This is a genomic window from Polaromonas sp. CG_9.5, assembly GCF_035984465.1.
Lineage (GTDB): Bacteria > Pseudomonadota > Gammaproteobacteria > Burkholderiales > Burkholderiaceae_C > Polaromonas.
In genome coordinates, this window is the sequence record NZ_JAXCHR010000012.1 from 1 (window position 1) to 57,009 (window position 57,009).

The window sequence follows — 57,009 nt, forward strand, 5'->3', positions numbered from 1 at the left end:
CGGGGCGATCAGGTCGAATTGTTCACGAGTCAGTTGCATCCCCGCAGTTTCTCAGCAAGGCTTCAAATTATCAAATTTGAGTTAACAGGCCCTAGTTTGAGACGCAGGACATCCTTGATTTTGCGCATAGTGATCCTTCGGGTATCGGGCAAGTTGGCTCCAGCAAAAAAGCTTGCAAGGCTACCCGTATCGGTTGGGAAGAAATATGCGCAGCACCACGCGCTGCTTGTCGATGCTATTTCTGGTGCCATGACCATCGATTCCGGCCTCGTGACCGGTCGTTCCGGTCAAGGCACAAAATCGGTCACGATCAACCGGAATCAGCGGTCACGACAAACCAGAATCGCCGGTCACGATGTGCCGGAATGACCGGTCACGATCGACCGGAATACCCACAAACCATTCAAGCGCCGTTAGTTACCGTAATTTGGGTAGCCAGCACCTTGTCAATCCGTTTGCCATCCAGATCAACCACCTCGAAGACCCAGCCGGCACAGTGGATGCGCTCTGCAGTTACCGGAAGATGGCCTGATACAGACATCAGCAAGCCTGCTACGGTGTTGTAACGCCCCCGGTCTTCTTCGGGCAACTCCCTTATGTCGAGCCTGGCCTTGAGTTCGGACACCGGCATAAGGCCGTCAATCAGCCAGCTGCCGTCCTCACGCCGGGTAGCCCAGGCATCGAGTTGCGTGCCGGTCTGCAGCTCTCCGGTAATGGCTTCTAGCATGTCCATCGGCGTCATCAAGCCCTGCACTACGCCGTATTCGTCAACCACCAGCAAGATGCGGGTAGATCTGGCGCGAAACTGCTCAAGCAGCTCCATGCCGGTCAGCGTTTCAGGTACAAAAACAGCCGGAACCGCGTAGACACCAATCCGGTCTTCTATCGTCGGCGTTGCATCTGCTGATTTGTCAGACGACGTGGAATAAATCTGTCCGCGCAAGGCGAGCAGTTTGGCCACATTGACTACGCCCACCACATCATCCAGGCTGCCTCGGCAGACTGGATACCACGAATGGCCTGTAGCGCCCGCCTTGTCGATAGCCTCGGCGACAGTAGCAGAGGCATCCAGCCATTCAATACCAGCACGCGGCAGCATGAGGGAGGTCAGCAAGCGGTCATCCAGCAAGAATACGTTTTGCACCATCTGGTGCTCATGTTCCTCGATTAGTCCGGCATCCACGCCCTCTTCCAGACTGGCGGCAATTTCCTCTTCGGTCACGGCCCGGCCAGCACTGTTGTCAACCCGAAGCAGTTTGAGAACGGTATGGGTGCTGAAGGACAGCAGCCACACAAAAGGCTTGGCGCCTGCAGCGACCCACATCATGGGGCGCGACACCAGGCGCGCCACGGTCTCGGGGTAAAGCTGCCCGATGCGCTTGGGCACCAGTTCGCCGAACACAATGGTGACGTAGGTAATCACCAGCACCACAATGGCCGTGGCAGAAATATCAGCTGCCCCCGGCGTAACCCCCAGACTTTGCAGCCATACCGACAGCTTGCCGCTAAAGGCTGCCTCACCAATGATGCCGTTCAGCATGCCGATGGACGTGATGCCGACCTGCACCGAAGATAAAAACTGCGTGGGATTGCTGAGCAACTCCAAAGCCGCCTGCGATCCCTTGTCACCCGATACCGCCATGGCGTTCAGGCGAGCCTTGCGGCTGGACGCCAACGCCAATTCGGACATGGAAAAGACGCCATTGAGCAGCGTTAAAAAAAGAATGAGCAGGAAATCCATGGATCCAGAGGCAGAATGAAGAGCATGTCACTTTACTGTATCGGCGACCTGCAAGGTTGCAACGCTCCCTTTCATCGGCTGCTGGAGAAAATTGATTTTTCACCCAGCCGCGATACCTTGTACCTTTTAGGCGACTTGGTAAACCGTGGCCCTGATTCGCTGGGCACCTTGCGCAGCTTGATGGCGCTGGGCGATGCGGCGCAGTGCCTGCTTGGCAACCATGACCTGCACTTGCTGGCGCTGTGGCAAGGCGTGCGCAAGCCAGGACGCCACGACACCGTGCAAGACATCTTGCAGGCGCCAGACCGCGAAGCATTGCTCGACTGGCTGCGGCACCGCCCGATGGCCATGCATTGCCACGGCTGGCTGATGGTGCATGCGGGCGCTTTGCCGCAATGGACTGCTGCGCAAACCATGTCGCTGGCGGCAGAAGTGGAAACCGCATTGCGCGGACTTGAACTGAAAGACTTTTTGCGCGCCATGTATGGCAACCTGCCCTGCCAGTGGCAGGACGACCTTAAAGGCGCGGACAGGCTGCGGGTGATCGTGAATGCCCTGACACGCCTGCGGTTTTGCACCGCAGAGGGTGCGATGGAATTCGGCAGCAACGAAGGCGCAAGCCAATCCCCCGAGGGCTATATGCCGTGGTTTGAAGTGCCGGGACGCGCGACGCAAGACACGCCTGTCGCTTTCGGGCATTGGTCAACCTTGGTGACAGATGCTAGTGACCACACCGGCTTGCGCAACAACACGCTGCCGCTGGACACGGGCTGCGTTTGGGGCGGCTGCTTGAGTGCAGCCAAGCTGGGGGCTGCGGGCGCGTTTGAGTTGATTCAAATAGCTTGCGAGCAGTCGCAGGTACCGGGAAAATAAGCCAGCCAAGGGTTAAATCGTCATTGGCTTGCGGACATAGGTCACGCTAAGCGCCAGACAGGGATGCCGCCTTGTTCTCATCGGCCTGGGCCGCCTCGTCTGCCCAGGCGCGCGCCATGCTGGCAGCCAGCAGCAGCACACCGGACGAGAAATAAATCCACATCAAAATCACCACCAGCGAGCCTGCTGCGCCGTAGGCTGACACCACAGCAGCAGTAGACAGGTAATAAGCCATCAGGTACTTGCCGACCTGGAAAAGAATAGCCCCGGCGACCGAGCCCATCACCAGAAAACGCAAAGACGGCTTGGGCCCGGAACTCATCCGCATGAGCCCCAGAAAAAGCGCCACGCAAAAGGCAATCGAGACCACCTCGTTAATCACCCAAACTACTTTTTCAAGAGGCAGGTAGTTACCCGCCCAGCCCGACAGCAGATTGGTAAAGGTAGACACGGCAAGCGAGACGAGCAGTAAAAACCCCAAAGCCAGGATGTAGGCCACACCGCGCAGCCGCAGACTGGCGCCGTACCACCATTTCTGACTGGACATTTGGTCGCTGCCTTGCCGCCACAGGCGCTCGAAAGCGTTTTGCAGTTCTGCAAAAACACCGGTCGCGCCCGAAATCAGCAGCCCGAATGCAAACAGCGAAGCCGTGATGCCTTCTGAAGGTTCCTTGGCGCTGGTCATGGCTTGCTGCAGGACTTGTGCGCCCTGCTCGCCAATCACGCTGCCAATCTGGGCTACCAGGCTGCTTTCAATAAAACTGCGATCCAGCCACCAGCCCATCACCGCCACCAGCAACACCAGCAGCGGCGCCAAGCTGAGGATGCCGTAAAACGACATGGCCGCACTCATGCGCATTCCGTCGGCAGCGATCCACTGGTTTACAGCACGCCACAAAGGCTGGTAAATTTTTCGGAGCATTGAAAGCCCCAAGGCTGCCAGCGCCCGGAGTTTAGGAGAGAGAGTGACCATCATGACGATAGCGTACAGGGCGTATCTTTAAATGAGGGACGGACAGCCGCGTCAGATTCAGAAAAAGAGGGCTGAAAGCTCGGCGTAGGTTGCCGGGTCAAGCCCGCAAGCCGAGGATTTTTCCTCTTTTATGGCGGCCCTTAATCAAGTTCAGCCTGCCAGCGCGTCAGGAGGACTTGAACAGCGCAGCGATTTTCTTCTTGGGCTTGATGTTGGCAGATACCCCGTTGCGCGCAGGATTCGCCTTGGCGGCCACTTCCCAGGACGGCAAGGATTCTGCCGGAGCACCCGCCTCATAAGGGCGCTCAAAAAACGGATCGCGAGACACTGCCGGCTGGCGATGCGGCGTGTATTCGCGGCGTTCCCGGCGTTCGGTGCGCTCGCGGGGTTGACGGGATTCGGATGCTCCGCCCTCTTCGGCCTGGCGGTACATGCGGCGGCCGTCGTTGATGCGGCCCTGCTCACTGATGCGCGGCGTGTCTTCCTCAAACTCCATCGGCTCCAGTTCGATCTTGGTCTTGATGAGCTTTTCAATATCGGTCACCAGCCGCTGATCACTGCTGGCGACAAAACTCACGGCCAGCCCCGAAGCGCCGGCGCGGCCAGTGCGGCCAATGCGGTGTACGTAGTCTTCGGCGTTGAACGGAACGTCAAAGTTGAACACCGCCGGCACATCCTTGATGTCCAGTCCGCGTGCGGCTACGTCGGTGCAGACCAGCAGGTCAACCTCGCCGCTTTTGAACGAATCGAGTGCCTTGAGCCGCTCGTCCTGGCTTTTGTCGCCGTGCAGCGCGGTGGTTTTAAGGCCTTCGCGTTCCAGCGAACGCGCCAGTCGGGCGCAGCCGAGCTTGCTGTTGACAAAGACAAATGCCTGCTTGATGTCGCGGCCCTTGAGAACCTGGTGCAAGGCGCGGCGCTTGTCATCGGCGCTCACGCTGTAGAAATGCTGCTCGACCGTGGAGGCGGTGGCGTTGGAGCGTGCGACTTCAATCGTTACCGGGTCTTGCAAAAAGCTGGCGGCCAGGCGCTTGATTTCAGGCGAGAACGTCGCTGAAAACAGCAGTGTGATGCGCTGCTTGGGCAGGTAGCTCAGGATGCGCTGCAGGTCGGGCAAAAAGCCGATGTCCAGCATGCGGTCAGCTTCATCGAGCACCACATATTCGACCTGGTTCAGCACCGTATTTTTGGCTTCGATGTGGTCAAGCAGACGGCCCGGCGTGGCGACCAGCACTTCAACGCCTTTTTTCAGCTCGGCGGTTTGCGGCTTCATGTCCATGCCGCCAAACACGACGGCGCTGGTCAGGTTGGTGTATTTGGCGTAGAGCTTGACCTGTTCGGCCACCTGGACGGCCAGCTCACGCGTGGGCAGCAGCACCAGCGCCCGCACCGGGTGGCGTGCCGGCGAGGTCGAAGCGTTTTCGTGCTTCATCATGCGCTGCAGCAAAGGCAGCGCAAAAGCAGCGGTTTTGCCGGTGCCGGTTTGTGCGGCGCCCATCACGTCCTTGCCTTGCAGAACGACCGGAATGGCCTGTTCCTGGATGGGGGTCATGGTTTCGTAGCCCATTTCGGCTACGGCGCGTGCCAGCGGTTCTGCCAGCGAAAGATTGGAAAAAGAAGAGGTCATTTAGCTTTATATTGTCGCACTTTGGGTGATATAAGCCTTTCCGGCCTGTGCGCAAGGCGGTTGGCTGCGGCGAAAACCCGCCCCGGGCTGACTGAAAAACCGCGTGATGCTATTTATTTTATAGCTCACTGCGCCCGCTGGCTATGCACCAGCGCATTAAATCGTCGTTTATTTGGCTAAAAAACCACCGTTTGACCGGCTGCAGCCGGTGCGGAGATTTTCAAATTCGTAAACCGCACAAACCCTCACGCACCGTGGGGTAGCGCAGCACCAGTTTCAAATCCTTTTTCATGCGCTGGTTGCTGAGCCGCCGGGACTCGCTCATGAAGCTCAGCTGCATGGGCGGCAATTTTTCATCGGCGCTGTCACGCGCCACGCGTGGCGGTCGGGGCAATTCGTAAAGGTCTGCGGCCAGATCAAAATAGTCTCCCATCAGCAGTTGCGTGTCGTCGCAGACATTGCTCAGGCGCTGCGGTTTGCCGCGCCACAGGGCAGCAATGCAGGCCCGGGCCAAGTCATCAGCATGGATATGGCTGGTGAATACATCGTCTTCGCGGCACAACACCGGCGTGCCTTTGAGCAGGCGCTCACGCGGCGTTCCGTTTTCGCGGTCGGTGGCGTAAATACCAGGAATGCGCAGGACATGCGTCGGCGTGCCTGTGGCGCGGCCAAAGTGCCGCACATGGCCTTCGGCATCGACGCGGCGCTGCGCGCGCGGCGTGTGCGGATTTACGCGCCAGGTTTCATCAACCCGCGCGCCTGCGCAGTCGCCATACACCCCACTGGTCGAGCCATAGACTAGCGACTGCGGCAGGCTGCGCAGGCGCAGCGCACGCATCAACGCCTGGGTGCGCGGGTCATGGCGCCAGTTCGGGTTGTGGCTGGGCGGCGGTGCCAAGTGCAGCACACGCGTTGCCAGTCCGGCCAGCCGCCGCAGTGTGGCGGGCTGGTCTAGATTCCCCAGCAGAGGCGTGATGCCCGCGCTGCGCATCGCAGGCATTTTTTCAGGCGACGAGGTCAAGGCCATGAGCTTGATGTGCGGCGACAGTTCGCGCGCCACGCGCTGGCCGACATCGCCACAGCCAATGATCAGCACGCGCTGGCGTCGAAAGCGTGCGGGCAGCGCGCCAAGGGGATTCAGGTTTGAGGGCAAAATTGGGTGGTGCTGGAAAACCAGCCCGGTCGAGTCATAGAACCCTGAAGGATACCGAATATGAGTTTCAACGTGAGCGTGCTTCCCAGTGGCCGCAGCTTTAGCGCCAACGCCGACGAAACCTTGCTGGCAGCGGCCATTCGCCAGGGCATTGGCCTGCCCTACGGTTGCAAAGACGGGGCTTGCGGTTCCTGCAAATGCAAAATGCTCGAAGGCACGGTGACGCACGGCACGCACCAGCTCAAAGCGCTGTCAGCTGAAGAAGAAGCCAGCGGCTTCATCCTGACCTGCTGCGGTGTGGCGCACAGCGACGTGGTGCTGGAGTCGCGCCAGGTGACCGACGAAAGCGCTTTTCCGATCCGCAAAATGCCGGTGCGCGTGACCAGCATGCAGCGCGCGTCGAGTGAAGTCATGGTCATTCGCCTGCAACTGCCCGCCAGCGACATGATGAAATACCACGCCGGCCAATATGTCGAGTTTTTGCTGCGCGATGGCGACCGCCGCTCTTACTCGATGGCCAATGCGCCGCACACACAGACCGAAACGCCGGGCCTGGAACTGCACATTCGCCACATGGCGGGCGGCAAATTTACCGAGCATGTGTTTGGCGGCATGAAGGAAAAGGAAATTCTGCGCATCGAAGGGCCTTACGGCAGCTTTTTCCTGCGGGAGGACAGCGACAAACCGCTGGTGCTGCTGGCATCAGGCACGGGCTTTGCGCCCATCAAGGCGCTGATCGAGCACATGCAGTACAAAAATATTACGCGCCCCGCCGTGCTGTATTGGGGCGCACGCCGCCCGGCTGACCTGTACATGCACGACTGGATGCAGGCCAAAATCGCCGAGATGCCTCATCTGCGCTACATCCCCGTTATCTCCGACGCACTGCTAGAAGACCAGTGGATCGGCCGAACCGGCTTTGTGCATCAAGCGGTGCTGGAAGACTTCAGCGACCTCTCTGGCCACCAGGTGTATGCCTGCGGCGCACCGATTGTGGTCGAGTCAGCGCGCGACGCCTACAGCGCGCTGGCGGGCTTGCCGGTAGAAGAATTTTTTGCTGACGCGTTCACCACCGAGGCCGACAAGGCGAAGGCCGTATCAGCCTGACTGGCACTGTTTCCGCTGCCTGAAAAACTCTTGAAACCATAGCTTCCAGCGCTTGCCCAACAAGCGCCAGCGGCCTATTTTTATAAGAATAGCCATGAAAATCAAACCCTTGCTGCCGGCTGGCTCGCGCCGAAAATCACTGATTACCGCTGGTGCCTTGGTACTCAGCACGGTAACCGCGCTCGTCGCCCCTGCCGCCCTGGCGCAAACGCCTGCAGCCGGTGGCAAAGTCATGCGCATCATCGTGCCCTATGCGCCCGGCGGCCCGATTGATGTCACTGCCCGAATGATGGCGGAAGGCGTGAAAAATTCACTCGGCACGGTGATCATTGAAAACCGGCCCGGTGCCGGTGGCAACATCGGCGTCGACGCGATCGCCAAGTCTGCGCCCGACGGGCTAACGGTGGGCATTGCCGCCGTCGCCACGCATGCAATCAACCCGTGGCTCTACACCAAGATGCCCTACAACGCCGCCACCGACTTTGCCGCCATCACACAAATGGTGCGCGTGCCCAATGTGCTGGTGATGAACGCCGACACCGCGCGCCGCCTGAACATCAACACGCTGGCCGACCTGATCCGCTACGGCAAAGCCAACCCGGCCCAGCTCAACTACGCCAGCGGCGGCAACGGGAGCGCGGGCCATCTGGCCGGTGAGTTGTTCAAGTCGCAGGCTGGCATCTATGCGCTGCACATTCCGTACAACGGCGGCAACCCGGCCCAGTTGGCACTGCTGAGCGGCCAAGTCGACTTCAATTTCGACAACCTGGCAACGGCTTCGGCCAACATCAAGGCCGGCAAGCTCAAAGCGCTGGCCGTCACCACCGCCAAGCGAAGCGCCTTCCTGCCCAATGTACCCGCCGTGGCCGAAACCCTCAAAGGCTTTGAAATTGACACCTGGTGGGGACTGGTCGCCCCGGCCGACACGCCCAAAGACGTGGTTGCCAAGCTCAATCAAGCCTTCGTCGCCGCGCTGAATGCGCCCGAAAACAAAGCCCGCTTCAGCACACTGATGGCCGAACCCGTCGCCAGTTCGCCCGAGCAGTTCGAGGCGTTCATGAAAGGCGAACGGGCGAAGTATGAAAAGGTGGTGAGGGCGTCCGGCGCGCGGGTAGATTGAGATTTTTGAATCGTTTAAGGCGCTTGCGCACAGCCAGCGTACGCAGGCAGCTATTTAATTAGTAGCAACCAGAATACGCATGGAGAGATGGGTGGGTATTCGGTATTTATCCCCACCCGTTCTGGCTGGGCCTGTGATGACCAGGCAAAGCGGGATCAGGGCGAGCGATTGTCTGAGCGAAGCGAGTTCGAGCTCGACCCCCGCTTTGCCTGGGCAGCGCAGGTTGCCCGAATCGAAGCGCAGGGACCCAGCCAGCCGGGTCGCCTTTTCTTTGCTTACTTTCTTTTGGCGAAGCAAAAGACAAGTAAGTTGCCGCCGGGCAACCCCGGCCAGCAAAACTTAGCAGAATCACACCGCTACAAATTCAATAGCTGTCCACGCAAGCAGGCTATGCGCAAACAGCCGAAGCAACCCAGAATCACTCGCCCAGATAAGCCGCCCGAACCCGGGGATCATCCAGCAGCAACTTGGCGTCGCCATTCATGGTGATATTGCCCGACTCCATCACATAGCCCCGGTTCGCAATGCCCAGCGCCCGGCTGGCGTTTTGCTCCACCAGCAGCACCGTCATGCCCAGTGCGGACACATCGCGGATCACTTCAAAAATCTTGTCCACCATGATCGGCGACAGGCCCATCGACGGCTCGTCCAGCAGCAATACCTTGGGCCGGCTCATCAGCGCGCGGCCCATTGCCAGCATCTGCTGCTCGCCGCCCGACATGGTGCCGGCCAGCTGGTCTTTGCGCTCGCGCAGGCGCGGAAACAGCACGAACATCTTTTCAATGTCGGCAGCAATTTCAGGCTTGTCATTGCGCACGTAAGCGCCCATCTGCAGGTTTTCGGTGATGGTCATGCGGGCAAACACACCGCGACCTTCGGGCACCATCGCCAGGCCTTCGGCCACCAGATCCCAGGCACCGCGTCCCTTGATGCTTCTGCCCAAATATTGGATGTCGCCGTCCAGCATCGGCAGGCTGCCGGTGATGGCTTTCATGGTGGTGGTCTTGCCAGCGCCATTCGAGCCGATCAGCGTGACCAGTTCGCCCTCATGAACCTCGAAGTTCACGCCCTTGACGGCCTGAATGCCACCGTAAGCCACCTTGAGCCCGGTCACCTTGAGAAGTGTATTTGCCATAGTCGTCGTTTCCTTTAATGACCTGAGCCCAGATAGGCGGTGATCACTTTTTCGTTTTTCTGCACGTCGGCGGGCACGCCCTCGGCAATTTGCTTGCCGTAATCCAGCACCGTCACGCGGTCGCACAGCCCCATGACCAGTTTCACGTCGTGCTCGATCAGCAAGATGGTTCGGTTGTCCTTGCGAATCTGGTCGATCAGTTCGCGCAACTGGACTTTTTCAGTGGCGTTCATGCCGGCAGCCGGCTCGTCCAGGGCGATCAGCTGCGGGTCGGTGGCCAGCGCCCGGGCGATCTCCAGCCGGCGTTGGTCGCCGTAGCTCAGGGTACGCGCCTTGAAATCGGCATATTTGCCGATGCCGACATAGTCAAGCAACTCCTGCGAGCGCTGAGCAATCGCCGCCTCTTCGCGCTTGAAGCCCGGCGTGCGAAATACGGCGCCAATCAGGCCGGAATGGGTGCGGACATGCCGGCCCACCATCACGTTTTCGAGCGCCGTCATGTCGGCAAACAGACGGATGTTCTGGAAGGTGCGGGCAATGCCGGCCTTGGCCACTTCGTGCACGGCGGTGGGCTTGTAGGGCTTGCCGGCCAGCTCAAACGTGCCGCTGTCGGGCGTGTACAGCCCGGTCAGCACATTGAAAAAAGTCGTCTTGCCAGCGCCGTTCGGGCCGATCAGGCCATACACCTGGCCGCGTTGGATCTTGATGCCGACATCGCTCAGGGCTTGCAGACCGCCAAAACGCTTGGAAACACCCGAGACATTCAAAATAGTTTCGCTCATGTCCATTCTCCTTAAGGGTTGATGGACTGGATAGGGTCTTTGCCGGGCCGCTTGTTCAGCGACTTGCCGTGCTCAGGCGAAGGCCACAGACCACGCGGACGCATCAGCATGACAGTGATCATGGCCAGCGCAATCAGCAACTGGCGCAAGATGGACGAGTCGAGCCGGCCATCGGTCATGGCCTGCAGCGGCCCGGCCACATGGCGTAACACTTCTGGCAGCGCAGCCAGCAGCAGCGCGCCCAAAATTACGCCGGGCAAGTGCCCAATGCCGCCCAACACCACCATGGCGACGATCATGATCGACTCCATCAGGCTGAACGATTCGGGCGACACAAAGCCCTGAAAAGCGGCAAACATCGAGCCCGACACGCCGCCAAAAGTGGCACCCATGCCGAACGCCAGCAGCTTCATGTTGCGGGTATTGATGCCCATCGCCTTGGCGGCAATCTCGTCCTCGCGAATAGCCATCCAGGCGCGGCCAATGCGCGACTTTTGCAGCCGGTCGCAAATGATGACCGAGATAATCACCAGCACCAAAAACAGGTAGTAGTACATCGACACAGAACTGAACTCGATGCCGAAAAAGTTGTGCGACTGGCCCAGGTCAAAGCCAAAGAACTTGATCGAGTCAATCTGGTTGATGCCCTTGGGGCCGTTGGTCAGGTTGATCGGGCGGTCCAGGTTGTTCAGGAACACGCGGATGATCTCGCCAAAACCCAGCGTCACGATAGCCAGGTAGTCGCCGCGCAGCTTGAGCACCGGAATGCCCAGCAAGATGCCAAAGAAAGCCGCTACAACCGCAGCCATCGGTATCGTGGCCCAGATCGGCAGGTGCAGGCCGGCGGGGAAATTCGCGGCAATCCACGGAAAAGCCTCGGCCAGATGCGGCGAGCCGAGCAGCGCAAAAAGGTACGCGCCGACAGCAAAAAACGCCACATAGCCCAGGTCAAGCAAGCCGGCGTAGCCGACCACGATGTTCAGCCCGAGCGCCAGCAGCACGTACAGCAGCGCCATGTCGACAATCCGCACCCAGGCGTTGCCGCCTTGCTGCAGCAGCAAAGGCAGCACCAGCAAACCCAGTGCCACGATTAAAAAAGTCGCGATTTTTTTGGTTTTCATCAGTTTTCTCCTTGTGGGTCGGTTCGTTGTCCGGCCTCAGGCCCGGTCCGCCACACGTTCACCCAGCAAGCCGGAAGGCCGCAGCGTGAGCACAAAAATCAGCACGATAAAGGCAAAAATATCTGAATACTGGCTGCCCAGCACGCCGCCGGTCAGCGGGCCGATGTAGCCCGCGCCAATCGCTTCGATAAGCCCGAGCAAAATCCCGCCCAGCACCGCGCCGCCCAGGTTGCCAATACCGCCAAACACAGCGGCGGTAAACGCCTTCAGACCGGGCAAAAAGCCCATGGTGTGCTGCACCGTGCCGTAGTTGGACGCGTACATCACGCCAGCCAGCGCGGCCAAAATAGCACCAATGATGAAGGTTGCCGAAATAACGGTATCGGGCCGCACGCCCATCAACGCGGCAACGCGCGGGTTTTCAGCAGTGGCCCGCATGGCGCGGCCCAGCTTGGTGTAGTTCACCAGCCACATCAAAATCGACAGCGACACTGCGGTGGTGCCCAGAATGAACAGCTGCGTGACAGTAATCACTGCGCCGCCAATTTGCAGCGGTTCAGCCGGAAGCAGCGTCGGGTACGGCTTGTAGTTGGGCTTCCAGATGATCATGGCCAGCGTCTGCAGCAGCAGCGACATACCGATGGCAGTAATCAAGGGGGCCAGTTTGGGCGAGTTTCGCAGCGGCCGGTAAGCGACTTTTTCGATGGTGTAGTTCAGCGCGCCGCACACCACAAAAGCAATCAGCAAGGAAATCAGCAAAATCAGCCAGCCCGGTGTGCCGGGCATGGACTCCTGCATCCAGCCGATGATGGTCCAGCTGGTCAGCGCGCCGACCATCAGGACTTCTCCATGCGCAAAGTTGATCAGGTTGATGATCCCGTACACCATGGTGTAGCCCAGAGCAATCAGGGCGTACATGCTGCCCAGGACCAGTCCGTTGATGATCTGCTGTAGCAATACATCCATATTTCGCTCCGTTTGTTTGAATTAGCCAACTCTGCTGGCGCCGTAAGCCCCTGGGATCACCGTGGACACACGCGAGTTAACAAAAAGCCCGCCTGTCACCCTGAGATAACGGGTGAAGGTGGCGAGCTAATGCGCGAATTGTAGCGAAAGGTTTTTGGCGATAAACGCGCCAATGCGACAGTTTTTCCGGGGTAAACCCTCGACGAATTGGGATTTTTCAACGCAACCCGTTTGTATCAGCGGGTTTTGCAAGGCATCAGTTCTTCTGATGGTTTTTGGCCTTCAGCGCATTCAACTTATCGGCAATCTTGATCTCCAGACCACGATTGACGGGACGGTAAAAACCGGGCGCAGCCATGCCTTCGGGGAAGTAGTTTTCACCGGCTGCAAAACCGCCCTCCTCGTCATGCGCGTAGCGGTAATTTTTGCCGTAATCAAGCTGCTTCATGAGCTTTGTCGGTGCATTGCGCAGGTGCATTGGCACTGGCCGGGTGCCGTCTTGCTTGATGAAGGCCTTGGCCTCGTTAAAAGCCTTGTAAAGCGCATTTGACTTGGGCGCGACCGCCAGATACACCACGCATTGCGCCAGCGCCAGTTCGCCCTCGGGCGAGCCAAGCCGCTCATAAACTTCAGCGGCATCGAGCGCCATGCGCAGCGCGCGCGGGTCGGCCAGCCCGATGTCTTCGCTGGCCATTCGGATCAGGCGGCGCGCTATGTAACGCGGCTCCGCACCGCCGTCGAGCATGCGCATGAACCAATACAGAGCGGCATCCGGGTCAGAGCCGCGCACCGATTTGTGCAGCGCCGAAATCGTGTCGTAGAACTGCTCACCCCCCTTGTCGTAGCGGCGCAGGCGCTCGCCCAGCACCTTGAGCAGCCAGGCATCGGTCACGGCGGTGATTTTTTCAGCTTTGGCCGCGACGCTGAGCGATTCGAGCGTGTTGAGCAACCGGCGGGCATCGCCGTCGGCATAGGCCACGAGCCGTTCCACCGCTTCATTCGCTATGGTTTCTATAGCTGGCAGCGAACGCTCTGAAAGGACTCTGGCGACGATTTGCTTGAGATCTGCTTCCGTCAACGGCTGCAGCACATACACCACGGCGCGCGACAGCAAAGCCGAGTTCACTTCAAACGAAGGGTTTTCAGTGGTCGCGCCGATAAAGGTGAACAGGCCGCTTTCGACATGCGGCAAAAAAGCGTCCTGCTGGCTTTTGTTGAAGCGGTGTACTTCATCGACAAACACGATGGTGCGCCGACCGCTTTGCGCCTGCCAGATCGTGGCTTGCTCGACCGCTTCGCGGATGTCCTTGACGCCGCCGAGCACGGCAGAAATGGTGATGAAATGCGCGTCGAAGCTGCCAGCCATCAGCCGGGCAATGGTGGTCTTGCCCACGCCGGGCGGGCCCCACAAAATGCAGCTGTGCGGCTCGCCGGATTCAAACGCGATGCGCAGCGGCAAGCCGGCGCCCAGCAAATGCTGCTGGCCAATGACTTCGCCCAGGTTCCTGGGCCGCAGGCGTTCGGCCAGCGGTTGATGAGACGATGCGGGGGTTTTGGCCATAAAGTCAGCGCCTTGGCTTGGGTTGCCGCTGCCGCGCGGCTGGCAGCAGCCCTGCGCGGCAAGGCAGCCGGGTTACTGCCGGATCACATCCGCGCCCTTGGGCGGATTGAACTGGAACGTGTCTTTGGCCAGGCTGGGATTGACCTCAACCTTGCTGAAAGTCAGCACCGAGCGCTGGCCGAAGCTGTCGAGGATTTCCAGCGCCGCCAGTTCAGCCGGTTTGGCGGCAGGTTTGTCGCCAGCGCGAAAACCGACGCGCACGGTCTGCAGTTGTCCGTCTTTGGTCTTGGGCGTGGCCACCACCCATTCCAGGCCGTCCTTTTCAGGGGCGGCGGTCAGGTTGAAATCGGCCTGCAGCGCGCGCAAATCAGGCGCGGCGGCAATCAGCGCGGCGGGCGTCGATCCCAAAACAGCAGACTGCTTGCGCGCCGTGACCTGATTCAGGTCGGCGTCGTAGAGCCATAAGGTCTGGCCGTCAGCCACGATGCTTTGCTCGAACGGCTTTTGGTAAATGAACTTGAAGCGGTTCGGGCGCGAAAACTCGAAGGTGCCGCTGGAGGTCTTGCTGCGCGGCGTCTGGCCTTCACGGGCTGGCGCGGTCACCACCTGCGAGAAGTCGGCGCGACCACTGCTGACCGTCTTGACGAAGGATTCAAGGCTTTCCAGGCCGTTTGCGCAGGCTGCATGGGCGCAACCAGCTATTAAAACAGTAGCAAAAAATTGTTTCATCACATCACTCCGCCCTTGTGGGCACCAGAATTTCGCGCTGGCCGCTGCCACTCATGGCGCTGACCAGCCCGGCATTTTCCATTTCTTCGACCAGCCGCGCGGCGCGGTTGTAGCCGATCTTGAGGTGGCGCTGCACCAGCGAAATGCTGGCCTTGCGATTCTTCAGCACCACTTCCACGGCCTGGTCGTACATCGGGTCTTTCTCGCCGCCAGCATCGCCGCTCAGGTCTCCGCCCTCGCCGTCGACCGTGCCGCCTTCAAGCACGCCATCAATATAGTTGGGTTCGCCCTGCTGCTTGAGATAGGCCACGACCCGGTGCACTTCGTCGTCGCTCACAAACGCACCATGCACGCGAATTGGAAAGCCCGTACCACTCGGCATGTAAAGCATGTCCCCCATGCCCAGCAAAGCCTCGGCGCCCATCTGGTCCAAAATGGTGCGGCTGTCGATCTTGCTGCTGACCTGGAAGGACAAACGCGTGGGAATATTGGCCTTGATCAAGCCGGTAATCACATCGACGCTGGGACGCTGCGTCGCCAGGATCAGGTGAATGCCGGCGGCTCTGGCCTTTTGCGCCAGGCGCGCAATCAGCTCTTCAATCTTTTTGCCGACGACCATCATCAGGTCGGCCAGCTCGTCAATCACCACGACGATGTAGGGCAGGCGCTGCAGCGGCTCGGGCTCGTCAGGCGTGAGGCTAAAGGGGTTGTAGATGAACTTCCCGTTGGCATTAGCCTCGTCTATTTTGGCGTTGTAGCCGGCCAGGTTGCGCACGCCGAGCTTGCTCATCAGCTTGTAGCGCTTTTCCATTTCGGCTACGCACCAGTTCAAGCCGTGCGCGGCTTGGCGCATGTCGGTCACGACTGGCGCGAGCAGGTGCGGAATGCCTTCATAAACGCTCATTTCCAGCATCTTGGGGTCAATCAGCAGCAGCCGCACATCGCGCGGGTCGGCCTTGAACAGCAGGCTCAAAATCATAGCGTTGATGCCGACTGACTTGCCCGAACCGGTCGTACCGGCGACCAGGCAGTGCGGCATCTTGGCCAAATCAGCCACGACGGCGTTTCCGGCAATGTCTTTACCCAGGCCCATGGTCAGCAGCGAGGTGGCGTCGTGGTAGACCTGCGAGCCCAGAATTTCGCTGAGCTTGATCATCTGCCGCTTGGCGTTGGGCAACTCGAGCGCCATGTAGTTTTTGCCGGGAATGGTTTCAATCACCCGGATCGACACCAGACTCAGCGCGCGCGCCAGGTCTTTGGCCAGCGTGACGACCTGCGAGCCCTTGACGCCTGTGGCGGGTTCAATTTCATAGCGGGTAATGACCGGACCGGGCGCTGCGGCGACCACACGCACTTCGACGCCAAAGTCCTTGAGTTTTTTCTCGATCAGCCGCGAGGTCATTTCCAACGTTTCGGACGCTACGCTTTCTTGCCGCTGCAAGGCGGTGTCGAGCAAACCGACCTGCGGCAGTTTGGACCTTGAGGCAGACGCTGCAGACGGCGCGGTGGTGGCGGCTCCGGGTCGCGCCGACGCAGTGGGAGCCTGGGGCCGGATTTTTACGCTTCGCTCGGCCTTGGTCAGCGCTTCGAGCGGTGGCTTGATGATGATGGGAACCGGATGGTGTTCCTCGATCTCGATGCGCTCGTCAATCAGGGTTTCTTCACGCTCGCGGGCGGCTTTTTTGCCTACGGCCAGGTCTGCGGCGAGCTCGCGCTTTGCACGCAAAGAGATCATTAAACGGTCAATGCGACCGCCCAGCGACAACGCAACATGCGCCCAGGAAAAATTGAAGACGCTGGCGACTGCAATCACTCCCAAGGCGATAAAGATCAGGCCTGAGCCGGCAAAACCCAACCATTTGACACTCAGATTCCCCAGAAAATAGCCAATCACACCACCGGCATGATCGGGCAGCCTGAACTCAAAACGATACAGGCGAGACCATTCAAGCGCCGCACTGGCCACCAGCAGCACCAGCAAACTGAGCCAAAATCGGATGCGGCTGGCCCGTCGGGATTGCAGGGAAATCTGCTTGTCGTCGCGCAAACCGCGCGTCAGGGAAATCAACCAGGCCCGGCAACCAGCCGCCAAAGCCCACCAGACGGAAAACCCGAATAAAAAATAACTGGCATCAGCAACCCAGGCACCCAGATGGCCACCCCAGTTTTTGGCGGCCACCAAAACGCCGCTGGCAACTTCCGGGCTACCGGATGTGGACCATGCAGCATCCTGCGGCGAATAGCTCAGCAGGGCCGCTAACCAGAAAAGCAGGCCAACCAGCCCGAAGATCAAACCAGCTTCGCGGGTAAAACGTTTAAAGCCGCTGGGCGCACCCACAGCAGGAGAATTTCGGGAGTTCAGGGTATCAAGCGAGTAAGTCATAGACGGGTCTCAGAGCTTAACGCAGTTGGAAACGGATTTTGGAACAGGCATCGCCTGTAACTGTAAGCGCTTGAGACGTCAGACCAGTGAATACAGGTGCGACATGACCAGCAGCGAGCCATCGTCGCGCGTCACGATGAATCCGCGCTCTTCCAGGTCTTTCATGACCCGGCTGACCATTTCGCGCGAAGCACCGACCATTTTGGCCACATCCTGACGCGAGACGCGGTCGGGAATCACGGCATGGCCTTCCTGATTCGTGGCGTTTGCTCCGGCAAACTCCAGCAGCGCCTTGGCCACGCGGCCATACACATCCATCAAGGCCAGGGATTCGATCTTGCTGTCGGCATGGCGCAAACGCTGCACCAACCCCCTGAGAATCGCATGCGCCATGGAGTCCATGTCGGGCATGCAGCGCGCAAATTCTGTTTGCCCCAGGATGAGAGCATCGGTTTGCACTTCTGCCAGCACCGTGGCTGAATGCGGTTCGTCGTCAATCAGGCTCATCTCGCCCACATAGTCACCCGGACGCAAAGTGGCCAGAATCACCTCGCGCCCCCGTGAATCACAGCTGATGACTCGCGCCCGCCCCGTCAAAAGAAGGGTCAGTGCATTGGATTTTTTGCCCTGCTCGACGATGGCCTCGCCCCGCTTGAAGCGACGTTTGACCACGGCTTGCGCCACTGACGCCGCCTGTTGGGCGGTCAACATGGAAAAAAGTGGCACGCGCCGAATCAATTCGAGGTTGGACACTATGGTGGTCATGGAAATGCTTTCCAGCCCTTAGCGCCAACATCTGTCGCATGATTTCCTACAATGGCCGCGCTTTCGCGAAAAACAGATGCTGTCAAAGTTTCCCCTTACTGGACAGATATAAACGCGCTTTGACTCTACCTGAGTTCCAACACTTTTCCATCGGGCTTTTAACCATGAAACACTCCAGAGTTCTCATTCTCGGCTCAGGCCCGGCCGGCTATACCGCCGCCGTGTATGCAGCACGCGCCAATCTCAACCCGGTCTTGATTACCGGCATCGCCCAAGGCGGCCAGCTCATGACCACGACCGATGTGGACAACTGGCCAGCCGACGCCAATGGCGTGCAGGGGCCGGACTTGATGCAGCGTTTTCTGGCCCATGCCGAACGTTTCAACACCGAGATTATTTTTGACCATATCAACCAGGTTGACCTGAGCCAGCGGCCTTTTACGCTGACGGGCGACAGCGGCACTTACACCTGCGATGCCCTGATCATCGCCACTGGCGCTTCGGCCAAATACCTGGGGCTTGAGTCTGAAACCGCTTTCATGGGACGCGGAGTATCGGGCTGCGCGACCTGCGACGGTTTCTTTTACCGGGGACAGGAAGTCTGCGTCGTGGGCGGCGGCAATACGGCGGTGGAAGAAGCCCTGTACCTGTCCAACATTGCCAGCAAGGTCACGCTGGTGCATCGCCGCGACACCTTCAAGGCTGAAGCCATACTGATCGACAAGCTGCATGAAAAGGTCGCTAGCGGCAAGATCGAGCTGAAATTGCACCACACGCTGGACGAAGTGCTGGGCGATGCTTCGGGCGTCACCGGCGTTCGCCTGAAAAGCACGCAAAGCGATGCCACGCAAGACATCGCTGTGCAAGGCTGCTTTATTGCCATTGGCCATCAGCCTAACACCGATATTTTTATGGGTCAGCTGGAGATGAAAGATGGCTACATCATCACCAAAACCGGACTGCAAGGGCTGGCCACCATGACCAGTGTGCCGGGCGTGTTTGCCGCTGGCGATGTGCAGGATCACATCTACCGCCAGGCAATTACCAGCGCAGGCACCGGCTGCATGGCGGCACTGGATGCCCAGCGCTTTCTGGATCAAAACGCTTGATCCCAGCCCTTGCGAATTCAGTCGTACCGCAGTTGCGGCACTGACATTCCGAACGCCGCCGAAAGTCCAATTTTTGAAGAATTTTATTTTCGGGCTATAATTTATGGCTTAGCTGAGCATTCGTAGGGTCTGTCCAGCACGGATCCAATCAGTTTTCAGCATCCTATTTCCAATTTTTTACGGAGAGTGCGCTCATGGCACGCGTCTGTCAGGTAACGGGCAAAGGCCCGATGGTGGGAAACAATGTTTCTCACGCAAACAACAAAACCAAGCGTCGGTTCATGCCCAATCTGCAGTACCGCCGTATCTGGGTCGAGAGCGAAAACCGCTGGGTGCGCTTGCGCATCACCGCAGCCGGTCTGCGCTTGATTGATAAAAACGGCATCGATGCAGTCCTGGTGGACCTTCGTGCTCGCGGTGAAGTCTAAGGAGAACCATCATGGCTAAAGGCGGACGCGAAAAAATCAAGCTGGAATCAACAGCTGGCACCGGTCACTTCTACACGACCGACAAAAACAAGAAAACCACCCCTGAAAAAATGCTGATCATGAAATTTGATCCTAAAGCACGCAAGCATGTGGAATACAAGGAAATCAAACTGAAGTAATTCAGCTTGATTCCTGCAAAGCCTTTTTGGTTTGCAAAAAACCCGTTGATTTTCAACGGGTTTTTTTATGCCCGATTGCATCTCTTCAATAAAAGATCAGCAGCCACAATGCCAGTAATCACAGAGTGATGAGCTCCAAGAACCACTTTCCTTGCCAACACGAACCGCAAAACATATGAAGGTTCATATGCTGCACCCGGCTATAGCAGAAAGCGGTTGGGTCGCGCCTCAAAACCCGACTTCTCCAGCAATGACTCGGTAATGACTTTTAAAGTCACACATCCGCCCTGTCCATAAAAAAAGCTGCCGCAACGACTTAACGTTGCGGCAGCTTTGAAAAGTATCTGCTGGGTTTATTGCACTGTCAAATTGTGCGCGCAGCCCGCAATCGTATCGAGAATTCACGAAGAGCCGTAATACCACTTTCTTCAGCCCGGTGGCACCAGGCCTGCAAATCACTGGTCAGTTGTTCGCGTGAAGCTGAAGTGCTGAGCCACATCTGGCGAAGCTCTTCGCGCATGGTGACCATCTTGTCGAGGACGGGATACTCGGCACGCGCCTGCGCAAGCTGCGGCCTGGCTGACGCCGGCACCTTGTCTTCATCGCGGTGCAACCAGCGGTTGGCTGCTCGCAACAGCGACACATCGGCTTTTTTAGCCTTGAGCAGCGCAATCTCGGCCTTGCCGGCACGACGCAGTTCCCGCGAAAAACCAGCCATGACCTCGTAGCGGTGGGCAATCAAGGCTTCAAGTGTTTTCTCGTCAGCCACTGGCTTGATAGCGCCCAGCCGGAGCTTGGGCGGCACTTTTTTCACTGAGGCCAGGCCGACGATTTCCAAGGCACGGATATAACCCCAGCCGATATCGAATTCATACGGCTTGACCGAAAATTTGGCCGATGTGGGGTAGGTATGGTGGTTATTGTGCAGTTCTTCACCGCCAATGATGATGCCCCAAGGTGACACATTGGTGCTGGCGTCCGACGCTTCAAAGTTGCGGTAGCCCCAGTAGTGGCCGATACCATTGATGATGCCTGCTGCGGTAATGGGAATCCAGGCCATCTGAACGGCCCAGACCGCCAGGCCCGCCACTCCGAACAACGCCAGGTTGATGATCAGCATCAAGCCCACGCCCTGCCAGCTGAAACGGGTGTACAGATTGCGCTCAATCCAGTCATCTGGCGTACCCCGGCCATACTTGGCGATGGTTTCCTTATTTTTTGTCTCTGCGCGATAGAGTTCGGCACCGGTATACAGCACGGTCTTGATGCCGTGGGCATGGGGACTGTGCGGGTCTTCCATGGTTTCGCACTTGGCGTGGTGCTTGCGGTGAACGCCCACCCATTCCTTGGTGACCTGACCGGTCGCCAGCCAGAGCCAGAAACGAAAGAAATGCGCAGGAATCGGGTGCAGATCGAGCGAACGATGCGCCTGGTGGCGGTGCAGGTAAAGCGTCACGCTGACGATGGTGATGTGCGTCGTCACCAATGCATACAGCACGATTTCCCACCAGCTTGCCGCCAGCAGACCATGAGCCAACCAGTCAAGGGCGGCATCGAACAAAAACATAAAAGTCCTTTTAAGTAATATGCACCCGCCACGCATTCCAGACTTGTCTCCAGGGCGGCGCCAGACAAGTCTTGATTGTAAATTGCCTACCCCGAATTAGAAAGACCCTTCTCCGCAATACTGTGGTTTAAGCCCTTCAAACGCGCTTTAAAAGAGTCAAGTTCGGGCATCTACCGGCTTCGGAATCAAATCAACCAACTTTTTGCCAGACCGCTGCAAAGAATCCGTCGGTCTGGTGCAGGTAAGGCCAAAGCCGCAAATACGGCCCCCGACAAAGCTTGTCAGCATGCTCTACCCCCATATGGGTCAACAAGGGCTCCGCTTCAAGTACCTGGAAATCTGGATTTGCAGCGCTGAATGCTTCGGCAATCGCTTCGTTTTCTTCGCGCAGGATGCTGCAGGTGGCATACACCAGCCGTCCGCCCGGTTTCACCAAGCGCGCAGCGCTTTGCAAAATGGCGGTTTGTTTGGCCGTCAGCTCTTCAATCGCCTTGGGCTTGTGCCGCCATTTCAAGTCCGGGTTGCGCCGCAGCGTGCCCAGACCCGAGCACGGCGCATCGACCAAGACCCGGTCAATCTTGCCGGACAGCCGCTTGATGCGGTCGTCGCGCTCATGGGCGATGGCCACCGGATGCACGTTCGACAAACCGCTGCGTGCCAGTCGCGGCTTGAGCGCCGCCAGCCGATGCGCCGAGATGTCAAAGGCATAAAGCCGGCCCGTCGTGCGCATTGAGGCGCCCAGCGCCAGCGTTTTTCCGCCTGCACCAGCGCAGAAATCCACCACCATTTCGCCGCGCTTGGCGTCAACCAGCAGCGCCAGCAATTGCGAACCCTCGTCCTGCACTTCAATCGCGCCGCGCTTGAAGGCATCCACATTCGCGAGCTGCGGCTTGTCGCTCAAGCGCAAGCCCCACGGAGAATACGGAGTCGCTACGGTTTTAATAGCTGCTCGCGCAAGCTCCTTCTGCACATCAGCCCGTTTGTCCTTCAAAGTGTTGACGCGCAAGTCGAGTCCGGCCGGGGCATTGAGACTTTCGACCAGTGGCCAGAAGTCGTCGCCCAATTGCGCTTTCAGCGGCTCGACCAGCCACTGCGGCAGGTTGTGGCGGTGCAGCTCCATCAGGTCTTCCGGCTTGACCTGGTCGCAGCGCGACAGCCAGTCGTGCTCCTGATCGGTCAGTGCGCCTTCCAGATAATCGCGCGGGGCGGCAAAACCCAGGATCGCCAGACGGCGCTCGGGCACGCCGACGCCGTGCTGGGCCAGATAAGCATAGAGATTTTTTTTGCGCAGCACCCCATAAATGGTTTCTGCTACGGTGGCGCGCTCACGCGGGCCAAGCCGCATTTCGCGGAAATAGCGCGACACCACCATGTCGGCGGGATGGTCAAATTTAAGAACCTGCTTGAGAAGCTCGGTACAACAGTCGAGTAAGGCGTTAGGATGCATCGCCCTATTGTCCCAGCTTCTTTATTCCCTGTTGATTGCCCATGCCAGATTCTTTGCCGTCCTTGACCGAAATCCCGCCCGGACTTTACCGCCACTACAAAGGCCAACCCTACGAAGTCATCGGTACGGTGCGTCACAGCGAAACGCTGGAGCCGCTGACGCTGTACCGCGCGCTGTATGGCGAACGCGGCCTGTGGGTGCGACCGGCCGCCATGTTTAACGAAGAAGTGGTGATTGACGGCGTCCGCCAGCCACGTTTTGCCCGCCAAAACGACGAAAGCGGCGGCAGTTAAACAGACAATGGAAACTGCTTTTTCAGCCCCCAACGGCTTGACACTGAGGAACGAGCCGCGCGATTTTCCCGAATGGCACCTGGGCCGACCGCATTACGCGCTGTGGGCGCTGGAGGTGGACGTTCCGGCCCTGCGGCAACGGGTGGCGGCGGCGGCAAGGCATTTGTCTGGCCTTTTACTGCCCGATTACTGCCGCCAGCCGCATGTGACGCTGAGCCTTTGCGGCTTTCCCGGCGCGTGTCCCGAACACGCTGACGATTTTGGTGTGGCGGCGCTGGCAGCGCAATTGGCGGCGTTGCGCCATGCGCAGCCCCGCCCTTTTGATATTGAGGTCGGCGCGCTGGCCAGCTTTACGTCGGCTCCCTATCTTGCGGTGCAAAACGCTGGCGGACAGATCGCGGCGCTGCGCCAATGCCTGGCAGGCGGCAGCTTGAACGATTTCTATGATGCTTATACGCCGCATGTCACGGTCGGCCTTTACGCCGATGCCTGGCCGATGCCGGAAGTGCAAGTCCGGCTGGCCAGTTTTGCAGACAGAGAAGCGCTGCGCCTGCGTATCCCGGGCATCAGCCTGTTGTCTTACGCTTCTGCGCGCATCGGCGGCGAACTGGCCTGCATGGCGCGCTATGATTTTCAGAGCGAAACCCTGCACTGGACCGCCAGCCAGCCTTATCCCTTCTGAACAGGCCCGCGCAGCCGGCTTGTCCGAAGCGCCCGGACGCGCCATGTCACCGATAATCCTTGGTTATGTCCGAAACCACCGAAATTGCCAAACAAGTCAAGCGCCGCCGCACGTTTGCCATCATTTCCCACCCCGACGCGGGTAAAACCACGCTGACTGAAAAGCTGCTGCTGTTCTCGGGCGCCATCCAGATCGCCGGCAGCGTCAAGGCTAGAAAAGCCGCACGCCACGCCACGTCCGACTGGATGGAAATCGAAAAGCAGCGCGGCATTTCCGTCGCTTCGTCGGTCATGCAGATGGAATACCGGGATTGCGTGATCAATCTGCTGGACACGCCTGGCCACCAGGATTTTTCCGAAGACACCTACCGCGTGCTGACCGCCGTCGATGCGGCGCTGATGGTGATCGACGCCGCCAACGGCGTCGAGCCGCAAACGCGCCGCCTGTTGCAAGTCTGCCGCGCGCGCGGCACGCCCATCCTGACCTTTGTCAACAAGATGGACCGGGAAGTGCAAGACCCGATGAACATCATGGACGAGATTGAGCGCGAACTCGGCATGGCGGTGGTGCCCTTCACCTGGCCGGTCGGCATGGGCAAGCTGTTCCACGGCGTTTATGACCGGCGCGAACAACGCATGCGCGTGTTCGACGCGGGTGCCGACAAGGCCGGTGGCGACGATGAAATTCTGGCCGGTCTGGACAATGCTGAGGCCACCAAACGCTTCGGCGCCGAATTTACCCAGGCGCAGGACGAGCTGGAACTGCTCGAAGGCGCCTCGCCCGCATTTAACCGCGAAGAATTTCTTCGCGGCAAACAGACGCCAATGTTCTTCGGCTCGGCCATCAATAATTTTGGCGTGCAAGAGGTGCTCGATGCACTGGTCGACTTGGCACCTGCCCCAGCCGACCGCCCGGCCATGCAGCGCATCGTGCATCCGGAAGAAAAGAAATTTTCCGGCGTGGTGTTCAAGATCCAGGCCAACATGGACCCAGCGCACCGCGACCGGATTGCCTTCCTGCGCGTGGCCAGCGGTGAGTTCACGCGCGGCATGAAGCTCAAGGTGGTGCGCAGCGGCAAGGAAATGCGGCCCAACACCGTGGTCAGCTTTATGAGCCAGCGCCGCGAATTGCTGGACACGGCGTTTGCCGGCGACATCATCGGCATTCCCAACCACGGCATCTTGCAGCTCGGCGACACGCTGACCGAGGGCGAAGCGCTGCAGTTCACCGGCCTGCCCTTCTTTGCGCCGGAAATGTTCCGCGCCGTCGAAGTGGCCGATCCGCTGCGCAGCAAGCAGCTGCGCGCCGGCCTGACGCAGCTGGGCGAAGAAGGCGCGATTCAGGTGTTCCGGCCCATCGCGGGCTCGCTCTTGCTGCTGGGCGCTGTCGGCCAGTTGCAGTTTGAAGTAGTGGCGCACCGGCTGGAGCATGAATACGGCGTCAAGGCGCGCATCATGCCGAGCAATTTCAACCTGGCGCGCTGGGTGACGTGTGACGATGCGAACGAGCTGAAAAAATTCATGGACGCCAACGCGCACCGCGTCGCACTCGATGCGGTCGATGCGCCGACGCTGCTGGTCGATCACAGCGCCACACTGCGCGCCGTCGAGCAGCAATGGCCCAAAATCAAGTTCCACGCGCTGCGCGAGCACGCCGGGCTGGTGTTTCAGTCAAAAATGTAGTGTTTTAAGGCGCTGGCGCAATCAGCACGGGCTCAAGCAGCTATTATTTTTATAGTGCAATAGCTTGGCAACCAGCGGATGCTGGCAACTGCCACGCATCCGCCCTCTTCGCGCCTTACCTGGCCTTCAGGAAATCGCCGACTTCGAGCAACACCAGTTCGTTGTCGTCGGCTTTGTTGGGCTCGCGGCTGCTGGAAAACGGCAGGTTGTTGTCGTTGCCGACCACAATGTGCGTGCTGTCCACCACATCGACGTTCTCAATCGTGAAGAAGGGAAAGGTCAGCACGCCATTGTTGAGCGGCTTGCGCGCCAGCCTGGCAGGATCGGCAATGGCCATCAGGTCGATGTAGCCGATTTTGCGCACCGGGCCGCCGACGTTGGCCTCGCTCATCTCGACCTTGTAGACACGCTTGAAATTGGCAATATCGTGAAAGCAGTCGGTGCGCTTCTGGCCTTCTGGGCAGGCCTTGTCAGCCGTGCCTTCGCCATTGTCACGCTCAATGATCAGGCCGGTAGTGCCATCAATCATGTTGAAGTCGCCAATCGCGTGGCTGTTGCTTTCCAGCGCGTATTTCCAGTGGCGTCCAGTCCACGACTGGCTTTTGACATCGAATTCAAGCACGCGCAAATAGTGCTTGCCGTCGAGGTTTTCATAGCTTTTGCTGGGCGCATCCCAGAGCGCGCCCTCAAGCAAGGCGTAAAGCTTGCTACCGTCCTTTGACGCGGCCATGCCTTCAAACCCCTTGGAACGGCGCACCTGAAAATCCACCGCGCCGCCGGGCGCGCTTGGCGTGGTCACCGCCGGATGATCGGGTGAACGCACCACCTTGCCATCGACCAGCGTGTCAAACACGGCCAGCACCTTGCCCTTCATGTCGGTCTTGATCAGGAAAGGGCCGAATTCGTCGCCAATCCACAAGGCGCCACCGGCCAGCTGGAAGCTTTCGGTGTCAAAGTCACTGCCAGTCAAGTAGCGTTTTTTGCTGCCTTCGTGAACGATGCGAAAAGGCACTTTCTTGTCGGGATCGTACAAAAAGATCGTTTCCAGCCGCTTCATACCGCCGCCCTTGAAGTCAACCGCATAGCGGCTCAGGTAAAGCATGGCATCGGGCGAATTGGCCTTGGAGCCAAAACCGTTGTCCGTCAACAGCCAAAAGCTGCCGTCAGGCATGGTCTTGATGCCCGAGTGCCCCTGCAGCGGCTGGCCTTTGAAGGGCAAAGACATGCCGGTGGGACGCCCGGCCGACAGGCCTTCGACCGTGCCGACGGCCTCCACACGCTGGCCCGTGGTGAATTTTCCGCTGACTTGCAGGTCTGGCGGCGCATCCTGAGGCGCGGCGATGAAGGATGCCGCTGGCATCACCACATGGCCGGCCAGGGTAGCCGGAAATCCGGTCGCCGCGCTTACAGCGGTTTGCGCATACAGCGGTGATGACGCCAGCGCAACCGCCGTCATGGCAAAGAACAAAGGGCGCGTCAGTGCGGGCAGAAAAAGACCAGTTGAAAACATGCTTGCATTTCCATGAAATAAAGAGGCTGATCTTGGACACACGCTGTGACGGCTTGATTACATCAAGCAGTCGCCTCCCCAACAGCATCTTCGGCACAAGAATGCAAAAAGCCCGCAGGGGGCGCGAACCGCCTGCGGGCTTTTCTTTGGCACAACCAGCACAAGGCCGGCGCGTCATTTGTTCACTGCTTACTTGGGCAACAGAACCTTGTCAACCACGTGAATCACGCCATTCGACTGGATCACGTCGGCAATCGTCACCGTGGCGGTGCCGCCTTTTTCGTCCATGATCATGACTTTGCCGCCCTTGGCGGTGGCGGTCAGGTTGCCGCCCTCGACCGTTTTCAAGGTGGCCTTGCCCTTGCCAGCGGCAATGGCCTTGGTCAGCGCAGCAGCGTCCATCTTGCCGGGCACGACGTGGTAAGTCAGGATGCTGGACAGCTTTGCCTTGTTTTCAGGTTTGAGCAGCGTGTCGACCGTGCCGGCGGGCAGCGCGTCAAACGCGGCGTTGGTCGGTGCAAACACGGTGAACGGGCCTGGGCCTTTCAGCGTATCAACCAGGCCGGCAGCCTTGACAGCAGCGACCAGCGTGGTGTGGTCTTTGGAGTTGACGGCGTTGTCGATGATGTCCTTGGTCGGCAGCATCGAAGCGCCGCCCACCATCACCTGGGCAAATGAAGGCATGGCCGAAAAGGACAGCGCCATGGCCAGACCGATGGACGCGAATTTGTGTTTGGTTTGCATGTGAAATCCTTGAAATCAAGTTGAGGTGGGTAAGAGTTCCTCGCCTGCCGCTGTCAAGATGGATTTGCGACCGACTGCAATGAATACGGCGCCTGAGGCCTGCCGGATTCAAACAACTTACCCCTTGAAACAACTTCACCCTGCCAGCTTTGTTTCTTCAGGCCAGCCTGGCCTGCGTCAGCGCCGCCTGGCGTCAGGCGCTGGGCGCAAAAAAAGTGCGCACCGCCTGCGGATAAATGATGTGCTCTTGCGTCAGGATGCGGGCGGCCAGTGTGTCGGCGGTATCACCCGGCAGTACCGGCACCGCCGCCTGCGCCAGGATGTGGCCGTGGTCCAGTTCGGCTGTCACTTGGTGCACCGTGGTGCCAGCCAGCTTGCAGCCCATGTCGATGGCGCGCTGATGCGTGTGCAGGCCGGCAAAGGCGGGCAGTAGCGACGGGTGAATGTTGAGCAGCCGGCCCGCGTAGTGCTGCACAAAACCCGGTGTCAGGATGCGCATGAACCCCGCCAGCACCACCAGATCCGGCGCATGCACTTCAATGCGCGTCAGCAGCGCGGCGTCAAAGGCCTCGCGCGAGGCGAAATCACGGTGCGACACCACATCGGTGGCAATACCCAATGTTTTGGCCAGCGCCAGTCCCTTAGCTTCAAGCTGGTTGCTGATGACAGCAGCAACGCGCACGCCCAATTTGTCTTGCCAGTGTTCTTTTTGTGCGCTGCGGGCAATGGCGGCCATGTTGGAGCCGCTGCCTGAAATCAAGATAACGATATTTTTCATTTGCTTATGATTATCGTCATGAGAATTCTTACCCCGACCGAAGCCCGCGTGCTGGCGACCCTGATGGAAAAAGCCCGCACCGTCCCCGACAGCTACCCGTTGTCGCTCAATACTTTGGTGCTCGGCTGTAACCAGAAAACCAGCCGCGACCCGGTGATGGACATCACCGACGCCCAGGCGCAGGCCGCGATTGACACGCTCAAAAGCCAGAGCCTGGTGTTTGAAGCCAGTTCCAGCCGCGTGCCACGTTTTGAACATAATTTTCAGCGCGGTTTTGGCGTGACCGAACCGCAGGCGGTGCTGCTGGGCCTGTTGATGCTGCGCGGCCCGCAAACGCCGGGCGAGTTGCGCCTGAACAGTGAGCGCTGGTACAAGTTTGCCGACATCGCCAGCGTCGAAGACGCGCTGACGCAACTCAAGGCGCGCGGTGACGACAGCGGCGCGCTGATGGTGTTGCAATTAGCCCGCGCACCCGGCATGCGCGAGCAGCGCTGGGCGCACTTGCTGTGCGGCGAGTCGCTTTTGATGCCTTACACCCAGGCCGGCGCGGGCGACGAAGCCGTCAACCGCGAAACCGAGCCGGTCTCGTTGGGCCAGGCCGAGCGAATGCAGCAGCGTATTGAATTGCTTGAAAGCCAGGTGGCGCACCTGTATAAAGAACTCGGGCTGTCACAGGCCTGACAGGACGGCACGCGCGTCCGTGCTAAAAATAAAAAAACTGGAGACCCCCATCATGGATTTAGCGTTTACCCCCGAAGAACAGTCCTTTCGCGAAGAAATTCGCGACTGGGTCAATGCCAACTTGCCGGCAGACATTTCCCACAAAGTCCACAATGCCCTGCGTCTGTCCAAAGACGATATGCAGCGCTGGGCCAAAATCTTGGGCAAAAAAGGCTGGCTCGGCCACGGCTGGCCGAAGGAATTTGGCGGCCCCGGCTGGAACGCGGTGCAAAAACACCTGTTCGAGGAAGAATGCGCGCTGGCCGGCGCGCCGCGCGTCGTGCCCTTTGGCCCGGTGATGGTGGCACCTGTCATCATGGCTTTTGGCAATGCCGAGCAGCAGCAGCGCTTTTTGCCCGGCATCGCCAGCGGCGAAGTCTGGTGGAGCCAAGGCTACAGCGAGCCGGGCGCGGGGTCCGATTTGGCGTCGGTTAAATGCAAGGCCGAACGCCAGGGCGACAAATTCATCGTCAACGGCCAAAAGACCTGGACCACGCTGGGCCAGTACGGGGAATGGATTTTCTGCTTGGTGCGCACCAGCAACGAAGGCAAGCCGCAAACCGGCATTTCCTTTTTGCTGATCGACATGAAATCGCCCGGCGTCACCGTGCGCCCGATCAAGCTGCTCGACGGCGAATGTGAAGTCAACGAGGTCTGGTTCGACAACGTCGAAGTGCCAGCGAACAACCTGATTGGCGAAGAAAACAAGGGCTGGACTTACGCCAAGCACCTGCTCAGCCACGAGCGTACAAACATCGCCGACGTGAACCGCTCCAAGCGCGAACTCGAACGCCTCAAGCGCATCGCCAAAACCGAAGGCGTGTGGGACGACCTGCGCTTTCGCGACGAGATCGCCAAGCTCGAAGTCGATGTCGTGGCACTGGAAATGCTGGTGCTTCGCGTGCTGTCGGCCGAGAAATCGGGCAAAAATTCGCTCGACATTGCCGGCCTGCTCAAGATCAAGGGCAGCGAAATCCAGCAGCGCTATGCCGAACTCATGATGCTGGCTGCCGGTCCGTTCAGCCTGCCATTTATCGAAGAAGCGATGGAAGCCGGCTGGCAGGGCGACTTCCCCGGCGGGGTGGTGGCCAATGCGCCGCTGGCTTCAACCTACTTCAACCTGCGCAAGACGACCATCTACGGCGGCTCCAACGAAGTGCAGCGCAACATCGTCGCGCAGTTCGTGCTCGCCTGAGTGAACAAGATTTAAAGGACAAACATCATGGATTTTGATTTCACCGACGACCAGGAATCGCTGCGCGACGCCGTGCGCAAATGGGTTGACAAGGGCTACGACTTTGAGCGGCGCGGCAGCATTGTGAAAGCCGGCGGTTTTTCACGCGAAGCCTACGGCGAGCTGGCGGCGCTGGGCTTGAGCGGCCTTTACATTCCCGAGGACGACGGCGGACTGGGCATGGGGCCGGTCGAGGGTATGGTCGTGATGGAGGAACTCGGGCGCGGCATGGTGCTGGAGCCTTTCGCCCAGACCCTGATCGCCGGCGCAATGCTTTCTGGCTACGCACCCGAAGCCGTCAAGTCCGACTGGCTGCCAAAAATAGCTTCGGGCGAAAGCCTGGTGGTTTTGGCCTATCAGGAGCGCGCGGCACGCTACCAATTCGACAAATGTGAAGCAAAAGCGACTCAGGCGCAGGGTGCATGGGCGCTGACAGCTATTAAAAACATAGTGCCTTCAGGCGATCAGGCAGATGCGTTCATCGTGCCCGCGATGGCCGACGGTCAGATGGCGCTGTTTCTGGTCGAACGCACGGCGGCCGGCGTCAACACGCGCGGCTATGTCACGCAAGACGGCGCACGCGCCGCCGACCTCACACTGGACAACGCGCCGGCCAGCCTCATCACGCTTGAGGGCTTGGGCGCGCTGGCGCATGCCATCGACATCGGCATTGCTGCCGTCTGCGCCGAAGCCGTTGGCGTGATGGACAAAACGCTGGCCGTCACGGTCGAGTACATGAACACCCGCAAGCAGTTTGGCGTGGTCATCAGCAGCTTTCAGGCACTGCGCCACCGCGTCGCCGACATGAAAATGCAGCTCGAACTTGCCCGTTCAATGAGCTACTACGCGTCGCTCAAGCTCAACGCGCCGGCTGAAGAACGCCGCCGCGCGCTGGCCAGGGCCAAGTACCAGCTCGGCGTGTCCATGCGTTTTGTCGGCCAGCAAGCGGTGCAGCTGCATGGCGGCATCGGCATGACCGACGAATACATCGTCAGCCATTACTTCAAGAAACTGACGCAGCTGGAGATGACCTTTGGCGACACGCTGCACCAGCTGGGTGAAGTTTCGCGTCAGATGCAGGACACGGCGGGCGTTTTCGCCTGAGGTCGTCGCTGGATTTTGTGGCGATAGGCTCACAGAGCCTGTCGCTCAAAGTCAGGTCAGGCAATAGTTGACCGGCTCCAGCTTGGCCGGCAACTCCGTTTCATCCAGCGACTCAAGCAGGTTGATTTCGATCGCCCGGCACAGAGTATCGAGCGGCAAATCGTTGGCTTCCATGCCAAACGGCTCCTCGATTTCGTCACCCAGCGCATCCAGGCCAAAGAAGGTGTAGGCAACGATGGCCACCACAAACGGCGTCATGAAGCCGATCGTGTCGACCAGCCCGAAGGGCAGCAAAAAGCAGTACAGGTAGGCCGTGCGGTGCAGCAGCAATGTGTAGGAAAAAGGAATTGGCGTGCTTTTGATGCGCTCGCAAGAGGCGGCGGCTGCGTTCAGGGCCGACAAGGTGTTGTCAAGCGTCACGCTCAAGCACGGATCAATCCAGCCCCGGCGCTGGCACCGCCCCAGTTCCTTGCCCATTTCCAGCACCAGCCGGTCATGCTTGTTGGACGCGGCCTGCAGCTGGGGCCACTCGGTATCGGGCACCCAGCGCCGGATTTCGCTGTAGTCCGTCTTGTCACGCAACTGCAGACGCAGGGCATGCACAAAGGCAATGGTTCGGTACACCAGTCGCTGACGCGCCGCCAGAACTTCAGACAGTTCGTCAGGCATTTTTGAAACCGGCTGGATAAAGCTTTGGCACTGACGCGACAGGGAGCGGCAGCGCAGCACCAGCTCACCCCACAGCTTGCGCGCCTCCCAATAGCGGTCATAGGCGGCCGAGTTGCGAAAACCCAAGAAAATCGCCAGCGGCAAGGCCATCAGCGTGAAAGGGATGGTCGTCAGCGTGATCTTGAGGGCAAAAAAATTGCCATGCAGCACGGTCACCAAAATGGCGCTCAGCGTGTTGACCAGCAAGGTGAGTCGAATCCGCTTCAGGATCGAGCCGCGCACCACCAAAAAGAGCCGGATGCCGGAAGGCCGATCACGAACGATCATAAGAAAAATGAGTCAGTAGAAACCCTTATTTGACCATAGCCCCGCAACGCGAGACGCCGCGATTCAGAACCCGCAGCGCGTCAACTCAGCAGGCGCGACGACTTGGGAACGTGGGCCATTAAAAACTCCATCTGATCGGCCAGGATGCGGCGATTGCGCAAGATAAAGTCTTCCCACAGATTGGGCACATAAGGCGCGTAAAGCAGCGGCATGTGCGCCTGCTCGGGCGTGCGGTTGCTTTTGCGGTGGTTGCAGGCGCGGCAGGCGGTGACCACGTTCATCCAGCTGTCTGGGCCGCGCTGCGCCAATGGAATGATGTGCTCGCGCGTCAGGTCGGCTTCGCCAAGAAGCTGGGTGCAGTAGGCGCACACATTGCGGTCGCGGGCGAACAGTTTGGCGTTGGTCAGCCCCGGCACCATATTGAACGGGTTGATGCCGGGAACGCCCTTGGTGCCAATGATGCTGTTGACATGGATGATGGACTGCGTGCTGGTGAGTGAGTTGTGGCCGCCGTGAAAAGTGGCGACGCGCGTGCCCATTTCCCAGCGCACTTCGTCGGCCGCGTAATGCAACACGGCCAGCTCTAGGCTGATCCAGGCCTGGGGCAAGCCTTGGGCAGAGAGTTTCAAGACCTTCAAAACGAACCTCCATGACTATGGAAACACGACGTCTGGCAGTTAATGGGTCAATATACAAGGAATTGCTGATATCGGCTAAAACTGATGATTTCGCCCCGCATCACCGCGTTGCCAACCGCGCGCCCATAAAAACGATAATTGCCACCATGAAAATTTTTCGCAGCTACCAACATCCCCAGCTGGCCACGCACTGTGCCCTGACGATTGGCAATTTCGACGGCGTCCACCGGGGCCATCAGGCGATGCTGGCGTTGCTTAAAAATGAAGCACGCCACCGAGGCGTGCCCAGTTGCGCCGTCACGTTCGAGCCGCATCCGCGTGACTATTTCGCGGCATTCGCCCGCAAACCCGAGCTGGCGCCCGCACGCATTGCCACGCTGCGCGACAAGCTGGGCGAGCTTAGCCATTGCGGCATTGACCAGTGCGTGATCCTGCCTTTCAACGCGGAGCTGGCCGCTTTGTCGGCGACTGCGTTCATTGAAGACGTTCTGGTGAAGGGCCTGGGCGCACGCTATGTGCTGGTCGGCGACGATTTCCGCTTTGGTTTCAAGCGGTCGGGCGACTACGCCATGCTGAACCTGGCCGGTGAGCGTTTGGGCTTTGATGTAGCGCGCATGAACAGCTACGAAGTCAGCAATACCCGTGTGTCCAGCTCTGCTGTGCGCGACGCGCTGGCCCAAGGCGACATGGCGCGGGTGGCCAGCCTGCTGGGCCGGCCCTACAGCATTTCGGGCCATGTGGTGCATGGACGCAAGCTCGGGCGCGACCTGGGGTTTCGCACACTTAACCTGCGTTTTTCGCACTGGAAACCGGCCGCCAGCGGGATTTTCGCGGTGCGGGTCCACGGCCTTGCCGAGCAACCTCTGACCGGCGTGGCCAATCTGGGCATCCGCCCGTCGATTGATCCGAACGACGTTAACGGCGGCCGCGTGCTGCTCGAAACGCATTGCCTGGACTGGCCCGCCAGCCTGGGCGCTGAAGGTGCGTACGGTAAAATCATCCGCGTGGAACTGCTACACAAACTGCACGACGAATTGAAATATGACAGCCTGGACAGCCTGAAAACAGGCATTGCCAAAGACTGCATTGACGCCCGTGCATTTTTTGCGCAGCCGGCTGCAACGTCCCTGCACATTGAAACCACCCGCCAGACCACACGCGACCGAATTTAGACGATCTCGTCGCCTCTGCCGTATCGCCTGCCCCCTGCCCTGCCGGCGAATGGCTTTCTTCTCGCCCCGTCCAGCGGCTCCGCCTTCCCAGACCGCCTCTCAAAAGCGTCACCAAAGTAACCCAATGTCCGACACAAAAACCGATTACCGCAGCACCCTGAACCTGCCCGACACCCCTTTCCCGATGCGTGGCGACCTGCCCAAACGCGAAGCTGGCTGGACCCAGGAATGGGAAGACAAAGGCATTTACAAAAAGCTGCGTGCCGCGCGCTGCGGTGCAGAAAAGTTTGTGTTGCACGACGGCCCGCCGTATGCCAACGGCCAGATCCACATCGGCCACGCGGTCAACAAGATCCTGAAGGACATGATCGTCAAGGCGCGCCAGCTCAAGGGACTTGACGCGGTATATGTGCCGGGCTGGGACTGCCACGGCCTGCCGATTGAAAACGCGATTGAAAAGCTGCATGGCCGCAGCCTGCCGCGCGATGAAGTGCAGGCCAAGAGCCGTGCCTTTGCCACCGAGCAGATCGCCGGCCAGATGGCCGACTTCAAGCGCCTGGGCGTGCTGGGCGAATGGGACAACCCCTACCGCACGATGGATTTCGCCAACGAGGCGAATGAAATCCGCGCGCTCAAACGCATCATTGAGCGCGGCTTCGTTTACCGGGGCCTGAAACCCGTGTACTGGTGTTTCGACTGCGGCTCGTCGCTGGCCGAGTTCGAGATTGAATACGCCGACAAGAAATCGCAGACGCTGGATGTCGGCTTCAAATGTGCCGAGCCCGAAAAGCTGGCGGCTGCCTTTGGGCTTGAAAGCCTGGCCAAAGACGCCTTCGCCGTCATCTGGACCACCACCGCCTGGACTATTCCGGCGAATCAGGCGCTGAACCTGAATCCCGAGCTGGACTATTCACTGGTCGATACCGAGCGCGGCCTTTTGCTGCTGGCGTCTGTGCTGGTCGAAAAATGCCTTGAACGCTTTGCGCTCACCGGCACCGTGCTGGCCACCACGCAGGGCAAAAACTTGGCGCTGCTGAATTTCATGCACCCGTTTTACGACGTGGCCGATGAGGCGGGAAACTTTGGCTACCGCCGCCTGAGCCCGGTGTTTCTGGCCGACTACGCCACCGCTGACGACGGCACCGGCATCGTGCATTCATCGCCTGCTTACGGCGTGGAAGACTTTAACTCCTGCGTTGCCAACGGTATTGCCTACGACGACATCCTGAACCCGGTGCAGGGCAATGGCCGCTATGTCGATGAACTGCCGTTCTTTGGCGGCCTGAACATCTGGAAAGCCGCGCCGCTGGTGATCGACAAGCTGCGCGAGCAGGGCCGGCTGTTCGCCACACACGACATTGTTCACAGCTACCCGCACTGCTGGCGCCACAAGACGCCGGTGATCTACCGCGCCGCCGCGCAGTGGTTCATCCGCATGGACGCAGAAACGCCGGGCACGCAAGGCGTTTTCGCCAGCAACAAGGCTGAAAAGACGCTGCGTCAGCTGGCCCTGGCGGCCATCGACGAAACCCGCTTTTATCCGGAAAACGGCAAGCTGCGCCTGCAAAGCATGATTGCCGGCCGGCCCGACTGGTGCATCAGCCGCCAGCGCAACTGGGGCGTGCCGCTGCCGTTTTTCCTGCACACCGCCACTGGCGAGCTGCATCCGCGCACTATGGAAATCATGGATCAGGCGGCCGACATGGTCGATGCCGGCGGCGTGGAAGCCTGGAGCAAGGTCAGCACCGCCGACATTCTGGGCGCGGTGGATGCCGAGCAGTACACCAAGGTCAACGACATTCTGGACGTGTGGTTTGACTCGGGCACAACGCACGACCATGTGCTGCGCCACAGCCATAACGTGCAGTCGGCCTGGCCGGCAGACTTGTACCTTGAAGGCCACGACCAGCACCGGGGCTGGTTCCATTCGTCGCTGCTGACCGCCTGCGCCATGTACGACAGCGCGCCCTACAAAGGCCTGCTGACGCACGGCTTCACGGTCGATGGCAAGGGCCGCAAGATGAGCAAGAGCGAAGGCAATGTGGTCGCACCGCAGGCCGTCAGTGGCAAGCTGGGTGCCGAAATCATCCGCCTGTGGTGCGCCTCGACCGATTACTCGGGCGACTTGGCGATTGACGACAAGATTCTGGCCCGTGTGGTGGATGCCTATCGCCGCATCCGCAACACGCTGCGCTTTTTGATGGCCAACGTCAGTGACTTTGACCCGAAGACCGACAGCGTGCCGTTTGACGAAATGCTGGAAATCGACCGCTACGCCCTGAGCCGTGCGTCGCAGTTGCAAGCCGACATCCTGGCGCATTACGAGGTCTATGAATTTCACCCGGTGGTATCGAAACTGCAAATCTATTGCAGCGAAGACCTGGGATCGTTCTACCTCGACATCCTGAAAGACCGGCTCTACACCACTGCGCCGAAGTCACTGGCCCGGCGCAGCGCGCAAACCGCGCTGCACCAGATCACGCACGCCATGCTGCGCTGGATGGCGCCGTTTTTGAGCTTCACGGCGGAAGAGGCTTGGAAGATTTTCGGCACTTCGGAGTCGATCTTCATCGAAACCTATGCCCAATTCCCGGCACCCGACACCGCACTGCTGGCCAAATGGACACGCATTCGCGAAGTGCGCGATGCCGTCAACAAGGACATCGAAGCCCTGCGCGCCGATGGCAAGGTCGGCTCGTCGCTGCAAACCAATGTGGCGCTGCAGGTCAACACCGACGACCATGCGTTGCTGGCCAGCCTGGGCGATGACCTGAAGTTCGTGTTCATTACGTCCGCTATTGAATTAATAGCTGGTGATGCACTGCAGGCAAGCGTCAGCGCCAGTATTGACGCTAAATGCGAGCGCTGCTGGCATTACCGGAGCGACGTGGGCATTGACCCGGCGCACCCGACGATCTGCGGCCGCTGCACGAGCAATCTGTTTGGCGCGGGTGAAAAGCGGGCGTTCGCATAATGGCCACCAAAGCAAGCACCCACATGAGCGCCAAGACAAGCTTCAAAAAAACCGCACCCACCGGCAGCACCCGCGCCATGCTGCCCTGGCTCGTGCTGGCAGTGATTTTGCTGATGGCCGACCAGTTCACCAAGGTGCTGATCCTGGGTTACTACCAGCTGGGCGATGCGACCTACATCAACAGCTTTTTCAATGTGGTGCGGGTTCACAACACGGGCGCGGCGTTTTCCTTTCTGGCTTCCGAATCGGGCTGGCAGCGCTGGTTTTTTACCGGCATTGGCATCGCTGCGGCGGTTTTTATCACCTGGATGCTGAAGTCGCATCCGGGGCAAAAGCTGTTTTCGTTTGCCATGGCCTGCATTCTGGGCGGTGCGCTGGGCAACGTCATTGACCGGACGATGCACGGCTACGTCGTGGACTTTCTGGATTTTCATTACGGCAACTGGCACTTTCCGGCCTTTAACGTGGCCGACGCTGCCATCACCGTGGGTGCAATCTGCCTGATTCTGGACGAGCTCCAGCGCGTGCGGCGCAGCAAGTAAACGCCAAAGGCAAACCGCTTTTCACTGCCACCAGGCTGCTTTTTTCCAGCCTCAGGTTCAGGCCACCACCCGTCGGCAACACCCTTTCGCCGCGCGTATAGTGGCCTGAACACCTATGAAGCATTTGTTGAATCTTTTGGCCGCCATTGCGCTGCTGGTCTGGGGCACGCATCTGGTGCGCACCGGCATCCTGCGCGTGTTCGGCGCCAACCTGCGCCAGATCCTGGCGCGTAGCATCAGCAACCGCTTCACCGCCGCGCTGTCGGGCATTGGCGTGACGGCGCTGGTGCAGTCGAGCACCGCCACTTCGCTCATCGTTTCCTCCTTTGTCGGCCAGGGCCTGGTGTCACTGCCGCTGGCGCTGGCCGTGATGCTGGGTGCCGACGTTGGCACCAGTTTGATGACGGTGGTGTTCTCGTTTGATCTGTCCTGGCTGTCGCCGCTGTGCATTTTTGTCGGGGTGGTGCTGTTTCTTTCAAAGCCTGAAACCAACGCGGGCCGTTTTGGCCGGGTGCTGATCGGTCTGGGCCTGATGCTGATGGCGCTGAAACTGGTCGGCACGTCCACACAAGTGCTGACGCAGGCACCGGCCGTGCGGGCGTTGCTCGAATCCCTGGGCAGCGATTTGCTGCTTGAAATCACTGTCGGGGCTTTTCTGGCGGTGGTGTCTTATTCCAGCCTGGCCGTGGTCTTGCTGACGGCCACGCTGGTCGGCACCAGCGTGATTGCCAGCGATGTGGCGCTGGGCCTGGTGCTGGGCGCCAACCTGGGCAGCGGCTTGCTGGCGGTCATCACCACCGCGCGCTCGGCCATTGAAGTGCGGCGGGTGCCGCTGGGCAACCTGATGTTCAAGGTGCTGGGCGTGGCCATCGCCGCACCATTTGTCGGCCTGTGGCTGCGTTATGCACGGCCTTATCTGGGCGAGCCGGCCAGCGTGGTGGTGATGTTTCACCTGACTTTCAATCTGCTGGTGGGAATTGCGTTCATTGGCTGGACGCAAGTGATTGCGGGTTGGGTTGAAAAACTGCTGCCCAAGCCGCCAAAAAGCAGCCTTGGCAGCCGGCTGCCGCACCTGGACCCGTCGGCCCTGACCACGCCGTCGCTGGCCATTTCCTGCGCTGCGCGGGAAGCGCTGTACCAAGCCGACATGGTGGAAACCATGCTGCGCGGCATGCTTGAAGTCATCCGCAAGGACGACCTGGCGCTGGCCGAAGCCTTGCGCAAGATGGACGACACGGTCGATGAGCTGTATTCGTCCATCAAGTACTACCTAACCAAAATCTCGCGCGAAGCGCTGGACGAGCAAGAAAGCCGGCGCTGGACCGACATCATCAGTTTCACCATCAACATGGAGCAGATCGGCGACATCATCGAGCGGGTGCTGCTCGACATTGAGGACAAGAAAATCAGGCCGCGCCGGCAGTTTTCAGAAGCCGGCATGGCCGAGATTGTCGAATTGCACCAGCGGCTGACGGACAACCTGCGGCTGGGCATGAGCGTGTTTTTGAACGGCAATGTGCGCGACGCCCAAAAGCTCCTTGAAGAAAAAGCCCGCTTTCGCGACCTGGAGCGCGCCTACGCCAGCACGCATCTGGGCCGGTTGTCGGCCAACACACTGCAAAGCCAGGAAACCAGTTCGCTGCACATTGACCTGATCAGCGACCTCAAGCGCATCAATTCGCATATCTGCTCGATTGCCTACCCGATTCTGGATTCAGCCGCCGCACTGGCACCCAACCGCCAGCTGTCCACAGGAGTCGACGAAAAAGCCTGAGCGCTTCTTTTTTAATAGCTGCCTGCGCCCGCCAGTAGTGCACAAGACGGCTATTTCATCAATATTTTTATCGCGCGCGGCTATTTAAGCGTCGACTGCACGGCCATCAGGCTTTTTTCAGCAAACCATCCAGCCGCTGGTCCCAATGGGCATTGGGCAAGACACTGGCCAGTTGCGAATCGCTGAGCGAAAAGGTGCGGCGCAACACTTGCGCCAGCACGGCGCGGTAGTCATGGTGCGCCGGCAGGTCTCGTCCTTCGTTCAGGTTGCCCTGGGCTAGACCGCTCCATTCGCCATGCCAGCGCCCGCCCGCCACGCGATTGCCAATCAGCCACAGCGCATTGCCAAAACCGTGGTCGGTGCCGCGTGTGCCGTTCTCAAAACTCGTGCGGCCAAACTCGCTCATCACCACGATCACATCGCCAGGTTCCGAAAATACCTGGCGCAGCTGCGCAATGCCGCGCCCGAGATTGCCCAGGTTGTTGGCCAGCTGTCCGGTGGCAGCACCTTGGTTCGCATGGGTATCCCAGCCGCCCGCTGACAAAAACCCCAGCCGCAGCTTGCGGTCGTTGCGCATCAAGGTGCCGAGGTGCTGCGCATCCAGCTGCAGCCCGACCGGATCAGGCGCGCCGTTGCTGGCGGCCAACATTTGCGCGGACCGCATCTGGAGATTGGCCGGCACGCCGTCGCGGTCCAGGCTGCGGTCTGGCGGGCGCTGTGCTTGCTGCAGGGCCATGTCGCGGCGCGCGCCAGCTTCGGCTTTTTCAGAAGTCAGCTCTTGCGCGCTTTCCATGCGGCTGTTGACGCCCTGCCGGAACGCCACGCCCAAACGGTCATTGCCACCATACAAGTCCAGCAGGGCCTGACGGGTCTGGTCGTTGGCCAGCACGCCGGTTTTTTCGGCAGCCTGCCCGCGTGGAATCAGCCTGACGGGAGCTGGCCCGCCCAAAATGACCGGATTGGCTTCACCCACCCCGATGGCGATGGCAGGGTCAGCGCCCGAGGTGCGGCTGGCATTGACGGGCGGGCCGTTCAATTCGGCTACTGTGTTGAGCCAGCCGGGCGCACTGCTGGTTTTGCCGGTGCGGGCAATTTCCATCTGGTACTGGGCATCAAAATGCGAACGGTTGGGCGCGGGAAGGCCTGCCGCCGGCACAAAACCCAGCACGCCCTGCTGCCACAAAGGCAGCAGCGGGCTGAGCGCCGGATGCAGCGCAAAGGTGTTGTCGAGCTTCAAGGCGGTTTGCGCTGTGCCGTCGGGCGCGTCAATCGCAATATGGGGCCGGATGGCGTAGTAATCCTTGTCGGCATACGGCACAAAAGCCGACAAGCCGTCACAGGCGCCGCGCAAAAAAACCACCACCAGCCGGCCACCGCCGGGCAACAGGTTTCCGCCACCGGGCGCGGGTTGCGCCCACACGCGGCGCGAAGTACCGCAAAGTGCCAAGGCAGACACCGCGCCCATGCCCAGCAGGCTGCGGCGGTGGAGCAAAGCGGATGCCGTAAAAATTGAATTGTTCATGGTGCGGACGTTCCAGGTTTATTTGCGCATGAAGTCGGGGCTTGCCAGCGTCAAGCCGGTGCGCAGCCGGGGCGGTTCACGGGCAATGCGCGCCTGCGTAGCGGGACTCAAATAAGCATTGAGGTACGAAACCTCCGGAATGCGCGCAGCCAGCCCCATCGCAAAGTCGGCGCGCCGCGTCAGCGCTTCGGGTGCAAGCCAGGTGGCAGCGTCGGTTTTATACCCGTCGGGCGTGGGCCAGCCATGCATCGGCTGGCCGGCCTGCGCCAGAAAGCCCAGGGTTTGCGTCACGTCGCGCCGGTCTTTCACGCCGCCGCCAGCGGTCAGCGCCGAGCAGGCAAAGTCCATCGGGGTTTTGAAAAGCGGGTTGTCTGCGGCCCAGAATTCAGGCGACGACACCAGGGTGCGCATCACCGCGCGCAGGTCGCCCTGGCTGGCCAGAAAGGTCTGGCGCAAGCGCGCGACCAGGGCGGCGGGCGGCTGGTCTGCCACAAAAAAAGTCGCCAGTCGCTCTGACACCCGCTGGGCCGTCGCCGGCTGGCGCGCCAGAAAGCGGATGGCGTCCTCGCCTTCCTGCTGACCTTGATTGGTGTAATGCCGGCCCATAAACGTCTTGTCGCCCTTGTCGTGCAGCCGATCGGCAAACCGGAATCCTTCGCCCGCTTTCAGGTTGACGGTCCAGCCGGTCAGGATGCGCGCGAGTTCATGCACGTCGTTTTGCGTGTAGCCGCCGCCCACGCCCAGTGTGTGCAGTTCCATCAGTTCACGCGCATAGTTTTCGTTCAGCCCGCGACTGTTGCTTTGTGCCTGGTCCAGGTAATACAGCATGGCCGGATGCTGGGCGCTGGTGAGCAGCAAATCTTCAAAACGGCCCAGCGCATGGGCGCGGATGACATTGACCGCGTAATGCCCGACAAATGGCCGTACGTTGCCTTTGCCGACAAACACATTGAGGTGGTTAAACCAGAACTCGGTCATGCGCGCCAGCAAGGGGTTTTCCAGCGCCGGGTCGCTGCAGGCCATGACTCGCCAGGCAGCGGCACTTTGCGCCATGTCACGGCTGAAGGTGGGCGCACCTAATGCCGTTGACACGCGCGGCAATGGGCCGGCAGCATCGGACACGGCCTGCGTACGCAATACCTTGCGAGCTTCGCGCTCGGCCTGAAAGTCAAGCGCAATAGCGCCCAGCGGTGCATTGATGCGCGCCAACTCTGGCGCAATAGCAGGCGGTTGCTGACTGGCTGCGTAGGCCGCATCGATCTGGTTCAACGCCCAGGCCTGGGGCGTCAGCGCTGTGGCCGGTTCAGAGGTGGGGGCGTAACCCAAACGCGAAGTAGCACGCCACACGGCAGGCGGGGAACCGCCCGGCATGCCGACAGGCGCGGTGCTGGTTTGTGCGTTGGCCAGCAGGCTGGCCAACGCAGTAAGGGTGGCCGCAACCAGGCGGCTTGCGGTAAAAGGGTGGGGCATGGCAATCTCCTGCGAGCGTTTTTAACGCACGGGCGATCGGTTGCGTTGCCTTGCAAGGACAGCTTTACACAGATTTACCGCAGGCGGTGGCGGGGTTCCAGCGCACGCCTTGCAGCGCTGACATTACATCGCTACAGCGTCAGGATGGTGCAGCCAGTGGTCTTGCGCGCTTCCAGCGCCCGGTGCGCCTCGGCCACGTCAGCCAAGGCAAAACGCTGGTCAATGCGAATCTTCACTTGGCCGCTGACGACCATGTCAAACAGCTCGTCAGCCATTTCCTGCGTGCTTTCGCGCGTGGTGATGTGCGAAAACAAGGTCTGGCGCGTCACATACAGCGAGCCTTTGGGGCCAAGAATGCCGGGCGAAAACGGCGCCACCGGGCCGGACGCATTGCCAAAGCTCGCCATCAGGCCGAAAGGCCGCAGGCAGTCAAGCGAACGGTCAAACGTGTCCTTGCCGACTGAGTCGTAAACCACTTTCACACCCAGCCCGCCGGTGATTTCCTTGACGCGGGCAACGAAGTCTTCTTTCGCGTAGTTGATGACGAACGCCGCGCCATGTTCCTTGGCCAGCGCGCATTTTTCGTCTGATCCAGCCGTGCCAATCAGCTGCAGCCCCATCGCTTTGGCCCACTGGCAGGCAATCAGGCCGACACCGCCGGCAGCGGCATGAAACAGCACAAAGTCGCCCGGCATCAAGCCGCCCTGCGGCTGGGTGCGGCGCAGCAGGTATTGCGCCGTCAGGCCCTTGAGCATCATGGCCGCGCCAGTCTCGAAGGAAATCGCGTCCGGCAGCTTGCACACGCACTGAGCCGGCATGACGCGCACTTCGCAATAACTGCCCGGCGGCTGGCTGGCGTAGGCGGCGCGGTCGCCCGGCTGCAGGTGCGTGACGCCTTCGCCGACGGTTTCGACGATGCCGGATGCTTCCATGCCGAGCTGCAGCGGCATCGGCGACGGGTACAGGCCGCTGCGCTGGTACACGTCGATAAAGTTCAGCCCGATGGCTTTGTGGCGGATGCGGATCTGGCCGGGGCCGGGTTCGCCCACCTGCACCGCCACCAGCTTGAGTTCTTCAGGGCCGCCGTGCTGGTCGATGCGGACGGCTTGAGAGGTGATGGCGGTCATCAGGTGTTTCCTTGTCGGGTAATCAGTGAATCGGGGGAAGGCGTTGGGCCGTCATGGTGACACGAATTGCGGCGCGCTGCTGGCGGCTGCAGCGCGCCAAAGCGCCTGCGTGAAAGCCGGCTGGCAGCTTGGTAAAGTCATGTCCATGAATCAACGCCTGACTCCGTCTACCGCCCTGCTGCTGGCCCTTCCGCCCTTGTTGTGGGCCGGCAATGCGGTCGTTGGCCGCCTGGTTCATGAGCTGATTCCGCCGATGACGCTGAACTTCCTGCGCTGGGTGCTGGCGTTCCTGATTCTTTTGCCGCTGGCGCACCGCGTGCTGCGGCGCAGCAGCCGCGTATGGCCGGACTGGAAACACTTTGCGCTGCTCGGCCTGCTGGGCGTGGGTTGCTACAACGCGCTGCAATACCTGGCGCTGCAGACTTCGACACCGCTCAATGTCACGCTGGTGGCGTCGAGCATTCCGGTGTGGATGCTGGGGGTGGGCGCGCTGTGCTTTGGTCAAAAAATCTCGCGCCAGCAGATGGCCGGCGCCTTGCTGTCGGTGGCCGGCGTGCTGGTGGTGCTGTCACGCGGGCAATGGGCGCTGCTGGTGCAAGTGCGGCTGGTGCCGGGCGACGTGTATGTGTTGCTGGCGACGCTGGCCTGGGCTTTTTACAGCTGGCTGCTGGCAAAACCCGGTGCATCGCCCGAACTGCGCAGCGACTGGGCGGCGTTTTTGATGGCGCAGATTGTCTTTGGCCTGGGCTGGTCTGGCCTGTTTGCAGGCGTCGAATGGGCCGTGACGGATGCGCATATCAGTTGGGGCTGGCCGCTGGTTGCCGCGCTGCTCTACATCGCCATCGGCCCGGCGGTGCTGGCCTACCGCTGCTGGGGCATGGGCGTGCAGCGCGTCGGCCCGGCGATTGCCGGATTCTTCTCGAACCTGACGCCGCTGTTTGCCGCGCTGCTGTCAGCGGCTTTTTTAGGTGAAGTGCCACATCTCTACCATGCACTGGCGTTTTTGCTGATTGTGAGCGGCATCGTGGTGTCGTCGCGGCGCTGAGGCGGTGGTTAGTCTTGCCCAAACGCCTGCCTGAACGCATCGCAAAACGCATCTGTTCCACTGAGCAGCAGCGTCAGGGTGTGGCGCGGTTTGCCGGGGGCACCGGCTTGCACATCCAGCGAACCGGTTGCCGCGTTGAAGGTGATGCGTTCGGGCGCGGTGAATTCGCGAACGCCGTGCAGGTCATAGTCCCAGTCACCGCCCTCGGCAACCGGGCCGCGTGTGCCGGGAAAGGCTTGGTGCGCCCAGCGCAGCACACCAGCCACTTCCGCCTGCACGGCGGCCACCTGTTCGGGCCAGGTCGAAGCCATCGCTTCAAACGTGCCGGTGCCTTCGGTGTCTTCGCTGAAATCGAAGTGCAAATACTGCAAACTCATGCGCTCTGCCCTGTCAGTCAGTCAGAAGGTTCCCGGATACGCGCCACCGTCAGCCAGCACGTTCTGGCCGGTCATGTAGGCGGCTTGCTGGCTGCACAGGAACGCGCAAATCGCGCCGAACTCGTCAGGCGTGCCGTAACGCCCGGCAGGGATTTGCGCTTGTTGCGCGCGGCGGATTTCATCAACGCTCTTGCCCGACTTTTCGGACGCGGCGCGCACGGTGGTGGCAATGCGGTCGGTGTCGAACTTGCCGGGCAGCAGGTTGTTGATGGTCACGCCCTGCGCGGCCAGCGGGGTGCGCGCCACGCCGGCGACAAAACCCGTCAGCCCGCTGCGCGCGCCGTTGGACAAACCCAAAATATCAATCGGTGACTTGACCGAGCTGGAGGTGATGTTGACGATGCGACCAAAACCGCGCGCGGCCATGCCATCGACGGTCGCCTTGATGAGTTCGATGGGCGTCAGCATGTTGGCGTCGACCGCCTTGATCCAGGCCTCGCGATCCCAGTCGCGGAAGTCGCCCATCGGCGGGCCGCCGGCATTGGTGACGACGATGTCAAATTCCTTGCGCAGCGCGAACACGGCGGCGCGGCCTTCGACCGTGGTGATGTCTGCAGCCACAAATTGCACGGTAGCGCTTGCTGGACGGGCGCTGTCAGCTATTAATTTATTAGCAGCGGCTTCGAGCACTTCTACGCCACGCGCGACGATGAGCACATGCACGCCTTCGCGCACCAGCGCCTGCGCGCAGCCAAAACCCAGCCCTTTGCTGGCACCGCAAACCAGCGCGTATTTACCGGCAATTCCTAAATCCATGTTGATTCCTTGAAGTCGTGTCGTGGTCAGTTTAAAGAACCATCATACGAAAAAAGTGGCTCTAGCGCATGCTGTACGTGCGTAATCAGCTATTAATTAAATAGCGTTCGGTAGCCGGGCCGCAATGGCTGCGAGCCAGCAGGTTGACGCTCTAGCGCGCCGCCCGCGTGAAAACAAAAATCCCGGCAATCACCAGCACCGTGCCGGCGGCCACCCAGGCGGTGAAAGGCTCGCCCAGAATGACCACGCCCATCAGGATGGTGGACAGCGGGCCAATCATGCCGGTCTGGGCCGCCAGGCTGGCACCGATGCGTTCAATCGCCATCATCACCATCAGCACCGGCACGGCGGTACACAGCGTAGCGTTGAGCACCGACAGCCAGATCACCTCGGGCGCGACCATGGCGGCGCTCAAGGGGCGCAGCACCACGAATTGCAGCAGGCAAAGCAGGCACGCCACGCTGGTGGCCAGGCCGACCAGCCGCATCGAGCCCAGGCGCTTGACCATTTCGCCGCTGTAGACCAGATACAGCGCATAGCTGACCGCGCTGCCAAACACCAGCAGTGCGCCCCAGGCGGCGTCGCTGCCCTGCAGCGTGATTTCATGGCTGAACACCAGCGCCACGCCGGCATAACTGAGGGCCATGCCGATGAGGTGCGGCAGCGCAATGCGCCGCTGGTAAAACACCAGCCCCAGCAGCAACACCAAAGTCGGGTTGAGGTACAAAATCAGCCGCTCCAGCGAGGCGCTGATATAGGCCAGCCCGGCAAAGTCCAGGAAGCTGGCCAGGTAATAGCCAGTCACACCCAGCCACACGATGCCCAGCCAGTCCTTGCGGGAAAGCGGCGCTTTGCCCCGGCTGGCCCACCAGGCCATAAGCGCAAAAATCGGCAGCGCAAACAGCATGCGGTACATGATCAGCGTGACCGCATCGACGCCGTGCCGGTAGGCGAGCTTGACGATGATCGCCTTGCCGCTGAAGGCAATCGCCCCGAAGCTGGCGAGCAACAGGCCAGTCGCTATGCTTTTGGGAGCTGCTTGCGCTGATGGAGCATGCGCCACAGGCTTGTTGGGTTCAGAAATAGGAGTCAAGGTGTGGATGAGCTAGATGCGATCAAGCTGCGGCGGATGCTGGCGTGTTGCAGGGCGTCAAGTTTGGCACGGAACGGCGCGCAGGCGTCATCGGACATGGGCGCGAGACTCCCCTTGATTGCAGAAGGCTGACGTTGGACGGACGCCGTTTGACAGGCCGGCAGCCACGGCGAAGCTGAATTGCCCATGAAAAACGGCACCCGAAAGTGCCGTTTTTCATGTTGCGGCCAACCCGCCAGCGTCACTCTTCGACAAAGGCTTCTTCGCGCTTGTTTTTCACGGAAGGCAACAGCACGATGACGATCATCAGCACCGCCACCGCCAGCAGGCCGGCAGAAATCGGACGCGTCACAAACACGCTCCAGTCGCCACGCGACAGCAGCAATGCGCGGCGCAGGTTTTCTTCCATCATCGGGCCCAGAATGAAGCCCAGCAGCAAGGGCGCAGGCTCGCAACCCAGCTTGACGAAGATGTAACCGATGACGCCGAACAGACCCACCATCCAGACATCCCAAGTGTTGTTGTTGGTCGAATACACGCCAATCGCGCAGAACAGCACGATGGCCGGGAACAGGTAGCGGTACGGCACCGTGAGCAGCTTGATCCAGATACCGATCAGCGGCAGGTTCAAAACCACCAGCATCGCATTGCCGATCCACATTGAGGCAATCAGACCCCAGAACAGTTCCGGGTTGCTGGTCATGACCTGCGGGCCGGGCTGGATGTTGTGAATCGTCATCGCGCCCACCATCAGCGCCATCACGGCGTTGGGGGGAATACCCAGTGTCAGCAGCGGAATGAAGGAGGTTTGCGAACCCGCATTGTTGGCCGACTCAGGCGCTGCCACACCACGGATGTTGCCCTGGCCGAAAGGCACTTCGCCCGGCTTCATCTTCATTTTCTTTTCCAGCGCATAAGCGGCGAACGCCGACAACAACGCGCCACCACCCGGCAAGATACCCAGCGCACAGCCCAGGAAAGTACCGCGCAGCACGGCGGGCGTCATGTCCTTGAAGTCCTGCTTGGTAGGGAACAGGCCCGACACGCCGGCGGTGAACACTTCGCGCTCACTTTCTGGCTGCGCCAGGTTGCTGATGATCTCGCCGTAGCCGAACACGCCCATGGCAATCACCACGAAGCCGATGCCGTCGGTCAGTTCCGGAACGTCAAAGCTGAATCTGGCCACACCCGAATTCACGTCGGTGCCGACCAGGCCGAGCAGCAGGCCCAGCACGATCATGGCAATGGCTTTGAGCAGCGAGCCCGACGCCAGCACCACCGCGCCAATCAGGCCCAGGGTCATCAGCGAAAAGTATTCAGCCGGGCCGAACTTGAAAGCCAGTTCGGTCAGTGGCGGCGCAAACGCCGCCAGAATCAAGGTGCCCACGCAACCGGCAAAGAACGAACCCAGACCGGCTGCCGCCAGCGCTGGCCCCGCCCGGCCTTTTCGGGCCATCTGGTAGCCGTCGATACAGGTGACGACCGAGGACGACTCTCCCGGTAAATTAACCAAAATGGCCGTGGTCGACCCCCCGTATTGCGCGCCGTAATAAATGCCGGCCAGCATGATCAGCGCCGACACCGGCGGCAGTGCGTAGGTAGCGGGCAGCAGCATGGCGATGGTCGCCACCGGGCCGATGCCGGGCAACACGCCAATCAGCGTTCCCAAGATACAGCCGACCAGGCAATACAGCAGGTTGATCGGCGTGAAGGCCACGCCGAAACCCAGTGAGAGATGTTCAATCAGTTCCATTTTTTATTCTCCTTAGCCGGTGATGAAAGCAGGCCACACCGGGAACTGCAGCTTGAGCGCCAGCACGAAGGCGATGTAGCTGCCAATTGCAAGCACCGTGGCCAGAATGAACGTGGCCTTGAACTTCCAGCCTTCTTCAGCCATGCTGGCAATGAACACCAGCGCGTAAATGGCAATGATCATGCCCATGGCAGGAAAGCCAAAGTACGGCAAGCCGGCCAGCAGGGCGCCAAACACCAGGTTGGCCAGAATCACGAAGAACAGCGGCTTCCAGGCCCACTTGCCGATCTTGTCACCGTCCATGGTTTCGACCACCAGCGACTTGAAGGTGATGACCGCGCCCAGAATCACCATCAGGATACCCAGGTAGAGCGGGAAATAACCCGGCCCCATGCGCGCGCCACTGCCCACGTTATAGGTCGTTGCACCCCAGGCAAACGCCAACCCGACGCCCATGAACATGAGCCCGGAAAAAAAGTCTTTTTGACTCTTGATATTCACGGTTTGTCTCCTCTATAAAGAATGAATCGGTGGATTGTGCATTTAAAGAATGTGACCAGGTATGTGGCTTTCACCTACATCGGGCTTACCCCTAGCCCCCCTTTTGGGGCCCTTCTGGCGCCCTTTTTTCAGGCCAGCATGCGCGCCCAACACCCCGGGCGCAGCCCGACTCTTGCCCGCGCTGCCGCTCAGTTCAAGGGCGGCGTGGTAGCCAAAATTTCTTCAATGGTGGTTAGCCCCTCGGCCACCTTCAGCGCACCGGCCAGCCGCAGCGGTCGCATGCCTTCGCTGATGGCCTGGCGGCGCAGCGCGTCCATGTTGGGCTCTTTGGAGACTTTTTCCTTGAACGATTCCGTCACCGTCAGCAACTCGTACAAGCCCATCCGCCCCCGAAAGCCCGTCATGCGGCAATCCACGCAGCCGACCGGTTTGTAAGGCTGGTAACTGCCGTTGATTTTCCAGGGCTTGACCATTTCGGCCAGCGTTTCGCGGTTCGCGTTTTCATCTGGCTGTTTGCAGTGCTTGCACAGCGTGCGCACCAGCCGCTGGGCCAGCACGCCAAGCAAGGTGGCGTTGATCAGATAAGACGGCACGCCCAGCTCCATCAGGCGCGAAACCGCCGACGGCGCGTCGTTGGTATGCAGCGTACTAAACACCAGGTGCCCCGTGAGCGCTGCCTGCACCGCCATTTCTGCAGTTTGCAGGTCGCGTATCTCGCCCACCATGATGATGTCCGGGTCTTGCCGCATCAAGGAGCGCAGGCCTTCGGGAAAGCCGAAGTTCAGCATCGGCTGCACCTGCGTCTGGTTGAAGGCCGGCTCGATCATCTCGATCGGGTCTTCAATCGTGTTGATGTTGACCTCTTCGGTCGCCAGCCGTTTCAGCGTCGAATACAGCGTGGTGGTTTTGCCCGAACCGGTCGGCCCGGTGACCAGCACAATGCCATAAGGTCGCTTGACGAGTTGCTCCCAACGCTCGGCATCGTGCGCCGAAAAACCCAGCGCATCGAGGTTCTTGACCGTCGTGTCGGGGTCAAAAATCCGCATCACCATTTTTTCGCCGAAGGCGGTTGGCAGCGTGGACAGGCGCATCTCGACTTCGTCGCCGCGCGGGTTGCGGGTCTTGATGCGGCCATCTTGCGGCCGGCGCTTTTCCACCACGTCCATGCGGCCCAGCAGCTTGATGCGCGCCGTCATGGCGTTGTGAACGCCCATCGGCATCTGATACACCGGGTGCAGCACGCCATCAATGCGAAAGCGGATTACGCCCTGCTCGCGGCGCGGCTCCAGATGAATGTCGCTGGCGCGCTGGTCAAAAGCGTATTGCCACAGCCAGTCCACCACCTGCACCACGCCCTGGTCGTTGGCATCCAGTTGCTTGTTGCTTTTGTTCAGCTCCACCAGTTGCTCAAAACTGGCCGAGGTGGAACCGCCGCTTGACTTGAGCGCCGCCTTGACAGATTTCGCCAGCGCAAAAAATTCGGCGGTGAATTTGCTGATTTCCAGCGGATTGGCTACCACCAGGCGCACGCTGCGCCTGGACTGGCGCTCCACCTCGGCCACCCAGTCGCTCACGAAAGGCTGCGACGTGGCAATCACCAACTCGTGCGACTTGACCAGTACCGGCAGCACTTTGTGGCGCTCGGCATAAATCGCCGACATGCTGTCAGCGACCTTGCCCACATCCACCTTGAGCGGGTCAATGCGCAAATACTGCAATCCTGCGCGTTCGGCCAGCCACTGGCTCATGGTTTCAAGGTCCAGGGGTTTGCCGTCGGACACGCGCGGCATGCCAAAGTTGGCCAGCCTGACCAAGGGATGCTGGGCACTTTGCACTTGGGAACAACGGGCAATGGTGCGCTCTGCATCGGCCGGGCTGATGAGTCCGTCTTCGCGCAGCCACTCAATCAGCGTGCGCCAGTCCAGTGGCCCCACATGCAGCGTGCGGGGAGCCGAATTCAAAGGCGGATTGGGGGGAAGCACAGCGCTCATAAAAGGCTCTTTACCGCAAAGGGTTGTTTCAAAAAAATGCGACTCACAGCACCGGCTTGAAAAGCCTGAGCCACTTCTTGGCCGGCAAGTCCCAGCGCGACTCCACCACACCGGCCCGCTGCAAGAGGTCAGCGCGCTCCGGCCGGGTCGGCTCACGCTGGGCCATCACCACTGTGTTGCCCTCGCGCGTCGGCCTGAAGGCCCAGATCGACTCCGGGCCAAACGCATCGGCCATCTTGACCAGCGACTGCTCGTAGCTCGAATCGCGGCCAAACAGGTTCACCGTCATCACGCCGTCTTCAGTCAGCAACTCGCGGCAGTGGGCATAAAAATCTGCATCGTCCAGCACCGGCGCGGCGGCTTGTTCATCGTACAAATCAACATGCAGCAAATCCACCGTGCCCTGATGCTCGGGTTTCTGGATTTCTGCGCCGGCATCGGCATTGATGACGCGCAGCCGCAAGTCATCGCGCGGCAGCTTGAACCACAAATGGCAAGCGGTGATGACCTGCGGGTTGATTTCAATGGCAGTGGTTTTCATGCGCAGTTTTTTGTAGCAAAACTTGGTCAGCGCAGCCGACCCCAGCCCGAGCTGCATGGCGTGTTTTTTGGCCATCGATTCGGCGTCAAGAAACAGCAGGCCCGCCATCATGCGCTGCACATACTCCAGCTCAATGTCATAAGGCGCGTCGCGCAGCATCGAGCCCTGCACCCATTCGCTGCCCAAGTGCAGAAACCGCACATCGCCGTAGTCAGAAAAATTAACCTCGGGCAAGTCCTGGGGAGTGTTCGCGTTGTCTTTTTTGGCCATGAAAGCTTGATCCTGATTTTTAAAGCGCCAACAGGCGCTACAGGCCTTATTTTCCCCCGATGCAGGCGGGCTGGCGGAATCAGGCGCAATCAGTCGGCTTGGCTGGCGTGGACGTGCTTGCGCAGCCGCAAAAGCGCCTGGCTTTCGCGCAGGCCGGCGCGGGCCAGCACTTCTTCTTCGGGCATGTCGGCATCCAGCCAGCGCACGATGCAGGAATTGCGCAGCGTCATCGGTCCGGCGTGGGCCAGCACGGTGTCCGGGTAACGCGGCCCCAACGTGGCGCTGACATGGCGGTTGGCCAGATGAAACAGCGCGCGCGGCGTCAGTCGACCGGCTTTTTTGCGCGACACAAACAGCGGCGTGTCGGCCGCTTCGGGCAAAGGCAGGGTGGCGCGCGCGGTCAGCCAAGCCAGCACGGCGGTGCTGACTTCTTCGGGCAGCGTGACGCGCCTGGCCTGCGCCTTGCGGGCGCCGCTCAGTTCAAGCATGACGGCTGCCACATCAGGTTGCGGGGTGGTTTCTTCAGCCCGAAACAACTCGCCCACGCCATGCACCGACCCCAGCCGGGGATGCTGCACGTCGCCGATGTCCAGCCCCGCCAGCTCGGCCACGGTAAGCGCCGACTGCATCATCAGCCGCAAAATCGCTTGGTCGCGCACGTCCAGCCACGGCTGGTCGGCGGGCGGCGGGTCTTGCGGCGGCGGCACGGCCTGCAGCAATGCAGCCCAGTCAATCGCATGAAACACCAGTGAATCCATCTGCTCGGTCGGCGACACGGAAGCGCCCACATCGACCGGATTGTCGGCAACCCATTCCTGCAGCACGGCAAAGGCATAAATCTTTTTCAGCACCCGGTAGTAGCGGCGCTGCGTGACCGTGCTGACATTCACCAGGCCACGCAGCAGTGCGCGCGGATTGAGCGCTTCAAGGTAAGCCCGCACATCGGGCGACCGGGCTTCGTTCCAGGACAGGGATTTTTGCGACAGCAGGTATTCAGTCCAGCCGACCCAAAGCGAATGGTAAGAAGCCAGCGAACGCGGCGACAGAGCGCCCTTGGGCTGCGAAGCACGCTCCAGCGCCCAGGCTTTGAACACACCCTCGGCGGTGGCAGGAACAGGGGAAAGAGGGGAAAGAGGCGATTTGCTCATTGATTCATACCCATCGATGTTTCTCAAAAACCTCGCGCCAGGCTGCGAGTTTGCGCTCGAACGACCAGGCGGCATGGGCCGGGCTGGACGATGGCAATTTATAAAATTTGACGCCCACGCTTTTCACCTTTTGTAATGCGCGGCCCTCCAACGGAGCTGAGTCTGCCTGGAGCGGCTCGGCACCCGCCAGCGCAGCGCTTACACGGCGCGCGTGTTTGAAGCTTTCGGCCCCGTTGTGGGCAATAGCTTGCAACGCGGGGCAAAGCCGCAGTATTTCAGCAAAATCGTTCAGCACCGGCGTGCGGATTTGGCTGTCCAGACTGCCCTCGCGTTCGCAGGCGGCGTACACATCCCACAGGCCCAGCCCCCTGGCCAGCAGCCATTCACTACGAATTTGATAGCTGCTTGCGCCCGTGGGCAGTGCGCAAGAAGGCCAAATGGCTTGCAAAATCTTCCAGAACTGGTTTTGCGGATGGCCGTAATACTGTTGCGACGCCAAAGAAGCGACGCCCGGAAAACTTCCCAAAATCAACACCTGCGTGTGGCTGGAAACCAAGGGCGGCAAGCCGGTCAGCATGGCAGCAAGCCCTTGAGTTTGGGGAAAGCTGCCAGCGCATTCGCCGTGGTGGCCCGCGCCAGCGCTTCATCCGACAGGCCGCGCAGCTGTGCCAGCACGCCGGCAATGCGCGGCAACTCGCCCGGCTCGTTGCGGCCCTGGCATTGCCCGTCGGCCCGCTGCTCTGCGGTGCGGTACAGCCAGTGCGGGGGAATGTCGGGCGAGTCGGTTTCCATCACCAGCGCGTCCAGCGGCAACTGGCTGGCCAGACGCCGGATCTGCCGGGCTGAATCAAACGTCACGGTGCCGCCAAAGCCCAGCTTGAACCCCAGCTTGATAAATTCCAGCGCCTGCTGCTCGCTGCCGTTGAAGGCGTGGCCAATGCCGCGCCAGCCACCTTCGGGCTGGAGCTCGCGCAGGTGTTTGAGCAGTTTGTCCGCCGAGCGCCGCACATGCAGGATGACCGGCAGACCGTGCTGGCGCGCCAGCTTGAGCTGCGCACGGTAAAAGAACTCCTGGCGCTCGCGCATCGGGCTTTGCTTGAGCGCCGGCACAAAATAATCCAGCCCGATTTCACCGACGGCTACCAGGCGCGGGTCAGATCTTCTGAGCGTCAGTTCGGCGTCCAGCGTTTGCAAGTCAGCCTCTTGTGCATCGGGCACGCACAGCGGATGAATGCCCAGCGCATAACTGTCTGAAAATTCATGCGCCAGCAGGCGAACCGCCGCAAAATTGCTTGCCGACACCGCCGGCAGCACACAGTGCGCCACCCCTTGGCGCGCAGCGCGCGCACGCACACTGGCCATGTCCGGCAAGAACTCTGCGGCGTCAAGATGGCAATGCGTGTCAATCCAGAAGGTCATGCAAAAAGTTAAAAAGAAAGAGAACGGCAGGGGCGGTAGTTGAGGAATGTTGACACATAAATGACGCGTCCGAAATGCGGGTGTTGGCTGCCCTTGCAGCCGCGATCAATCGGATGCCCACCAGCCCATCAGCTCAGGCACGCAAACCCGCTGCTGCTATCAAAAAGCGGACGCTGGCAAGTCACCTTGGGCGAGCAGCCTTTCCTGCCTATGCTGAAGCAGCCCCGAAAAAATCCTCAGGATGCGGCTTTTACGAAGGCCGGCGCTTTTGAAGTCACGGGCAGCGCGACAACGTTTCATGCCAACCAGACCGCGATGTTCAAGCAGCTTCCAGCGCTGGAAGCGACGTTTTCAGCATGGCCCGGCTTCAAGGGCATGACGCTGCATGAGTTCAGCCCGAAGACGCGGCTATATGTGCCGGGATGCCATAGTTTTCAAGGAAAATAAGGCGCTGGCGCAATGTGGGCGTGCGCTGCAAGCTATCGTATTCATAGCGATGCCAGTGTATTGATGGCCGGCTGGCCATCCTTGGCAAAAAGCAGCCCGCACTGCCTGGGCAGAACCTGTTTTTAAGCAAAAAGTGCCTGACGTCCACTGCCAGCAAGCGCCTACAGCTACTTTATCAATAGCAAACACCGAATCTTTGCAGACGCTTCCCAGAGCGGTAAAGCCCGCGCCGGGCGGCCTGTCGCGCCTATTTCTTCGCCACTTTGCGTTTGCGCGCTGGCGCGGCCTTGGGCAGCAGGGCATCAGTCCAGGCCTTGGTCATTTCGCGGGTGTTTTTGGCGGCTTCGCGTTTCACGGCGGCAGTGGCCTGCGCTCGGGCAGAGCCGGCAATTTTGTTGGCGCTGCTGAGAAACATGCTCATGAACGGATTTTTCACGACGGTCACCTTTCGTTCAAACAATGAAAGACGCCATGCTATACAGGCTTGCCGGGTGTGAAAACACAGCACCATCGCTCAAGCAGGTAGGACAGGGCCGCCAAACCATCCTGCTTCAGCCCATCCTGAAAATTTCGCCAATCACCGCCGTGAAACGCTTGCCCATCGACTCATCACGCCGGCAACTGACGCCGGCCGGGGTGCGTCAAGCGCCCTGCAAATGAATGCGTGCCGGACGACGCCACCGCCCTGCAATGCAAGCCGGCTCAAAAACAGCTCTTCACGCCTTCAAGTGGCATTCGCGCCGCAGCAGGGCCAGCGCGTCCTTCAAGGCGTAACTTGAATCACTTTGCAACACCGGCTGCGCCTCTTCGGCAAAGTCTTCCCACAACTGCAGATAGCCTTCCTGGTACTGCGCCGGGGCTTGCTCCAGAATGAATTGCCGCGCCAGTTCCGGATTGAAACTCGCCCCAGCGCCCGGTTTCTGGATCTTGCGCACCAACGCGGAAGCGCCTCGTTCGGTCAGCATGGTTTTGGGGGCGGCACCGGCGGCTACGCAGACAAACAGCGTCAGCAGCGAGCCGTCGTCGTGGTTGCCGCCTGTGGCTTTGTCCCAGGCGGCTGAAATGGAGTTTTCATGGTGCTGCATTTCGCTGGCCATGTCTTCCAGCCAGAAATAGCGGCCCAGCAGCGGCGGATGATGGTCTTCGCTGTCGTTGGCAAACAGTGCCCGCGCCGACAAGCCGCTGTCCAGAATCTGGGGCAAATCAGCCAGCAGCGATTGCTGCACGGTTTGCACCACCGCCCGCAGCTCATCGGGCAGGTTTTGCGGCAATGTGATGGAAACCGTCTGTGACCGGGCGCTGGCAGGAGCGGCGCCTTCTTTTTCAGCTTGTGCTGCTGCGCGGGTTTTGGCTGTGCGGTATTTTTTACGCAGCGCAGTGACCATCTTTTCAAACTCGACCCAATCGGGGAACTCGGTGCGCCGCGTGGCCATTGCCAGCAATGCGCTGCGAATCACCGCTTCGGCATGGGTGTGCGCTTCTTCGAGTTCTTCCGCGTCCATGCCCAGCTCAGTGGCCAGCCAGAGGGCGGCGTCTATCTCTTGCTGGAGCGGCTGGCGTCTGGCCAGCTCGGCCTGGTAGTCGGCAAAACTTCGCAGCGACCATTCGTCCAGCCCCTTCACCACGCCGCGCTCGTCTACGGCGTCACTATCGAGGCGCGTGTGAAAGCTGGTGCTTTCGGGCAGCGCCAGCATGGCTTTGAGCATGTCCGAGCCGCCCTTGGAGCGCGACAAAAAAGAATGGTCGCGCAGGGATTCGGCGGCACGCCTCAAGTCGCCGCCACTGGTGCTTTCAAGGTAAAGGCTGACCAGATTCACGATGCGGTTTTTGGCCTGCTCGATATCCGGGCGCAAAAACTCATTGCCGAAATAACGCGCAATTTG

At 60.1% G+C, this 57,009-nt stretch carries 53 protein-coding genes (1 of these 53 only partly in view); 19 read left to right on the forward strand and 34 right to left on the reverse strand.

The genetic code is table 11. The annotated features are described in order from the left end of the window. Positions 1–369 (forward strand): hypothetical protein (locus RCH06_RS10840; RefSeq protein WP_327081477.1); only part of this gene is annotated, 369 nt, incomplete at its 5' end. A gap of 34 nt (positions 370–403) precedes the next feature. Here RCH06_RS10840 and RCH06_RS10845 read toward each other — a convergent pair. Beyond that, entirely contained in the window at positions 404–1,741 is a 1,338-nt protein-coding gene (locus RCH06_RS10845) for a hemolysin family protein (RefSeq protein WP_327081478.1), read from the reverse strand. Positions 1,742–1,765: 24 nt separating this feature from the next. On the opposite strand from RCH06_RS10845, the gene RCH06_RS10850 reads away from it, so the two are divergent. After that, positions 1,766–2,614 carry a symmetrical bis(5'-nucleosyl)-tetraphosphatase gene (locus tag RCH06_RS10850; RefSeq protein WP_327081479.1) on the forward strand — a complete coding sequence of 283 codons (849 nt, stop codon included), beginning with the start codon at positions 1,766–1,768 and terminating at the stop codon, positions 2,612–2,614. A 46-nt stretch (positions 2,615–2,660) separates the two neighbouring features. On the opposite strand, the gene RCH06_RS10855 is transcribed toward RCH06_RS10850, so the two are convergent. The 3 genes from RCH06_RS10855 to RCH06_RS10865 form a co-directional block, all read right to left on the reverse strand. Further along, positions 2,661–3,587 carry a YihY/virulence factor BrkB family protein gene (locus RCH06_RS10855; protein WP_442799644.1) on the reverse strand — a complete coding sequence of 309 codons (927 nt, stop codon included), beginning with the start codon at positions 3,585–3,587 and terminating at the stop codon, positions 2,661–2,663. 166 nt (positions 3,588–3,753) lie between these two features. Then, entirely contained in the window at positions 3,754–5,211 is a 1,458-nt protein-coding gene (locus RCH06_RS10860) for a DEAD/DEAH box helicase (RefSeq protein ID WP_327081481.1), read from the reverse strand. Positions 5,212–5,431: 220 nt separating this feature from the next. Further along, positions 5,432–6,364, reverse strand: a complete 933-nt coding sequence (locus tag RCH06_RS10865) for an SDR family oxidoreductase (RefSeq protein ID WP_327081482.1) — start codon at positions 6,362–6,364, stop codon at positions 5,432–5,434. Positions 6,365–6,424: 60 nt separating this feature from the next. On the opposite strand from RCH06_RS10865, the gene RCH06_RS10870 reads away from it, so the two are divergent. Further along, the gene (locus RCH06_RS10870; protein ID WP_327081483.1) at positions 6,425–7,471 is read left to right on the forward strand and encodes a CDP-6-deoxy-delta-3,4-glucoseen reductase; all 1,047 of its coding nucleotides are present in this window, start codon (positions 6,425–6,427) and stop codon (positions 7,469–7,471) included. Positions 7,472–7,565: 94 nt separating this feature from the next. After that, positions 7,566–8,591 (forward strand): Bug family tripartite tricarboxylate transporter substrate binding protein, encoded by a 1,026-nt coding sequence (locus RCH06_RS10875; protein ID WP_327081484.1) that lies wholly within the window; start codon positions 7,566–7,568, stop codon positions 8,589–8,591. A 418-nt stretch (positions 8,592–9,009) separates the two neighbouring features. On the opposite strand, the gene RCH06_RS10880 is transcribed toward RCH06_RS10875, so the two are convergent. The 8 genes from RCH06_RS10880 to RCH06_RS10915 form a co-directional block, all read right to left on the reverse strand. Beyond that, on the reverse strand, positions 9,010–9,726 hold the full coding sequence (locus RCH06_RS10880) for an ABC transporter ATP-binding protein (protein WP_327081485.1): 717 nt from the start codon (positions 9,724–9,726) through the stop codon (positions 9,010–9,012). A gap of 14 nt (positions 9,727–9,740) precedes the next feature. Then, a complete protein-coding gene (locus RCH06_RS10885) occupies positions 9,741–10,508 on the reverse strand; it encodes an ABC transporter ATP-binding protein (protein WP_327081486.1) in 768 nt (255 codons plus the stop codon). Between the two features lie 11 nt (positions 10,509–10,519). After that, complete coding sequence (locus tag RCH06_RS10890) at positions 10,520–11,629, reverse strand: ABC transporter permease subunit (protein WP_327081487.1); 1,110 nt, start codon at positions 11,627–11,629, stop codon at positions 10,520–10,522. Between the two features lie 36 nt (positions 11,630–11,665). Then, entirely contained in the window at positions 11,666–12,595 is a 930-nt protein-coding gene (locus RCH06_RS10895) for a branched-chain amino acid ABC transporter permease (protein WP_327081488.1), read from the reverse strand. 256 nt (positions 12,596–12,851) lie between these two features. Beyond that, on the reverse strand, positions 12,852–14,156 hold the full coding sequence (locus tag RCH06_RS10900; RefSeq protein ID WP_327081489.1) for a replication-associated recombination protein A: 1,305 nt from the start codon (positions 14,154–14,156) through the stop codon (positions 12,852–12,854). Between the two features lie 72 nt (positions 14,157–14,228). Further along, a complete protein-coding gene (gene lolA, locus RCH06_RS10905; RefSeq protein WP_327081490.1) occupies positions 14,229–14,885 on the reverse strand; it encodes an outer membrane lipoprotein chaperone LolA in 657 nt (218 codons plus the stop codon). 4 nt (positions 14,886–14,889) lie between these two features. Then, a complete protein-coding gene (locus tag RCH06_RS10910; RefSeq protein ID WP_327081491.1) occupies positions 14,890–17,268 on the reverse strand; it encodes a DNA translocase FtsK in 2,379 nt (792 codons plus the stop codon). Between the two features lie 78 nt (positions 17,269–17,346). Further along, positions 17,347–18,033, reverse strand: a complete 687-nt coding sequence (locus RCH06_RS10915; RefSeq protein ID WP_327081492.1) for a Crp/Fnr family transcriptional regulator — start codon at positions 18,031–18,033, stop codon at positions 17,347–17,349. 164 nt (positions 18,034–18,197) lie between these two features. Here RCH06_RS10915 and trxB point away from each other — a divergent pair, with 164 nt between their 5' ends. The 3 genes from trxB to rpmG all read left to right on the forward strand — a co-directional run bounded on the left by trxB (position 18,198) and on the right by rpmG (position 19,749). Further along, positions 18,198–19,142: a thioredoxin-disulfide reductase gene (gene trxB / locus RCH06_RS10920; RefSeq protein ID WP_327081493.1), complete on the forward strand. Its 945-nt coding sequence runs from the start codon at positions 18,198–18,200 to the stop codon at positions 19,140–19,142. A gap of 194 nt (positions 19,143–19,336) precedes the next feature. Further along, on the forward strand, positions 19,337–19,570 hold the full coding sequence (gene rpmB / locus RCH06_RS10925) for a 50S ribosomal protein L28 (protein WP_011802583.1): 234 nt from the start codon (positions 19,337–19,339) through the stop codon (positions 19,568–19,570). Positions 19,571–19,581: 11 nt separating this feature from the next. Further along, entirely contained in the window at positions 19,582–19,749 is a 168-nt protein-coding gene (gene rpmG / locus RCH06_RS10930) for a 50S ribosomal protein L33 (protein ID WP_036855071.1), read from the forward strand. Positions 19,750–20,113: 364 nt separating this feature from the next. Here the strand turns inward: rpmG and RCH06_RS10935 are convergent, their stop codons facing one another. Together RCH06_RS10935 and RCH06_RS10940 are read right to left on the reverse strand one after the other, a co-directional pair. After that, complete coding sequence (locus RCH06_RS10935; RefSeq protein WP_327081494.1) at positions 20,114–21,316, reverse strand: DesA family fatty acid desaturase; 1,203 nt, start codon at positions 21,314–21,316, stop codon at positions 20,114–20,116. Positions 21,317–21,506: 190 nt separating this feature from the next. Then, positions 21,507–22,763, reverse strand: coding sequence for an RsmB/NOP family class I SAM-dependent RNA methyltransferase (locus RCH06_RS10940; protein WP_327081495.1), 1,257 nt, complete (start codon positions 22,761–22,763; stop codon positions 21,507–21,509). A gap of 41 nt (positions 22,764–22,804) precedes the next feature. Here RCH06_RS10940 and RCH06_RS10945 point away from each other — a divergent pair, with 41 nt between their 5' ends. The 3 genes from RCH06_RS10945 (at position 22,805) to RCH06_RS10955 (ending at position 25,420) form a co-directional block, all read left to right on the forward strand. Then, on the forward strand, positions 22,805–23,056 hold the full coding sequence (locus RCH06_RS10945; protein WP_327081496.1) for a DUF1653 domain-containing protein: 252 nt from the start codon (positions 22,805–22,807) through the stop codon (positions 23,054–23,056). Between the two features lie 7 nt (positions 23,057–23,063). Then, on the forward strand, positions 23,064–23,738 hold the full coding sequence (locus RCH06_RS10950; RefSeq protein WP_327081497.1) for a 2'-5' RNA ligase family protein: 675 nt from the start codon (positions 23,064–23,066) through the stop codon (positions 23,736–23,738). A gap of 65 nt (positions 23,739–23,803) precedes the next feature. Next, positions 23,804–25,420 carry a peptide chain release factor 3 gene (locus RCH06_RS10955; RefSeq protein ID WP_327081498.1) on the forward strand — a complete coding sequence of 539 codons (1,617 nt, stop codon included), beginning with the start codon at positions 23,804–23,806 and terminating at the stop codon, positions 25,418–25,420. Positions 25,421–25,535: 115 nt separating this feature from the next. Here the strand turns inward: RCH06_RS10955 and RCH06_RS10960 are convergent, their stop codons facing one another. From RCH06_RS10960 to purN, 3 genes are all read right to left on the reverse strand, one after another. Continuing rightward, positions 25,536–26,900 carry an esterase-like activity of phytase family protein gene (locus tag RCH06_RS10960; RefSeq protein ID WP_327081571.1) on the reverse strand — a complete coding sequence of 455 codons (1,365 nt, stop codon included), beginning with the start codon at positions 26,898–26,900 and terminating at the stop codon, positions 25,536–25,538. A gap of 219 nt (positions 26,901–27,119) precedes the next feature. After that, the gene (locus RCH06_RS10965; protein ID WP_327081499.1) at positions 27,120–27,674 is read right to left on the reverse strand and encodes a fasciclin domain-containing protein; all 555 of its coding nucleotides are present in this window, start codon (positions 27,672–27,674) and stop codon (positions 27,120–27,122) included. 193 nt (positions 27,675–27,867) lie between these two features. Next, positions 27,868–28,452, reverse strand: a complete 585-nt coding sequence (purN, locus tag RCH06_RS10970) for a phosphoribosylglycinamide formyltransferase (RefSeq protein ID WP_327081500.1) — start codon at positions 28,450–28,452, stop codon at positions 27,868–27,870. An 18-nt stretch (positions 28,453–28,470) separates the two neighbouring features. Between purN and RCH06_RS10975 the strand changes: the two genes are divergently transcribed. The 3 genes from RCH06_RS10975 to RCH06_RS10985 are packed head-to-tail and all read left to right on the forward strand — an operon-like array spanning position 28,471 to position 31,510. Continuing rightward, positions 28,471–29,133 (forward strand): YceH family protein, encoded by a 663-nt coding sequence (locus tag RCH06_RS10975; protein WP_327081501.1) that lies wholly within the window; start codon positions 28,471–28,473, stop codon positions 29,131–29,133. A gap of 52 nt (positions 29,134–29,185) precedes the next feature. Beyond that, on the forward strand, positions 29,186–30,367 hold the full coding sequence (locus RCH06_RS10980) for an acyl-CoA dehydrogenase family protein (protein WP_327081502.1): 1,182 nt from the start codon (positions 29,186–29,188) through the stop codon (positions 30,365–30,367). A gap of 27 nt (positions 30,368–30,394) precedes the next feature. Then, a complete protein-coding gene (locus tag RCH06_RS10985; RefSeq protein WP_327081503.1) occupies positions 30,395–31,510 on the forward strand; it encodes an acyl-CoA dehydrogenase family protein in 1,116 nt (371 codons plus the stop codon). Positions 31,511–31,561: 51 nt separating this feature from the next. Here RCH06_RS10985 and RCH06_RS10990 read toward each other — a convergent pair whose 3' ends face one another. Together RCH06_RS10990 and RCH06_RS10995 are read right to left on the reverse strand one after the other, a co-directional pair. After that, positions 31,562–32,506: a bestrophin family protein gene (locus tag RCH06_RS10990; protein WP_327081504.1), complete on the reverse strand. Its 945-nt coding sequence runs from the start codon at positions 32,504–32,506 to the stop codon at positions 31,562–31,564. Positions 32,507–32,586: 80 nt separating this feature from the next. Further along, a complete protein-coding gene (locus tag RCH06_RS10995; RefSeq protein WP_327081505.1) occupies positions 32,587–33,144 on the reverse strand; it encodes an HNH endonuclease in 558 nt (185 codons plus the stop codon). 146 nt (positions 33,145–33,290) lie between these two features. Here RCH06_RS10995 and RCH06_RS11000 point away from each other — a divergent pair, with 146 nt between their 5' ends. The 4 genes from RCH06_RS11000 (at position 33,291) to RCH06_RS11015 (ending at position 39,606) form a co-directional block, all read left to right on the forward strand. Further along, positions 33,291–34,316, forward strand: coding sequence for a bifunctional riboflavin kinase/FAD synthetase (locus RCH06_RS11000; protein ID WP_327081506.1), 1,026 nt, complete (start codon positions 33,291–33,293; stop codon positions 34,314–34,316). Between the two features lie 124 nt (positions 34,317–34,440). Continuing rightward, positions 34,441–37,290: an isoleucine--tRNA ligase gene (gene ileS, locus RCH06_RS11005; RefSeq protein ID WP_327081507.1), complete on the forward strand. Its 2,850-nt coding sequence runs from the start codon at positions 34,441–34,443 to the stop codon at positions 37,288–37,290. A 23-nt stretch (positions 37,291–37,313) separates the two neighbouring features. Beyond that, entirely contained in the window at positions 37,314–37,832 is a 519-nt protein-coding gene (gene lspA / locus RCH06_RS11010) for a signal peptidase II (RefSeq protein WP_327081508.1), read from the forward strand. 115 nt (positions 37,833–37,947) lie between these two features. After that, on the forward strand, positions 37,948–39,606 hold the full coding sequence (locus RCH06_RS11015) for a Na/Pi cotransporter family protein (protein ID WP_327081509.1): 1,659 nt from the start codon (positions 37,948–37,950) through the stop codon (positions 39,604–39,606). Positions 39,607–39,712: 106 nt separating this feature from the next. On the opposite strand, the gene RCH06_RS11020 is transcribed toward RCH06_RS11015, so the two are convergent. The 3 genes from RCH06_RS11020 to RCH06_RS11030 form a co-directional block, all read right to left on the reverse strand. Continuing rightward, a complete protein-coding gene (locus tag RCH06_RS11020) occupies positions 39,713–41,128 on the reverse strand; it encodes a DUF1501 domain-containing protein (RefSeq protein ID WP_327081510.1) in 1,416 nt (471 codons plus the stop codon). An 18-nt stretch (positions 41,129–41,146) separates the two neighbouring features. Beyond that, a complete protein-coding gene (locus RCH06_RS11025; protein WP_327081511.1) occupies positions 41,147–42,598 on the reverse strand; it encodes a DUF1800 domain-containing protein in 1,452 nt (483 codons plus the stop codon). A gap of 131 nt (positions 42,599–42,729) precedes the next feature. Continuing rightward, a complete protein-coding gene (locus RCH06_RS11030; protein ID WP_327081512.1) occupies positions 42,730–43,725 on the reverse strand; it encodes a quinone oxidoreductase family protein in 996 nt (331 codons plus the stop codon). A 145-nt stretch (positions 43,726–43,870) separates the two neighbouring features. Between RCH06_RS11030 and RCH06_RS11035 the strand changes: the two genes are divergently transcribed. Next, the gene (locus RCH06_RS11035) at positions 43,871–44,770 is read left to right on the forward strand and encodes a DMT family transporter (protein WP_327081513.1); all 900 of its coding nucleotides are present in this window, start codon (positions 43,871–43,873) and stop codon (positions 44,768–44,770) included. 8 nt (positions 44,771–44,778) lie between these two features. Here RCH06_RS11035 and RCH06_RS11040 read toward each other — a convergent pair whose 3' ends face one another. The 10 genes from RCH06_RS11040 to RCH06_RS11085 all read right to left on the reverse strand — a co-directional run bounded on the left by RCH06_RS11040 (position 44,779) and on the right by RCH06_RS11085 (position 54,679). Then, entirely contained in the window at positions 44,779–45,147 is a 369-nt protein-coding gene (locus RCH06_RS11040; RefSeq protein ID WP_327081514.1) for a hypothetical protein, read from the reverse strand. 21 nt (positions 45,148–45,168) lie between these two features. Further along, the gene (locus tag RCH06_RS11045) at positions 45,169–45,963 is read right to left on the reverse strand and encodes an SDR family oxidoreductase (RefSeq protein WP_327081515.1); all 795 of its coding nucleotides are present in this window, start codon (positions 45,961–45,963) and stop codon (positions 45,169–45,171) included. Positions 45,964–46,114: 151 nt separating this feature from the next. Beyond that, the gene (locus tag RCH06_RS11050; RefSeq protein ID WP_442799645.1) at positions 46,115–47,047 is read right to left on the reverse strand and encodes a DMT family transporter; all 933 of its coding nucleotides are present in this window, start codon (positions 47,045–47,047) and stop codon (positions 46,115–46,117) included. Positions 47,048–47,297: 250 nt separating this feature from the next. Next, the gene (locus RCH06_RS11055; RefSeq protein WP_327081516.1) at positions 47,298–48,809 is read right to left on the reverse strand and encodes a tripartite tricarboxylate transporter permease; all 1,512 of its coding nucleotides are present in this window, start codon (positions 48,807–48,809) and stop codon (positions 47,298–47,300) included. A gap of 12 nt (positions 48,810–48,821) precedes the next feature. Continuing rightward, entirely contained in the window at positions 48,822–49,310 is a 489-nt protein-coding gene (locus RCH06_RS11060; protein ID WP_327081517.1) for a tripartite tricarboxylate transporter TctB family protein, read from the reverse strand. Between the two features lie 188 nt (positions 49,311–49,498). Continuing rightward, positions 49,499–51,301, reverse strand: a complete 1,803-nt coding sequence (locus tag RCH06_RS11065; protein ID WP_327081518.1) for a GspE/PulE family protein — start codon at positions 51,299–51,301, stop codon at positions 49,499–49,501. A 43-nt stretch (positions 51,302–51,344) separates the two neighbouring features. Next, positions 51,345–52,112 (reverse strand): spermidine synthase, encoded by a 768-nt coding sequence (locus tag RCH06_RS11070; RefSeq protein ID WP_327081519.1) that lies wholly within the window; start codon positions 52,110–52,112, stop codon positions 51,345–51,347. An 89-nt stretch (positions 52,113–52,201) separates the two neighbouring features. Next, positions 52,202–53,260: a tyrosine-type recombinase/integrase gene (locus RCH06_RS11075; RefSeq protein ID WP_327081520.1), complete on the reverse strand. Its 1,059-nt coding sequence runs from the start codon at positions 53,258–53,260 to the stop codon at positions 52,202–52,204. 4 nt (positions 53,261–53,264) lie between these two features. Further along, positions 53,265–53,837, reverse strand: a complete 573-nt coding sequence (locus RCH06_RS11080) for a DNA-deoxyinosine glycosylase (RefSeq protein ID WP_327081521.1) — start codon at positions 53,835–53,837, stop codon at positions 53,265–53,267. After that, positions 53,831–54,679 carry a TatD family hydrolase gene (locus RCH06_RS11085; protein WP_327081522.1) on the reverse strand — a complete coding sequence of 283 codons (849 nt, stop codon included), beginning with the start codon at positions 54,677–54,679 and terminating at the stop codon, positions 53,831–53,833. The genes RCH06_RS11080 and RCH06_RS11085 overlap by 7 nt, the downstream gene beginning before the upstream one ends. Positions 54,680–54,865: 186 nt before the next feature. On the opposite strand from RCH06_RS11085, the gene RCH06_RS11090 reads away from it, so the two are divergent. Further along, on the forward strand, positions 54,866–55,126 hold the full coding sequence (locus tag RCH06_RS11090) for a hypothetical protein (protein ID WP_327081523.1): 261 nt from the start codon (positions 54,866–54,868) through the stop codon (positions 55,124–55,126). Between the two features lie 247 nt (positions 55,127–55,373). Here RCH06_RS11090 and RCH06_RS11095 read toward each other — a convergent pair whose 3' ends face one another. Together RCH06_RS11095 and RCH06_RS11100 are read right to left on the reverse strand one after the other, a co-directional pair. After that, a complete protein-coding gene (locus tag RCH06_RS11095) occupies positions 55,374–55,547 on the reverse strand; it encodes a hypothetical protein (protein ID WP_327081524.1) in 174 nt (57 codons plus the stop codon). A gap of 295 nt (positions 55,548–55,842) precedes the next feature. Further along, on the reverse strand, positions 55,843–57,009 hold the 3' portion of the coding sequence (locus RCH06_RS11100) for a hypothetical protein (protein ID WP_327081525.1). Its footprint extends 156 nt past the window's final position; 1,167 of the gene's 1,323 nt are visible here — the last part of the coding sequence; its start codon lies beyond the right edge, outside the window; it ends in the stop codon at positions 55,843–55,845.

Coding starts and splice junctions, on each gene's coding strand:
- RCH06_RS10900 (WP_327081489.1), bottom strand. CDS start 14,156: ATGGCCAAAACCCCCGCATCGTCTCATCAACCGCTGGCCGAACGCCTG.
- RCH06_RS11035 (WP_327081513.1), top strand. CDS start 43,871: ATGAATCAACGCCTGACTCCGTCTACCGCCCTGCTGCTGGCCCTTCCG.
- RCH06_RS10940 (WP_327081495.1), bottom strand. CDS start 22,763: ATGCATCCTAACGCCTTACTCGACTGTTGTACCGAGCTTCTCAAGCAG.
- RCH06_RS10910 (WP_327081491.1), bottom strand. CDS start 17,268: ATGACTTACTCGCTTGATACCCTGAACTCCCGAAATTCTCCTGCTGTG.
- RCH06_RS11085 (WP_327081522.1), bottom strand. CDS start 54,679: ATGACCTTCTGGATTGACACGCATTGCCATCTTGACGCCGCAGAGTTC.
- RCH06_RS10980 (WP_327081502.1), top strand. CDS start 29,186: ATGGATTTAGCGTTTACCCCCGAAGAACAGTCCTTTCGCGAAGAAATT.
- RCH06_RS10895 (WP_327081488.1), bottom strand. CDS start 12,595: ATGGATGTATTGCTACAGCAGATCATCAACGGACTGGTCCTGGGCAGC.
- RCH06_RS10945 (WP_327081496.1), top strand. CDS start 22,805: ATGCCAGATTCTTTGCCGTCCTTGACCGAAATCCCGCCCGGACTTTAC.
- RCH06_RS11070 (WP_327081519.1), bottom strand. CDS start 52,112: ATGGCCAAAAAAGACAACGCGAACACTCCCCAGGACTTGCCCGAGGTT.
- rpmB (WP_011802583.1), top strand. CDS start 19,337: ATGGCACGCGTCTGTCAGGTAACGGGCAAAGGCCCGATGGTGGGAAAC.
- RCH06_RS10915 (WP_327081492.1), bottom strand. CDS start 18,033: ATGACCACCATAGTGTCCAACCTCGAATTGATTCGGCGCGTGCCACTT.
- RCH06_RS10885 (WP_327081486.1), bottom strand. CDS start 10,508: ATGAGCGAAACTATTTTGAATGTCTCGGGTGTTTCCAAGCGTTTTGGC.
- RCH06_RS10850 (WP_327081479.1), top strand. CDS start 1,766: ATGTCACTTTACTGTATCGGCGACCTGCAAGGTTGCAACGCTCCCTTT.
- RCH06_RS10950 (WP_327081497.1), top strand. CDS start 23,064: ATGGAAACTGCTTTTTCAGCCCCCAACGGCTTGACACTGAGGAACGAG.
- RCH06_RS10875 (WP_327081484.1), top strand. CDS start 7,566: ATGAAAATCAAACCCTTGCTGCCGGCTGGCTCGCGCCGAAAATCACTG.
- RCH06_RS10890 (WP_327081487.1), bottom strand. CDS start 11,629: ATGAAAACCAAAAAAATCGCGACTTTTTTAATCGTGGCACTGGGTTTG.
- RCH06_RS10955 (WP_327081498.1), top strand. CDS start 23,804: ATGTCCGAAACCACCGAAATTGCCAAACAAGTCAAGCGCCGCCGCACG.
- RCH06_RS11025 (WP_327081511.1), bottom strand. CDS start 42,598: ATGCCCCACCCTTTTACCGCAAGCCGCCTGGTTGCGGCCACCCTTACT.
- RCH06_RS11095 (WP_327081524.1), bottom strand. CDS start 55,547: ATGAGCATGTTTCTCAGCAGCGCCAACAAAATTGCCGGCTCTGCCCGA.
- RCH06_RS10870 (WP_327081483.1), top strand. CDS start 6,425: ATGAGTTTCAACGTGAGCGTGCTTCCCAGTGGCCGCAGCTTTAGCGCC.
- RCH06_RS11020 (WP_327081510.1), bottom strand. CDS start 41,128: ATGAACAATTCAATTTTTACGGCATCCGCTTTGCTCCACCGCCGCAGC.
- RCH06_RS10990 (WP_327081504.1), bottom strand. CDS start 32,506: ATGATCGTTCGTGATCGGCCTTCCGGCATCCGGCTCTTTTTGGTGGTG.
- RCH06_RS10965 (WP_327081499.1), bottom strand. CDS start 27,674: ATGCAAACCAAACACAAATTCGCGTCCATCGGTCTGGCCATGGCGCTG.
- purN (WP_327081500.1), bottom strand. CDS start 28,452: ATGAAAAATATCGTTATCTTGATTTCAGGCAGCGGCTCCAACATGGCC.
- RCH06_RS10935 (WP_327081494.1), bottom strand. CDS start 21,316: ATGTTTTTGTTCGATGCCGCCCTTGACTGGTTGGCTCATGGTCTGCTG.
- RCH06_RS10880 (WP_327081485.1), bottom strand. CDS start 9,726: ATGGCAAATACACTTCTCAAGGTGACCGGGCTCAAGGTGGCTTACGGT.
- RCH06_RS11030 (WP_327081512.1), bottom strand. CDS start 43,725: ATGACCGCCATCACCTCTCAAGCCGTCCGCATCGACCAGCACGGCGGC.
- ileS (WP_327081507.1), top strand. CDS start 34,441: ATGTCCGACACAAAAACCGATTACCGCAGCACCCTGAACCTGCCCGAC.
- lspA (WP_327081508.1), top strand. CDS start 37,314: ATGAGCGCCAAGACAAGCTTCAAAAAAACCGCACCCACCGGCAGCACC.
- RCH06_RS11065 (WP_327081518.1), bottom strand. CDS start 51,301: ATGAGCGCTGTGCTTCCCCCCAATCCGCCTTTGAATTCGGCTCCCCGC.
- RCH06_RS11015 (WP_327081509.1), top strand. CDS start 37,948: ATGAAGCATTTGTTGAATCTTTTGGCCGCCATTGCGCTGCTGGTCTGG.
- rpmG (WP_036855071.1), top strand. CDS start 19,582: ATGGCTAAAGGCGGACGCGAAAAAATCAAGCTGGAATCAACAGCTGGC.
- RCH06_RS11080 (WP_327081521.1), bottom strand. CDS start 53,837: ATGCTGACCGGCTTGCCGCCCTTGGTTTCCAGCCACACGCAGGTGTTG.
- trxB (WP_327081493.1), top strand. CDS start 18,198: ATGAAACACTCCAGAGTTCTCATTCTCGGCTCAGGCCCGGCCGGCTAT.
- RCH06_RS10985 (WP_327081503.1), top strand. CDS start 30,395: ATGGATTTTGATTTCACCGACGACCAGGAATCGCTGCGCGACGCCGTG.
- RCH06_RS10860 (WP_327081481.1), bottom strand. CDS start 5,211: ATGACCTCTTCTTTTTCCAATCTTTCGCTGGCAGAACCGCTGGCACGC.
- RCH06_RS11040 (WP_327081514.1), bottom strand. CDS start 45,147: ATGAGTTTGCAGTATTTGCACTTCGATTTCAGCGAAGACACCGAAGGC.
- RCH06_RS11075 (WP_327081520.1), bottom strand. CDS start 53,260: ATGAGCAAATCGCCTCTTTCCCCTCTTTCCCCTGTTCCTGCCACCGCC.
- RCH06_RS10845 (WP_327081478.1), bottom strand. CDS start 1,741: ATGGATTTCCTGCTCATTCTTTTTTTAACGCTGCTCAATGGCGTCTTT.
- RCH06_RS11000 (WP_327081506.1), top strand. CDS start 33,291: ATGAAAATTTTTCGCAGCTACCAACATCCCCAGCTGGCCACGCACTGT.
- RCH06_RS11055 (WP_327081516.1), bottom strand. CDS start 48,809: ATGGAACTGATTGAACATCTCTCACTGGGTTTCGGCGTGGCCTTCACG.
- RCH06_RS10855 (WP_442799644.1), bottom strand. CDS start 3,587: ATGGTCACTCTCTCTCCTAAACTCCGGGCGCTGGCAGCCTTGGGGCTT.
- RCH06_RS10975 (WP_327081501.1), top strand. CDS start 28,471: ATGAGAATTCTTACCCCGACCGAAGCCCGCGTGCTGGCGACCCTGATG.
- RCH06_RS11045 (WP_327081515.1), bottom strand. CDS start 45,963: ATGGATTTAGGAATTGCCGGTAAATACGCGCTGGTTTGCGGTGCCAGC.
- lolA (WP_327081490.1), bottom strand. CDS start 14,885: ATGAAACAATTTTTTGCTACTGTTTTAATAGCTGGTTGCGCCCATGCA.